At 42.6% G+C, this 57,671-nt stretch carries 55 protein-coding genes, 1 tRNA gene and 1 pseudogene (1 of these 57 only partly in view); 26 read left to right on the top strand and 31 right to left on the bottom strand.

Annotated elements, in window-relative coordinates; translation table 11 throughout:
- On the top strand, nt 1–146 hold the final stretch of the coding sequence (locus myaer_RS12725) for a DUF4336 domain-containing protein (protein ID WP_046662365.1). The gene continues 1,030 nt to the left of window position 1, outside the view; the window shows 146 of its 1,176 coding nt (coding positions 1,031–1,176); its start codon lies off the left edge, out of view; the stop codon is at nt 144–146.
- Between the two features lie 58 nt (nt 147–204).
- Nucleotides 205–513 carry a hypothetical protein gene (locus myaer_RS12730; protein ID WP_002798015.1) on the top strand — a complete coding sequence of 103 codons (309 nt, stop codon included), beginning with the start codon at nt 205–207 and terminating at the stop codon, nt 511–513.
- A 57-nt stretch (nt 514–570) separates the two neighbouring features.
- Here myaer_RS12730 and myaer_RS12735 read toward each other — a convergent pair whose 3' ends face one another.
- The 5 genes from myaer_RS12735 to myaer_RS12755 all read right to left on the bottom strand — a co-directional run bounded on the left by myaer_RS12735 (nt 571) and on the right by myaer_RS12755 (nt 3,952).
- The gene (locus tag myaer_RS12735) at nt 571–1,707 is read right to left on the bottom strand and encodes an amino acid ABC transporter permease (protein WP_046662366.1); all 1,137 of its coding nucleotides are present in this window, start codon (nt 1,705–1,707) and stop codon (nt 571–573) included.
- Between the two features lie 207 nt (nt 1,708–1,914).
- Nucleotides 1,915–2,181: a photosystem I reaction center subunit PsaK gene (psaK, locus tag myaer_RS12740; RefSeq protein WP_002734065.1), complete on the bottom strand. Its 267-nt coding sequence runs from the start codon at nt 2,179–2,181 to the stop codon at nt 1,915–1,917.
- 144 nt (nt 2,182–2,325) lie between these two features.
- Nucleotides 2,326–2,562, bottom strand: a complete 237-nt coding sequence (gene rpmB / locus myaer_RS12745) for a 50S ribosomal protein L28 (RefSeq protein ID WP_002732080.1) — start codon at nt 2,560–2,562, stop codon at nt 2,326–2,328.
- A 254-nt stretch (nt 2,563–2,816) separates the two neighbouring features.
- Nucleotides 2,817–3,239 carry a hypothetical protein gene (locus myaer_RS12750; protein WP_046662367.1) on the bottom strand — a complete coding sequence of 141 codons (423 nt, stop codon included), beginning with the start codon at nt 3,237–3,239 and terminating at the stop codon, nt 2,817–2,819.
- The gene (locus myaer_RS12755; protein ID WP_002760746.1) at nt 3,236–3,952 is read right to left on the bottom strand and encodes a DUF433 domain-containing protein; all 717 of its coding nucleotides are present in this window, start codon (nt 3,950–3,952) and stop codon (nt 3,236–3,238) included. Before myaer_RS12755 ends, myaer_RS12750 begins: the two co-directional genes overlap by 4 nt.
- Nucleotides 3,953–4,430: 478 nt before the next feature.
- On the opposite strand from myaer_RS12755, the gene myaer_RS12760 reads away from it, so the two are divergent.
- The gene (locus myaer_RS12760; RefSeq protein ID WP_046662368.1) at nt 4,431–7,661 is read left to right on the top strand and encodes a type ISP restriction/modification enzyme; all 3,231 of its coding nucleotides are present in this window, start codon (nt 4,431–4,433) and stop codon (nt 7,659–7,661) included.
- Nucleotides 7,662–7,897: 236 nt separating this feature from the next.
- On the opposite strand, the gene myaer_RS12765 is transcribed toward myaer_RS12760, so the two are convergent.
- Complete coding sequence (locus myaer_RS12765) at nt 7,898–8,134, bottom strand: hypothetical protein (protein ID WP_046662369.1); 237 nt, start codon at nt 8,132–8,134, stop codon at nt 7,898–7,900.
- A 2-nt stretch (nt 8,135–8,136) separates the two neighbouring features.
- On the bottom strand, nt 8,137–9,129 hold the full coding sequence (locus tag myaer_RS12770; RefSeq protein ID WP_046662370.1) for an ImmA/IrrE family metallo-endopeptidase: 993 nt from the start codon (nt 9,127–9,129) through the stop codon (nt 8,137–8,139).
- Between the two features lie 222 nt (nt 9,130–9,351).
- On the opposite strand from myaer_RS12770, the gene secA reads away from it, so the two are divergent.
- Nucleotides 9,352–12,168 (top strand): preprotein translocase subunit SecA, encoded by a 2,817-nt coding sequence (gene secA, locus myaer_RS12775; protein ID WP_046662371.1) that lies wholly within the window; start codon nt 9,352–9,354, stop codon nt 12,166–12,168.
- 395 nt (nt 12,169–12,563) lie between these two features.
- Entirely contained in the window at nt 12,564–13,043 is a 480-nt protein-coding gene (gene ispF, locus myaer_RS12780) for a 2-C-methyl-D-erythritol 2,4-cyclodiphosphate synthase (RefSeq protein WP_046662372.1), read from the top strand.
- Nucleotides 13,044–13,065: 22 nt separating this feature from the next.
- Here the strand turns inward: ispF and myaer_RS12785 are convergent, their stop codons facing one another.
- Together myaer_RS12785 and myaer_RS12790 are read right to left on the bottom strand one after the other, a co-directional pair.
- Nucleotides 13,066–13,284, bottom strand: coding sequence for a type II toxin-antitoxin system HicA family toxin (locus myaer_RS12785; RefSeq protein WP_046662373.1), 219 nt, complete (start codon nt 13,282–13,284; stop codon nt 13,066–13,068).
- Nucleotides 13,285–13,287: 3 nt separating this feature from the next.
- A complete protein-coding gene (locus myaer_RS12790) occupies nt 13,288–13,542 on the bottom strand; it encodes a type II toxin-antitoxin system HicB family antitoxin (protein ID WP_002743455.1) in 255 nt (84 codons plus the stop codon).
- 424 nt (nt 13,543–13,966) lie between these two features.
- On the opposite strand from myaer_RS12790, the gene argS reads away from it, so the two are divergent.
- The 4 genes from argS (at nt 13,967) to myaer_RS12810 (ending at nt 17,712) form a co-directional block, all read left to right on the top strand.
- Nucleotides 13,967–15,724, top strand: coding sequence for an arginine--tRNA ligase (gene argS, locus myaer_RS12795; RefSeq protein ID WP_046662374.1), 1,758 nt, complete (start codon nt 13,967–13,969; stop codon nt 15,722–15,724).
- A gap of 549 nt (nt 15,725–16,273) precedes the next feature.
- On the top strand, nt 16,274–16,666 hold the full coding sequence (locus myaer_RS12800; RefSeq protein ID WP_046662375.1) for a Mo-dependent nitrogenase C-terminal domain-containing protein: 393 nt from the start codon (nt 16,274–16,276) through the stop codon (nt 16,664–16,666).
- Nucleotides 16,667–16,696: 30 nt separating this feature from the next.
- Entirely contained in the window at nt 16,697–17,455 is a 759-nt protein-coding gene (locus myaer_RS12805; protein WP_046662376.1) for a hypothetical protein, read from the top strand.
- A 5-nt stretch (nt 17,456–17,460) separates the two neighbouring features.
- The gene (locus tag myaer_RS12810; protein WP_046662377.1) at nt 17,461–17,712 is read left to right on the top strand and encodes a hypothetical protein; all 252 of its coding nucleotides are present in this window, start codon (nt 17,461–17,463) and stop codon (nt 17,710–17,712) included.
- Between the two features lie 42 nt (nt 17,713–17,754).
- On the opposite strand, the gene myaer_RS12815 is transcribed toward myaer_RS12810, so the two are convergent.
- The 5 genes from myaer_RS12815 to myaer_RS12830 form a co-directional block, all read right to left on the bottom strand.
- Entirely contained in the window at nt 17,755–18,162 is a 408-nt protein-coding gene (locus myaer_RS12815) for a hypothetical protein (RefSeq protein WP_046662378.1), read from the bottom strand.
- Nucleotides 18,162–20,111 carry an AAA family ATPase gene (locus tag myaer_RS12820; RefSeq protein WP_046662379.1) on the bottom strand — a complete coding sequence of 650 codons (1,950 nt, stop codon included), beginning with the start codon at nt 20,109–20,111 and terminating at the stop codon, nt 18,162–18,164. The genes myaer_RS12815 and myaer_RS12820 overlap by 1 nt, the downstream gene beginning before the upstream one ends.
- A gap of 9 nt (nt 20,112–20,120) precedes the next feature.
- Complete coding sequence (locus tag myaer_RS21680; protein ID WP_172968182.1) at nt 20,121–20,288, bottom strand: hypothetical protein; 168 nt, start codon at nt 20,286–20,288, stop codon at nt 20,121–20,123.
- 149 nt (nt 20,289–20,437) lie between these two features.
- Entirely contained in the window at nt 20,438–20,656 is a 219-nt protein-coding gene (locus myaer_RS12825) for a helicase-related protein (RefSeq protein WP_235614746.1), read from the bottom strand.
- A 155-nt stretch (nt 20,657–20,811) separates the two neighbouring features.
- The gene (locus tag myaer_RS12830; RefSeq protein ID WP_046662380.1) at nt 20,812–21,138 is read right to left on the bottom strand and encodes a hypothetical protein; all 327 of its coding nucleotides are present in this window, start codon (nt 21,136–21,138) and stop codon (nt 20,812–20,814) included.
- A 128-nt stretch (nt 21,139–21,266) separates the two neighbouring features.
- Between myaer_RS12830 and myaer_RS12835 the strand changes: the two genes are divergently transcribed.
- The 7 genes from myaer_RS12835 (at nt 21,267) to myaer_RS12860 (ending at nt 27,338) form a co-directional block, all read left to right on the top strand.
- Nucleotides 21,267–21,968, top strand: a complete 702-nt coding sequence (locus myaer_RS12835) for a 16S rRNA (uracil(1498)-N(3))-methyltransferase (protein WP_046662381.1) — start codon at nt 21,267–21,269, stop codon at nt 21,966–21,968.
- A gap of 15 nt (nt 21,969–21,983) precedes the next feature.
- Nucleotides 21,984–22,112 carry a hypothetical protein gene (locus myaer_RS22350; protein WP_268807268.1) on the top strand — a complete coding sequence of 43 codons (129 nt, stop codon included), beginning with the start codon at nt 21,984–21,986 and terminating at the stop codon, nt 22,110–22,112.
- Nucleotides 22,113–22,189: 77 nt separating this feature from the next.
- Nucleotides 22,190–22,819: a DUF6391 domain-containing protein gene (locus tag myaer_RS12840; protein ID WP_046662382.1), complete on the top strand. Its 630-nt coding sequence runs from the start codon at nt 22,190–22,192 to the stop codon at nt 22,817–22,819.
- A gap of 79 nt (nt 22,820–22,898) precedes the next feature.
- Nucleotides 22,899–23,132 carry a photosystem I reaction center subunit IV gene (locus myaer_RS12845; protein ID WP_002733317.1) on the top strand — a complete coding sequence of 78 codons (234 nt, stop codon included), beginning with the start codon at nt 22,899–22,901 and terminating at the stop codon, nt 23,130–23,132.
- A gap of 398 nt (nt 23,133–23,530) precedes the next feature.
- The gene (locus myaer_RS12850; protein ID WP_080949757.1) at nt 23,531–24,919 is read left to right on the top strand and encodes an aspartate aminotransferase family protein; all 1,389 of its coding nucleotides are present in this window, start codon (nt 23,531–23,533) and stop codon (nt 24,917–24,919) included.
- 5 nt (nt 24,920–24,924) lie between these two features.
- Nucleotides 24,925–26,025, top strand: coding sequence for a sulfotransferase family protein (locus myaer_RS12855; protein ID WP_046662384.1), 1,101 nt, complete (start codon nt 24,925–24,927; stop codon nt 26,023–26,025).
- A 317-nt stretch (nt 26,026–26,342) separates the two neighbouring features.
- Nucleotides 26,343–27,338, top strand: a complete 996-nt coding sequence (locus tag myaer_RS12860; RefSeq protein ID WP_046662385.1) for a lysylphosphatidylglycerol synthase transmembrane domain-containing protein — start codon at nt 26,343–26,345, stop codon at nt 27,336–27,338.
- A gap of 171 nt (nt 27,339–27,509) precedes the next feature.
- Here myaer_RS12860 and kaiC read toward each other — a convergent pair whose 3' ends face one another.
- From kaiC to myaer_RS12880, 3 genes are all read right to left on the bottom strand, one after another.
- Nucleotides 27,510–29,072, bottom strand: coding sequence for a circadian clock protein KaiC (gene kaiC, locus myaer_RS12870; RefSeq protein ID WP_046662386.1), 1,563 nt, complete (start codon nt 29,070–29,072; stop codon nt 27,510–27,512).
- Between the two features lie 193 nt (nt 29,073–29,265).
- On the bottom strand, nt 29,266–29,580 hold the full coding sequence (gene kaiB, locus myaer_RS12875) for a circadian clock protein KaiB (RefSeq protein ID WP_002800410.1): 315 nt from the start codon (nt 29,578–29,580) through the stop codon (nt 29,266–29,268).
- Nucleotides 29,581–29,636: 56 nt separating this feature from the next.
- Nucleotides 29,637–30,566, bottom strand: a complete 930-nt coding sequence (locus myaer_RS12880) for a circadian clock protein KaiA (protein ID WP_046662387.1) — start codon at nt 30,564–30,566, stop codon at nt 29,637–29,639.
- Between the two features lie 276 nt (nt 30,567–30,842).
- On the opposite strand from myaer_RS12880, the gene myaer_RS12885 reads away from it, so the two are divergent.
- Complete coding sequence (locus tag myaer_RS12885; RefSeq protein ID WP_046662388.1) at nt 30,843–33,218, top strand: hybrid sensor histidine kinase/response regulator; 2,376 nt, start codon at nt 30,843–30,845, stop codon at nt 33,216–33,218.
- Between the two features lie 270 nt (nt 33,219–33,488).
- On the opposite strand, the gene myaer_RS12890 is transcribed toward myaer_RS12885, so the two are convergent.
- From myaer_RS12890 to myaer_RS22355, 4 genes are all read right to left on the bottom strand, one after another.
- On the bottom strand, nt 33,489–33,785 hold the full coding sequence (locus tag myaer_RS12890) for a helix-turn-helix domain-containing protein (protein ID WP_002731911.1): 297 nt from the start codon (nt 33,783–33,785) through the stop codon (nt 33,489–33,491).
- Nucleotides 33,778–34,170, bottom strand: coding sequence for a type II toxin-antitoxin system RelE/ParE family toxin (locus myaer_RS12895; RefSeq protein ID WP_002733919.1), 393 nt, complete (start codon nt 34,168–34,170; stop codon nt 33,778–33,780). The genes myaer_RS12890 and myaer_RS12895 overlap by 8 nt, the downstream gene beginning before the upstream one ends.
- 370 nt (nt 34,171–34,540) lie before the next feature.
- Nucleotides 34,541–34,861, bottom strand: coding sequence for a hemolysin XhlA family protein (locus tag myaer_RS12900; protein ID WP_046662389.1), 321 nt, complete (start codon nt 34,859–34,861; stop codon nt 34,541–34,543).
- An 11-nt stretch (nt 34,862–34,872) separates the two neighbouring features.
- Entirely contained in the window at nt 34,873–34,995 is a 123-nt protein-coding gene (locus myaer_RS22355) for a hypothetical protein (RefSeq protein WP_002800399.1), read from the bottom strand.
- A gap of 152 nt (nt 34,996–35,147) precedes the next feature.
- Between myaer_RS22355 and myaer_RS12905 the strand changes: the two genes are divergently transcribed.
- Nucleotides 35,148–35,378 (top strand): hypothetical protein, encoded by a 231-nt coding sequence (locus myaer_RS12905; RefSeq protein WP_002775250.1) that lies wholly within the window; start codon nt 35,148–35,150, stop codon nt 35,376–35,378.
- Complete coding sequence (locus myaer_RS12910) at nt 35,375–35,638, top strand: hypothetical protein (protein ID WP_046662390.1); 264 nt, start codon at nt 35,375–35,377, stop codon at nt 35,636–35,638. Before myaer_RS12905 ends, myaer_RS12910 begins: the two co-directional genes overlap by 4 nt.
- Before the next feature lie 111 nt (nt 35,639–35,749).
- On the opposite strand, the gene myaer_RS12915 is transcribed toward myaer_RS12910, so the two are convergent.
- From myaer_RS12915 to myaer_RS12925, 3 genes are all read right to left on the bottom strand, one after another.
- Nucleotides 35,750–37,174 carry an AAA-like domain-containing protein gene (locus tag myaer_RS12915; RefSeq protein WP_046662391.1) on the bottom strand — a complete coding sequence of 475 codons (1,425 nt, stop codon included), beginning with the start codon at nt 37,172–37,174 and terminating at the stop codon, nt 35,750–35,752.
- 189 nt (nt 37,175–37,363) lie between these two features.
- Nucleotides 37,364–37,711: a YkgJ family cysteine cluster protein gene (locus myaer_RS12920; RefSeq protein ID WP_046662392.1), complete on the bottom strand. Its 348-nt coding sequence runs from the start codon at nt 37,709–37,711 to the stop codon at nt 37,364–37,366.
- Between the two features lie 265 nt (nt 37,712–37,976).
- Nucleotides 37,977–38,048 (bottom strand) — tRNA-Val (locus myaer_RS12925).
- 83 nt (nt 38,049–38,131) lie between these two features.
- Between myaer_RS12925 and myaer_RS12930 the strand changes: the two genes are divergently transcribed.
- Nucleotides 38,132–38,668, top strand: a complete 537-nt coding sequence (locus tag myaer_RS12930; RefSeq protein ID WP_046662393.1) for a metal-binding protein — start codon at nt 38,132–38,134, stop codon at nt 38,666–38,668.
- 134 nt (nt 38,669–38,802) lie between these two features.
- Here myaer_RS12930 and myaer_RS12935 read toward each other — a convergent pair whose 3' ends face one another.
- From myaer_RS12935 to pipX, 5 genes are all read right to left on the bottom strand, one after another.
- Nucleotides 38,803–40,323 (bottom strand): ArnT family glycosyltransferase, encoded by a 1,521-nt coding sequence (locus tag myaer_RS12935; RefSeq protein ID WP_046662394.1) that lies wholly within the window; start codon nt 40,321–40,323, stop codon nt 38,803–38,805.
- 78 nt (nt 40,324–40,401) lie between these two features.
- Nucleotides 40,402–41,214, bottom strand: a complete 813-nt coding sequence (gene proC / locus myaer_RS12940; RefSeq protein WP_046662395.1) for a pyrroline-5-carboxylate reductase — start codon at nt 41,212–41,214, stop codon at nt 40,402–40,404.
- 123 nt (nt 41,215–41,337) lie between these two features.
- A complete protein-coding gene (locus myaer_RS12945; RefSeq protein ID WP_046662396.1) occupies nt 41,338–41,910 on the bottom strand; it encodes a cell division protein SepF in 573 nt (190 codons plus the stop codon).
- Nucleotides 41,911–42,264: 354 nt separating this feature from the next.
- Complete coding sequence (locus tag myaer_RS12950; protein ID WP_046662397.1) at nt 42,265–42,924, bottom strand: YggS family pyridoxal phosphate-dependent enzyme; 660 nt, start codon at nt 42,922–42,924, stop codon at nt 42,265–42,267.
- Between the two features lie 3 nt (nt 42,925–42,927).
- A complete protein-coding gene (gene pipX / locus myaer_RS12955) occupies nt 42,928–43,200 on the bottom strand; it encodes a transcriptional coactivator PipX (protein WP_046662398.1) in 273 nt (90 codons plus the stop codon).
- A gap of 524 nt (nt 43,201–43,724) precedes the next feature.
- Here pipX and myaer_RS12960 point away from each other — a divergent pair.
- Nucleotides 43,725–45,266 (top strand): NAD(P)H-quinone oxidoreductase subunit N, encoded by a 1,542-nt coding sequence (locus myaer_RS12960; protein WP_046662399.1) that lies wholly within the window; start codon nt 43,725–43,727, stop codon nt 45,264–45,266.
- Between the two features lie 99 nt (nt 45,267–45,365).
- On the opposite strand, the gene myaer_RS12965 is transcribed toward myaer_RS12960, so the two are convergent.
- Together myaer_RS12965 and ychF are read right to left on the bottom strand one after the other, a co-directional pair.
- The gene (locus tag myaer_RS12965; protein WP_046662400.1) at nt 45,366–47,399 is read right to left on the bottom strand and encodes an N-6 DNA methylase; all 2,034 of its coding nucleotides are present in this window, start codon (nt 47,397–47,399) and stop codon (nt 45,366–45,368) included.
- Between the two features lie 400 nt (nt 47,400–47,799).
- The gene (gene ychF / locus myaer_RS12970) at nt 47,800–48,891 is read right to left on the bottom strand and encodes a redox-regulated ATPase YchF (RefSeq protein ID WP_046663767.1); all 1,092 of its coding nucleotides are present in this window, start codon (nt 48,889–48,891) and stop codon (nt 47,800–47,802) included.
- A 380-nt stretch (nt 48,892–49,271) separates the two neighbouring features.
- On the opposite strand from ychF, the gene myaer_RS12975 reads away from it, so the two are divergent.
- From myaer_RS12975 to murI, 5 genes and pseudogenes are all read left to right on the top strand, one after another.
- Complete coding sequence (locus myaer_RS12975) at nt 49,272–51,305, top strand: elongation factor G (RefSeq protein ID WP_046662401.1); 2,034 nt, start codon at nt 49,272–49,274, stop codon at nt 51,303–51,305.
- Nucleotides 51,306–51,467: 162 nt separating this feature from the next.
- A complete protein-coding gene (locus myaer_RS12980) occupies nt 51,468–52,694 on the top strand; it encodes a dicarboxylate/amino acid:cation symporter (RefSeq protein ID WP_046662402.1) in 1,227 nt (408 codons plus the stop codon).
- A gap of 116 nt (nt 52,695–52,810) precedes the next feature.
- Nucleotides 52,811–54,187, top strand: coding sequence for a cation:proton antiporter (locus myaer_RS12985; protein ID WP_046662403.1), 1,377 nt, complete (start codon nt 52,811–52,813; stop codon nt 54,185–54,187).
- 146 nt (nt 54,188–54,333) lie between these two features.
- Nucleotides 54,334–56,231: pseudogene (locus myaer_RS12990) on the top strand (N-acetylmuramoyl-L-alanine amidase).
- Between the two features lie 97 nt (nt 56,232–56,328).
- On the top strand, nt 56,329–57,141 hold the full coding sequence (murI, locus tag myaer_RS12995) for a glutamate racemase (protein WP_046662404.1): 813 nt from the start codon (nt 56,329–56,331) through the stop codon (nt 57,139–57,141).
- Nucleotides 57,142–57,671: the final 530 nt, after the last annotated feature.

The raw sequence follows: 57,671 nt of genomic DNA on the forward strand, positions 1-57,671 counted from the left end.
AAGCTGATATTCAAGAGTTTCAGCAGGCTTTTTCTTTCTTGTTAAAAGATTCTTATTTACCTAAAGATGACTTGGAATGTTTAGAAAGTATTGATAGTTTTTTAGTGCGCTGGCGATTGACTCCTCCTCCTGATAAAAAATTGTAATTTATGGCTAAGAACTGCTATAATATAGGCGGTTGTTAGTTGATTGCTAATCAAGGTCATGCAAATTCCCGAAAATCCCAGTAATGATGACATCAGAGCGGCGTTGATTCAATTAAGTGATGAAGTTAGTGATTTGCAAGAAAAATTCAGCCAATCACAGGACGCATTCAGTAAGTGGCGAGATGAAATAGGACAAAAAATTGATCGCATAGATTATAAATTTGATGCCTATCAAAAAGGTACAGACGGTATGGTGAGAATGGCTACTACTATCATCATTGCCACCGCTTCTGTGGTAGTTTTATCTAGTCTTAGTCCTGCGGTGACAGCAATTATCACCGCTTTATATTCTGCTAATGCTCATTAGTTACTTTATCGCTAAATTCTGGTGCGATTCGGTGCGTTAGGCGCTTGCTAACACACCCTATCTTTCCTGAATTTTTACCCGTTGATTTAATTGATTCATAGCCAGAGAAATCACCAGATTAAAGAATAAATAGGTGGCCATAACTACTATTAACATCTCTACAGCTTTTCCTGTCTGATTAGCGATGGTACTAGAGATAGCATAAATATCATTATAACCAATAGCGATCGCTAAACTAGAGTTTTTAACCAGATTTAAACATTCATTAGTTAAAGGAGGAATAATCACTGGCAAAGCTTGGGGAAAAATTACTAATCTCATCACTAATAAAGGTTTTAATCCCAAGGCTTTAGCTGCTTCCCATTGTCCCCGATTAACCGATTGAATCCCTCCCCGTACCGTTTCCGCAATAAAGGCAGCTGTATAAACAGTTAAACCGATTAAGAGGGTGGCAAACTCAGAAGAAAGATGTAAACCAAAGTCAATATTTTGATTAAGAGGATTAACTTGGGGACTTTGCCATTGTAAACCCCAGATTAGAGGAATTATAATTAGGAGTATTAGGCTAGTTAGACATAAACTAAGTTTATTTTTTAGGGATAAAAATAATGAAATAATTATTCCTAAAGCAATGATAAATAAGGCTAACCATGTCCTAAAACTATTAGCGGGGAAAGGCAAATAAACTCCTGAGTTATTTAAAAATACCCTGCCAAAAAACTCTAAAGATTCCTCAATTTTCGGCAGTTTCAAAAATACAGCAAAATACCAGAAAAATAATTGTAATAATAGGGGAGTATTGCGAATAGTTTCCACATAAATTGTTGCCAACTGACGAATTAACCAATTATCCGACAAGCGACCTAACCCGATGACTATTCCCAGACTAATCGCCAAAAATATGCCAGTAATCATAATGCGGAGAGAATTAACTAATCCCACCAAAAGAGCGCGAAAATAGGTATCGGTGGGACTGTAGGCAATAGGAGAGTCACCAATCGCAAAAGAAGCTGGTCGGTCAGTATCAAAGAGAAAGCCAAAGCCAAAACTTAAGCGTAAGCGTTGGAAATTAATCACTAAATTGCGACCAAAAAACCAGAAAATTAGGCAGACAATTAGCAGGATAATTACCTGTAGAAAAATCTTCTGAAATCGCTCATCGTACCAAAAAGAATTTTTTTGAGGTAGAGTCATATTTATTAAGTAGCTGGTTATAATTAAATCCCCCCTATATCCCCCCTTGATCCCCCTTGATAAGGTAGGGTTGATTCATGAATCAACCCTACCCTTGATAACGGGGGTGTCTGATAATTTTTAACGCCTACCTACTTATATAGTCCAGAATTTTTCACAAAAGAAATCGGTGACTTTTGGCCACCGATTGAGAAAATCAAAACATATTTAGATAACTCCCAGACGGGAAAGACCGAGGATGACACCGGCGCCGAGGACATGACCAAAACTGGTAGTACCCAGTAAAGCGCCTAATCCCATACCACCGAATAAAGCGGGGGAAGGTAAAGCAGGACCGACATTTTGTTGTTTAATAGTCGCTTTACCGAAGGCAATAGCGAGAATATTGCAGATAATCATGACAATCGCCACTTTGGGACTCCATTCGCTGGAACCTTGCACGGCGGTAGCGGCCATTAATAGGGTTGAATACATTGAAATTCTCCTGAACAGGTCGTTTTAAGTTTTTAATCTTAAAGGTAGTTTTCACCCCACATCACGCCCTGTTGCAATACTTAATAATCAAAAGCAGAGGAGTCAACAATAAGGCCGATTCGTCTCCACTTATGAACTACTCACTTAGTACAAATTCAAGTTTAAGCCTACTTCTCTAGCGAAGACGGCTAATCCTTTCTTTTCAATGGTTTTGATAGCTTTGGTGGAGATGCGTAGTTTTACCCAACGGTTGCCTTCCGACCACCAAACTCTTTTCCATTGTAGGTTAGCTTCTTGTAATTTTTTGGTGCGACGGTGGGAATGGGACACCGCATAGGCGTTATTGGCCTTTTTCCCCGTCATAGTACAGACTCTAGACATAATTTACTCCTGTGCGATCGATGTTTGTCAATAGTCAACCTTTCTAGTTTAACTCAAATCTCGCCAGAAGTCCCCCCCTTCCCCTGGGTGAAGTGAACGGAGATAAATTTAACAGCAAGTGGGGGGATTAAGAAGTTGATTGAACCGGTTCACTGCTCAGACAATTTCGACAATTGCATCAAAGGTAATGGTGAGAATATTGTCAACAAATTTAGCTGTAATTTTTTACTGAATAAAAAATATTTTAATAAGTTTTACATAGTTTCTAGTATTCTGGTTAATTCATTTTTGTTTTTCCATAATTTTACTTGAAAATCTTGGTATATTTTGGCGATAAAAGGAGCTTGATTACCTTGAATTATTTTTTCGATTTTATCGATTGTTTCGACAAAAATATTAATCATAGTTTGACGAGGTAAGTTGCCAGAAACTAGAACAAATACTTGAGCCTGATAACGGGCTATCTGTTGAACTTCTAAAATATTTCTACCAATGTTTACATCTTTAGTTAATACTATCCATCCTCTTTGACTAACAATAGGTAGCCAATCTGTATCCGGTGCATCTGGGGCAAAATGGGCATGATGAAATTCAATTTTAACCCCTATTTCTTGCAAAGCTTCACCGATAGATTTTCCTAAAGCGCGGTCGATAAAATAGGTGTATTGATAGGTCATGCCGCTTGCCAATTGCACTCGAATAAAATCGCTTTTTCAATTTGCCAAGGTTGACAATTATAATCATTGGCAATATCTTCTATAGAGTCCCCCGCATCATAAAGTTCTGTGACAACTTTAGTGGGAATTCCTGTTCCTGTGATCACGGGTTTTCCGAAGGAAATATTAGGGTCTATCTTTAGGACTTTATTGCTGAAGTCTTCCCCATTTATGTCGATAGTGGGAAAAAGCCGTGTGGCGATATCTTGTTCATCCCATTCAATACGAGTTAAGAGATTATTTAAGAATTGTTTCATCGTCAATTGTCCCGAACGGGAGGCATTAATTAAATGCTCAAATTGTTCGATAAAAAGGTCAGTTCCATCGGTACTAAATTGTTTTTGAACCAGAGGATGATCGGTGTTAAATTGTTCACTAATATAGTCTAGGGCCAGTCTAACTTTATCGAGAGGGATGTTATGAACTTTGCGAATAACTCTTAAAACGTGCGCTTCCACTAAGTTAGTAAAGGAAAGTTGCGGAATATTCGGATTAGGTCGTTGAATGAGGGGTAAAAACTCTTTTTGTCCTTTTTTTGTCGGGTAGGTGCGTCCTCGTACCCACGTTCTCAGAGTGGGCAAAGGAATATGGAGATAGCGCGCAGTATCGGCTATAGTGTAGGTGGGAACATGATAGAGATGCTCTAGAGATAAGGGAGATGATGCTTTGACCATCGTTAATATTTTGGTGAAGTTGTTGAGATGAGATTATCGCCTATCATTTCATTTTAGCTAATTTTGGTATCCTTGAGGATAGGGATAAAGCAGGGTACATCTTATTTTTGTAAATCTAGCAAGTTGGGATTTTTACGCGAAAACTCTCTGATAAAATTGGGCATTACTTCCGACTTTATTAATCAATCCAAGCTTTTGGGGGGTTCTACCCCCCAAACCCCCCGTTGGGGGCGTGGCGCGGTCACTGAGCTTTGTCGAAGTGCCGCCCCCAAACCCCCCGCGCATTAGCTTTTCGGTGGGATGCTTACAGGCAGCTGCTGATATATCTGTGATAATTCAAGAATCACTGATAATTGCTCATTGTCGGTATTTCTGCAAATGTCAGATGCAGCCATAAAGTAGGATGAGGGCAGTGGACATTGGGGGCAAATGAGGTTATATTTTATCTAGAGAAGAACGTTTGTATGTCGCAACGATAATGAGTAACTCACTGCCAAAATATCTAGAGGAAATCACAGGCATCTATCAACAGGGTAAGGCCACAGAACACAGTTATCGTCCTGCTTTAAAAAAATTAATTGAATCCCTAAATAATAACCTACAAGCTCTCAATGAACCCAAAAGGATTGCTTGTGGCGCTCCAGATTTTGTGATTAATCAGGGTATAGTAGAAATTGGTCATCTGGAAGCAAAAGATATCGGAACTTCTCTCAAAAAGGTTGAAAATACTCCCCAAATAAAACGTTATTTACAGGCTTTGGGTAATTTAATTATCACTGATCATTTAGAATTTCGTTGGTATGTATCGGGAGAATTGCGTCTATCAGCGTCCGTGGCAAGTCTTAATCAAAAAAAGCAAATTAAGCCTGATTCCCAGGGTATTTTACAAGTAGAACAATTGTTCTGTCAATTTTTCCTCTCAAAAGTTATTCAGATAACAACACCGCGAGAATTAGCGAAAAAAATGGCCGCTTTAGCGCAGTTAATTCGAGACGCAATCGGCCAAGCTTTAAAAGATCAAGATTGCGGGGGAATGTTGCGGCAACAATTGCAATCTTTTCAACGAGTTTTAATTAGTGATCTCAATGAAGCGCAGTTCGCGGATATGTATGCACAAACAATCTGTTATGGTTTATTCGCAGCACGCTGTAATACGGATCAAATAAGTTCTTTTTCCCGAGAAACGGCAGCATTTCGACTACCGAAAACTAACCCTTTTTTGCGGGGAATTTTTCATCAAATTGCTGGTACAGAATTAGATGAGCGGATTACTTGGGCCGTGGATACTCTAGCGACTATTTTACAACAAACGGACATGGATGGTATTCTTAGCAGCTTTGGAAAACGCACACGCAAGCAGGATCCTGTGGTTCACTTTTATGAGACTTTTTTAGCCGAATACGATAGTAAAATGCGTGAGTCTAGGGGGGTTTATTATACCCCTGAACCCGTGGTTTCTTACATGGTTCGCAGTGTGGACTATATTCTAAAAAATAAGTTTCAGATTCCTAAAGGTTTGGCCGATGCCAAAAAAATTACGATTAAAAATCCTAATGATAGCCAAGAAACTCAGGAAGTTCACCAAGTTTTAATCCTCGATCCTGCTGTGGGAACTGGCACTTTTTTACACTCGGTTATCGACCATATCTATGATAGTTTTCGTCAACAGCAAGGGATGTGGTCTAGTTATGTCAGTAAACATTTATTACCCCGTCTCTTTGGGTTTGAATTACTGATGGCTCCCTACACCGTAGCACACATGAAATTAGGTTTACAACTTCAGGAATTAGGCTATGATTTTAGTGCCGATGAACGCTTAGGAATCTATCTCACCAACACCCTACAGGAAGCTTTTCAAATTCCCCCTGCTGATGGTTTTTTAAATCGCATTCGCGATGAAGCAGAGTCAGCGCAAGGTGTTAAGCAAGAACATCCTGTTATGGTGATTATTGGTAATCCACCCTACTCTGGACATTCCGTAAATACAGGAGACTGGATTAAGGAATTATTGAAGGGAAAAGATATTATTTCTGGAGAAAAAACTGCTAGTTATTTTGAAGTAGATGAGCAACCTTTAGCCGAAAAAAATCCCAAATGGTTAAATGATGATTATGTCAAATTTATTCGCTTTAGTCAATGGCGCATCGAGAAAACTGGTTATGGAATTTTAGCTTTTGTTACTAATCATGGTTATTTGGATAACCCAACTTTTCGGGGAATGCGTCAAAGTTTATTAAAAACTTTTGATGATATTTATATCCTCGATTTACACGGTAATAGTAAGAAAAAAGAAGTTTGTCCCGACGGTTCACCGGATCAAAATGTGTTTGATATTCAGCAAGGTGTAGCTATTGGTATTTTTATTAAATATCACAATAGTTCTTCAAATTTAGCTAAAGTTTATCATGCTGATTTATGGGGCAAAAGAGAAATAATTGAGAATCAAGTTATTGTCGGTGGTAAGTATCATTGGTTAGATGAAAATGATCTTTATTCTACTTCTTGGCAGGAATTACAACCTGATTCTCCTTTTTATCTATTTAAACCTCAGAATATTAATCTGCGCTCGGAATACGATCAATTTTGGAAGATTACTGAAATTATGCCAGTGAATGTCTTAGGATTTCAGACTCACCGAGATAATTTTGCTATAGATTTTGACAAAGATAAGATAACTAAAAGATTTCAAGAACTAAGAGAAAATAATCTTTCTAACGAAGATTATACTACTAAGTATGATATTAAAGATAACCGAGATTGGAAATTCAATAGAGTTCGTCAAGCAATTCGTTTAGATGACCAGTGGCAAAATAAAATAACTACTTGTCTATATCGTCCTTTTGATTGGCGTTGTTGCTATTTTAGTACAGTAGCAATGGACTATCCAAGACGGGAGTTAATTGATCATGTCTTGGGAAAAGAAAATTTATGCTTACTAGCTATTAGACAAATGCAAGATAAAGTTATATATTCTCATATACTTGTGTCTAAAGTTCCAGCTATTGATAGAAGTTTTGCTTGTTCAAGAGGCGCAGCTTCAGTATTCCCCCTCTATCTTTACCCAACCAATACCCCAACCTTATTTGAAACAGAACCAACCAACTCGCCAAATGGTCGCCGTCCCAATCTAGCGCCTGAATTTATTAACAAACTTTCGGCAAAACTTGAATTAGAATTTATCAGTGATGGCAAAGGAGACGAAAAGAAAACCTTTGGTCCGGAAGACATTTTTAACTATATTTATGCCGTCTTTCACTCTCCCCAATATCGCCAACGTTACGCCGAATTTTTAAAAATAGACTTTCCTCGTGTTCCCCTAACCAGTAATCAAGAATTATTCTGGGAATTAGTCAAAAAAGGTGACAAATTAGTACATTTACACCTAATGAAAGCAACGGGAAAAGAAATTAGTAGCTATCCCGTGGCGGGTTCTAATCTAGTCGAACAGGTGAAATATAACGAAAATAAACAACAAATTTCGATTAATTCTGACCAGTATTTTGCGGGGATTCCGCCCCAAATTTGGAACTTTTATATCGGCGGTTATCAAGTGTGTCAGAAGTGGCTAAAAGACCGCAAAGGTCGCCACCTTAGCTACGACGACCTAGAACATTATCAACAAATTATCTCCATTTTGGGCGAATCGATCGCAATTATGGAAACTATAGATATAATTATCAATAAATATGGTGGTTTCCCCTTTAGTTAAGCCACCGGTGAGAGAAGATTAATACTAAATCCGTTGACTATAGGCTACATATCAGGACAGGTAAAAGGGAGAATAAATAATCAGTACAGGTGCAAGATTTTGAGAGAATCGTGCTTCAAAACCTTGGGTTTTCATCGGCCCGCGTCCTGTAGGGGCGAAGCATTCGGGCAATAACCTATCGGTGAAACCGGAGATTTTCTATCCGAATGCTTCGCCCGTACTTTTTGCCGCAAACCCTAGATTGATATTTTATCGCAGGTTTCAACCACAGATAAAGCGTCTTCTAGGTTATATTTATTAGGGTTTCTCTTCCTTTTTTGTTGCGGTTCCCTTTTAAATTTATATTGAAATGTCTCAAGAATTTTGACTTGATTAATTTCAACTCCAAAGGTATTGAGGGTTTTCTCAAATAAGCCATAGGTGGACAATTTTAGGATAATGTCATTATCCAAACAATAAACAGAACCTATCAAGGTTAAACTCCTAACACCTTTTCTAGATACTCGTAGGTTTCGTCATCAAATTTATCCCAGTCTAACTTATTAGCCAAATATTCATTAATAATCTTATTGCCATTTGGGTTGGGTTCTAATAATTTTAAAGTAGCCATGGCTAAAGCAAAGTAGCGCCTGTTATGCCATCCATAGTTCAGAATAATTGCACCTATATCAATATCCGGATGATGAGAGATAAAATGTTCTTGAACATATATACTGAATCTTTCAACATTTTGGAATTTCCTATCCCCAAGGCAGTTATCACAATCACCTAAGAGTAATTCAGTGGCAAATTGATTAGCTTCTTTTTCTTCTCTATCATTATCAAATTTAATCTCTTCATCAACTAATACCCCATCTTTTAGATGTGCTAATGCTAAATGTCCTAACTCGTGCGCTAAGTCAAAAGCGAGTCTTGCCGACTGTTGATGTTTTGAACTAAGAATAATTACAGGACAAGTGGAATGCCATTGAATTAATCCAGCAAATTTCTTAGTATTTTTAGGAAAATGATCAAAGTATCCCACCGCTATTCCCTGAGACCAACAATAGTCTAAAAGAGAGGTCAAGTCAACCTTTGGCCAGTGACTTAAGATGTCTTTCCTGATGGTTTTAGCATCCTTAGATAAAGGGGTATAATTAACTTCAACCCCCAAGGAAATTAACTCAGCAAACCGACTCGCTAAAGCTTGTGCTAGATGGGGATGTTGGTTATTTTGGCTATTGTGCTGTTTAAATTTAGTATGGGGAGGTCGATTAAATTTGACCTTTTCTTGAGGGGTTAATAAGGATGAGAGGTCAAGATTGAGCTTTTTGGCGATATAACCTGCCCCTTCTAGGACTGCAACGGGTTTATCATTGAGTTCATCATCCCACCAACTGGGCAAGCCATTTTCTCGGACATAATCTTTTTTTAGTCCGATTTTTGAGAGTTTCCCGTAGAGGGCTGCCATGGTAAGGCTTTCTGTCATGGTTTCACCCTCCTTTGTCGGCAATACTAAGTTTTTTAAGGTTTTAGGGAATCAAAGTAGATCAGTATATTCTTATCTCTAAGATACCATCTCTAACTTAATTTTTGCCCACTGGCAAGAGTCCCTTTTCAGCGATAAATGACTCTCTACTCCCAACGAGAGTGATACAATTGTTAACACCACAGACCAAGAGCCAATCGAAGCGAGAGAATAAAAACTGCTATGTTAAAAGCCCTACTCGGAGATCCCAACGCCCGCAAAATTAAAAAATTTCAGCCCCTCGTCACCGAAATCAACCTGCTGGAAGAAGACATTAAAAACCTATCCGATGAGGAATTAAGGGGCAAAACCAGCGAATTTAAGGAAAGATTAGACAAAGCGAGAAATTATGACGAAAGAGAGGAGATTCTCGAGGAAATCCTCCCCGAAGCTTTCGCCATTGTCCGGGAAGCGGGAATCCGAGTCTTAGGGATGCGTCACTTTGACGTGCAGTTATTGGGGGGAATGGTACTCCACAAAGGACAAATCGCCGAGATGAAAACCGGGGAAGGAAAAACCCTAGTTGCCACACTCCCCGCTTATTTGAATGGATTGACCGGAAAAGGGGTTCACGTCGTCACCGTTAACGATTATCTCGCCCGTCGTGACGCGGAATGGATGGGGCAGGTACACCGCTTTTTAGGGTTAAGTGTGGGACTAATTCAAGCCGGCATGAGTCCGGAAGAAAGAAAGAAAAATTATGCCTGTGACATCACCTACACCACTAACAGCGAACTCGGCTTTGATTATCTGCGCGATAACATGGCTACAGTGATGGGGGAAGTTGTCCAAAGACCCTTTAACTACTGCGTTATCGACGAAGTGGACTCCATTCTTATTGATGAAGCGAGAACCCCATTAATTATATCAGGACCGATCGATCGACCCACAGAAAAATATATTCTCGCCGCCGAAATCGCCAAGCAATTAGTGCGCCAAAAAGTAGAAGACGGACCGGGAGACTACGAAGTTAACGAAAAAGACCGTAACGTTTTAATGACCGATGAAGGCTTTAAAAGAGCGGAAGAACTATTAGGAGTTACCGATTTATACGACCAAGAAAATCCCTGGGCGCACTATATTTCTAACGCTATTCGTGCCAAAGAACTCCAGAAAAAAGACGTTAACTATATCGTCCGCAGTGGTGAAATTGTTATTGTTGATGAGTTCACGGGACGGGTATTACCGGGGCGACGTTGGGGCGATGGTTTACATCAGGCAGTGGAGGCTAAGGAAGGGGTAGAAATTCAACAGGAAACCCAAACCTTAGCCACGATTACCTATCAAAACTTTTTCCTACTCTATCCGAAATTATCTGGCATGACCGGGACGGCTAAAACCGAAGAAACGGAACTAGAAAAAGTCTATAACCTGCAAGTAACAATTATTCCCACTAACCGCATTTCTCGTCGGCAAGATTTAGCCGATGTGGTCTATAAAAATGAACAGGCAAAATGGAACGCCGTCGCCGAAGAATGTCAACAAATGCACGAACAGGGTCGCCCGGTTTTAGTCGGTACCACCAGTGTGGAAAAATCAGAAGTGCTTTCGCTGTTATTACAGGAAAGAAAGATTCCCCATAACTTGCTTAATGCTCGTCCGGAAAACGTGGAAAGGGAATCGGAAATCGTCGCCCAAGCAGGCCGGGCCGGAGCCGTAACTATTGCTACGAATATGGCAGGACGGGGAACCGATATCATCCTCGGTGGTAACTCCGATTATATGGCCCGATTGAAAATTCGCGAGTATTTAATGCCCAAATTAGTTATGCCCGAAGATGACAATTTGGCCTTTAGTTTACCCAGTTTAGGAGAACGCAATCGCCCGCAAGGATTCGCTCCGGGTAAAAAGAAAAAAAACTGGCGCGCCTCGGCGGAAATTTTTCCCACCGAGTTACCGAAAGAGGTAGAAAATGCCCTGAAAGAAGCGGTTAAATTTGCCGTTGATACCCACGGAACTCAAAGTTTACTCGAATTAGAAGCAGAAGAAAAAATCGCCATCGCGGCCGAAAAAGCCCCCACGGATGACCAGGTTATTCAAAAGTTACGCGAAGTCTATAAATTAATTCGCAAAACCTATGAAGATTACACGGGTAAAGAACACGATGAAGTAGTAGAAAGAGGCGGACTGCACGTTATCGGGACGGAACGCCACGAATCCCGCCGTATTGACAACCAATTGCGAGGCCGGGCGGGCAGACAGGGCGACCCCGGTTCTACACGCTTCTTTTTAAGCCTAGAAGATAATTTATTGCGGATTTTTGGGGGCGACCGCGTGGCGGGTTTAATGGATGCCTTCCGGGTGGAAGAAGATATGCCCATTGAGTCAGGAATGTTAACTCGTTCCCTGGAAGGAGCGCAAAGAAAAGTGGAAACCTTCTATTATGATGCCCGGAAACAGGTGTTTGAATACGACGAGGTGATGAATAATCAACGACGCGCTATTTATGCCGAACGTCGTCGGGTTTTGGAGGGGATGGACCTAAAAGAACAGGTGCTGCAATACGCCGAAAAAACCATGGATGAAATCGTCATGGCTTATGTTAATCCCGAACTGCCGGCGGAAGAATGGGATTTGGAAAAACTGATTAGTAAATCTCAGGAATTCGTCTATCTATTGGCAGATATTACCGCTAAAGATGTCGAGGAGATGAGTGTTAATGATATCAAGATGTTCCTACACGAAGAAGTTCGTAAAGCCTACGAAATTAAGGAACGTCAAGTGGATAATATTCGCGCCGGTTTAATGCGCGATGCCGAACGTTATTTTATCCTGCAACAAATCGATATGTTATGGCGCGAACACCTGCAAGCTATGGAAGCTTTACGCGAGTCGATTGGTTTACGCGGTTACGGTCAAAAAGACCCTCTGATTGAGTATAAACAGGAAGGCTACGAGATGTTTTTAGAAATGATGATTGATATCCGTCGCAATGTGGTTTATTCCCTGTTCCAATTCCAACCGCAAGGACAACCCCAAGCAGTGGCTAGTGAACAGTAAAAATTAAAAGTTGGCTGAAATTGGGGAGAATTGGCTAAGGCTGATTCTCTCATTTTTTTCTACCGAGAAATCAGTCACCCACAATCCACACTAGGACAAAAATTATCAGTCCGATTACTCCATAGGACAACAACGACCCCAAAAAATTGATGATTTGTATGGGAAAATGAATCAAAACTTGGTAAGTAAAATCCGTAACTGCCAGCAAGGCAGTGAAAAACATAATCACAAGTGTTATCATATTTAATATCTTCTCAATCTGATAGAATAAATGGCTATCCTTTGCGGTAATCGGCAGTGGATGGTCAGAAGTTAGGAGATTATCCCCAAGAAAATTCTACCGCAATTTGGGTGCATCTCACATTTGCAGAAATACAGACAATGAGGACTGCTCTATGAATATTCGTATTGGTAACGGCTACGATATCCACCGATTGGTAACAGGAAGACCTTTAATTTTAGGAGGAGTAGAAATTGCCCATACTGTCGGTTTATTGGGTCATAGTGATGCCGATGTCTTAACCCACGCTATTATGGATGCCATGCTGGGGGCGCTTAGTTTAGGCGATATCGGTCATTATTTTCCCCCCACAGACCCGCAATGGCAAGGGGCGAATAGTTTAAAATTATTAGAACAAGTTAATCAATTAATTATCGATAAAGGTTGGCAGATTAATAATATTGATTCGGTAATTGTCGCCGAAAAACCGAAAATGAAACCCCACCTTAATGCGATGCGAGCCAAGTTAGCAGCAACTCTCAAGATTAATCCGGAACAGGTGGGAATTAAAGCCACTACTAACGAACAATTAGGACCGGTAGGACGAGAAGAAGGTATAGCAGTTTATGCCGTGGTTTTATTGGTTAAGGAGTAGGTTGAATACGGTGTTTTCCCTGCTATTCTCCCAGCCATTCTTCTCTGGTAATACCCGCTTGATTGAGAATGCGTTTTAACAGTCCTACCCCTATTTCTCCTTGATGGGGATTGGGGATAATTATCGTTAAATTATCGCGACGCATTTGCGGGTGTTTACCCCCAGCGTAGGGACCTTTAAACCCAAGTTCTCGTAATCTTTGAACTAGATTAAGCCATGATACGGCGGTTAATTTAGGCATATCTTAAATTGAAGACATGGGTTGAGGAAGGAGATTAAGATCTATTCCTGCTAACACTGGAATCGGCAAACCTAAACACAGACGCAAAGCAATCCAATCGCTTAAAGCTTCGCGCAATTCTTGCTGGCAATCTTCTAGATTGGCGTGATTTGCCCAAACTCCCTGAAGGGGTGGAATTTCGCCCCAATAAGTGCCATCTTCTTCGATGATTTCGTATCGAGCTAATGCCATCGCTTGATCAATATAACTGGCTAACATGGTTGTACTATTGGTAAAGCTTACTTACTATATTAAAGTAAATTTTTCCCAGCAGCCAGCTGCATTGGATTCGTCTTCAGATTATGATAAGGTAAGATGGTCAATAACCTGATTTATCTGGAGTGTTAATCTCGTTGGCTCGAAACTAAGCTGTTAAGCATTTAAATTGCTTGTTGAGACGAGGCAAGAGGCAAGAGGCAACAGTAAAGGGATTGGGGGAGATTCGGCTAATCTTAAGAATAAGTGCTTTAAATGCGTCTTAGCTTATAATGAATACACCACAAAAGATTATCACAAAAGTCTTGAAAGAATACCATCAATCGGCATCTTCAGTAGCTAATTCTCCCCACAATCTGGTTACTGCTAGGAAGCTAACCAATTCCTTCTCAATTTTTGTCTAATCCCTAATTGCTAAATTCTCTCTATGACTGCCATTATCCAACAAATAAAAGAACGTTTTTCCCAATCCCTAGTTAAATCCTTTGGGGAAAACTTCGCCGCTACCGATCCCCTAATTGTGGCCGCTAGTAACCCCCGTTTTGGCGATTATCAATGTAATATTTCCCTCTCTTTAGCCAAAGAATTAAAACAAAAACCCCGGGAAGTGGCGACAACTTTACTAAAAAATCTAGAGATAGATGATCTCTGTCAACCCCCCGAAATTGCTGGACCCGGTTTTATCAATCTTACCCTGAAACCAGGTTATCTAGAAACCCAATTAAAAGACCTAATTACTGACAACCGTTTAGGAGTTGCCGCTGCTAACCCCAGTCAAAAAATTATTGTCGATTTTTCCAGTCCCAATATTGCCAAAGAAATGCACGTTGGCCACTTGCGATCGACTATAATTGGTGATTGTATTGCTCGGATTCTGGAATTTCGTCATCATCAAGTAATTCGTCTTAATCATGTTGGGGATTGGGGTACTCAATTCGGGATGTTAATCACCTATCTACAAGAAGCTTATCCTAGTGCTTTAACCCAAGCAGATGCCCTAGATTTAGGGGATTTAGTTAGCTTTTATAAAAAGGCAAAAATTCGTTTTGATGAAGACGAAAACTTTAAAGAAACTGCCCGCCAATCTGTAGTAAAATTACAGTCGGGTGATTCTCAAAGTCGTCAAGCATGGCAGTTACTTTGTCAACAATCACGACGGGAATTTCAGAAAATCTATGATATTCTCGATATAAAACTAACCGAAAGGGGTGAATCTTTTTATAATCCCTACCTTGAGGCAGTAATCAAAGAATTAGATCAACAGGGATTGCTAACAGAAGACAACGGCGCTTTATGTGTCTTTCTCGATGGTTTTACCAACAAAGAGGGAGATCGTTTGCCCCTAATTGTCAAGAAATCCGACGGCGGTTATAATTACGCTACCACCGATTTAGCAGCAATTTGTTATCGAGTGCGGCAAGATAAAGCCGCAAGAATAATTTATGTCACCGATGCTGGACAAGCTAACCATTTTGCCCAAGTATTTCAGGTGGCTAAAAAAGCGGGATTTTTACCCGATAATGTGGCAGTGGTTCACGTCGCTTTTGGATTAGTTTTAGGGGAAGATGGTAAAAAATTAAAAACTCGTTCCGGGGAGACGGTAAAATTACAAGAATTACTCGATCAAGCGATCGCCTGTTCCCTAGCTGACTTAGAAAAAAGACTGGCAAGCGAGGAAAGAGAAGAAACCGGCGATTTTATCGCTAAGACTGCCGAAACTGTCGGATTAAGTGCCGTTAAATACGCCGATCTCAGCCAAAATCGCAATAGTAACTACGTTTTCAGTTACGACAAAATGCTCAATCTGCAAGGCAACACCGCCCCCTATATGCTGTACGCTTACGCTAGGGTCCAGAGTATCAGTCGCGAAGGTGGTATTAATTTTCAGGATTTAAGTGCCAATTCATCGCTAATTCTCAAGGATGAAAGCGAATTAATTCTGGCTAAACAATTACTGCAACTGCCGGAAGTAATTAGTGCCGTGGAAGAGGATTTATTACCTAATCGTTTATGTGATTATCTTTATGAACTCAGTAAAAAGTATAATCGTTTCTACGAAAATTGTCCCGTTCTGAAAGCGGCAGAACCTATTAAAACCTCTCGTTTAGTTTTGTGTGATTTAACGGCAAGAACCCTAAAATTAGGCTTATCTCTGCTGGGAATCCCCGTTTTGGAAAGAATGTAAATCAGTTATCAGTTATCAGTTATCAGTTATCAGTTCACCGTTTACTGTTCACAGCAAAAAACTACCCAATTCATAATTCATAATTGATAATTCATAATTCCCACACCCTACACCCTACACCCTACACCCCACACCCTACACCCCACACCCCACCCCTTGCATTGCGTATCTTTGACAAAACTGGGTGCTATTTTATACCCAGAAAAAGTGTACTATGCTGACGTGAAAAAACCTGAGTTTTTGCTAACCTAGAAATAGCTCTAATCAGAGCCAATATCTTTGGGGGAAGCTTAGAGATTAATCTAGTTAAACTGACTCATGACGTTATCTTATTGTCGTCTGTTGCCTATTAGCTTTCAGGTGATAACTCGGAGACAGGGAATTAGTACAAAAGTTCAAATTTCCTCTCCGCAGCCCCAGCGTTCCTGTGTAGTCTTAACGAGTAATTTTATCCCAGAGATGTTATCGTTAAAGCGGTCAAATGTCCGAACGTCCTAGAGGATTTTCGGGAAAGAGCATTTGCCCTCCCGTAATCTCAGATAGAACCTTATGAGTCAATCAATTGAAGATAAAGCTATGGCCGATGCTGATGTATCAGATTATACCACAAATAAAATAATTTTGTCTAATTGGATCGCCCCTTGGTCGAAAGGCAATCGGAAAAACCTGTCACCGCAACCAAAATGGGATTTATGGCAACCCCTGCGGCAACGAATTGACCGACTAGAGATTAATACACCTGAACTAGCTCATCGGATTTGTCGTCTAATTCCGGCTCAATGTCCCTTTGCGCGGAAAATTACCCTATTTAGCTGGACAATTCTAGAGATTCCGCCCCTTTGCAAGCTAAATCCCCTCTACGAAAACCTGATGATGTTAAGATTTCGCGCTCTTTCTTACCTTGCCGATGAATGTGGAGAGGATATCGGTGCTTACTGCTAAAATGAGTGAGTGTCTTTAATCGCCACACCTATGGCCATCATCGCTCTGAAAGCTTGGTATCTGGACAAATACGAACCTATCCGCGAGGTTGTCAAACGTCCCCACGACTTGCGCTTAAGTCGCAATAGTCTCTTAAAATCGGGTTTAAGAGCCGATTTTCTCGATGATAGTCTGACAATACAGGGTTCTGTCTGGTTCCAACGCTATCTAGAAGGGGAAAGGGTGGAATTTTACCTCGAAGGTAGTGGCGGTTACGTCATCTCGAATATTGACCTGATTTCCCAAGAAATTTACTTTACTAAACAGGACCTCAGCACTTGGCTGGATCCCGTCATTTATTTTAGCTCCCAAAGCCAATTTAAGGACTCTAGCACCGCTTTAAAAACAGTTTTGACCGAAACCGTCGAAAATCTCAATAAACGCTCCCGTTTGCCCTTAAACGTGGAAGAAACGCCCCGAACTGAGGGCAATGTCACCAGATTGAGTGATAGTCAATTACGCAAAATTCGCAAAAGTTTATTATTTATTGCCGATGCTACGGCGATTAGCCAAAAGGAAACGGAATTACTGCCTAGTCCCCTAGTGGGTGTAGAATTGGGTTATGCGATCGCTTGTAAACAGGGCGGACAAATTCTGCTAACCTATCAAAATCGAGCGGAATTAAAGGGTAAACTAGCTTTTGACCTGCCAAGCTACCAAAAATTAACTTTCTCGGATCTTAGCGAATTGCGTCTCACTTTCCCGCCTTTAATGGCAACTTTATTACAAAAATTCAATCTGATTAGTTAAAAAAAATGAGTAGAAAGGCTGACGAGTACGCAGTACATTTGTTCTTAAGCAATGGACATCGCGAGGAGGTACGTTTTTTGACTATCCAAGAATTTCAAAAGTGGTACAGTAACGAATTAGTTCCGAAAGCCGATTCCAGGGATTTTATCAATGTTCCGATCAGAAATATCCAAGGGGAATATATGGTTTTACGTCCGGCTAGTGTCATTGCTATTCGCGTGGAACCCGTCTTTTTTGGCAGTGTGGAAAGAATATAATTTGTCGTTATCCCTAAAAAAGATAGTTAGATAGGGAGAATTTTAGAGATTATTGATAATTCTCTCAATGTCAGCTTGGATTTGATTGCTGACTTTGCCTTGCCAGCGTTCTTTTAATTCCCTTAATCCCACTTCTGCGTATTGACAGATCTTATCTAAAACTTCTTTGCCGTCGCTGGGTTGAGGATAGGAATTCTTTTTACAGATAATATAAATTCCTGCGGTTAAAGCTAAAATAACTTCTGGATCGATTTGGCTAATATTAATTAAATCTTGTCGATTGCTCAGATTGATTCCGTAGATACTGAAGTCTTGTTTAATGGCAAAAGCAGCGGCGAATAAATAAGCATCTACCATGCGCTCAAAGGTTTTATTATCTTTTAGTACCTGTAGATAATTTCTGGAAGTTTCCGAGGCATAAATCTTCAAACTGGAATCGATTCTCTGCATTAGTAACTCTCCATCACTTCAATCACGGAAGCATCTTCATCGGCAGCCAAACGGTGTATTTTAAAAATATCAGTAGTGTGGGGAAGCAAGAGATTTAAAAGTGGATCGGGAAGATCGCGATCCGTGGCTAAAATAATCACTTGGGAGTTGAAATTAGGGAGAGAGTTAATAATATTTTTTTGATGTTCTTTGTCTAAATGGCCAAAAGGTGTATCCATAATTAGGGGGACACAGGTATCAGTTATTTGATTTAAACCAGTGATAAAAGCAAAAGCTAAAGCTTCCTTTTCTCCTGCACTTAAGACATCGGGATTTAATAATTTTCCCGTGAGGGTACGGATTCCTAAAGTGTATTCGGGAGTGATTTCTACTCCTCTATATTCCTCTGGTTTGTTGGTTACTTGTAAATAGCGATCGCTGGTTGCTTGATTAATCATTTTTTGGGAATTATCGATATGCCATTCGATTAATTCGTTAGTGGCATTTTTTAAACCTCTGGCCATTTTAACCTGATTAGATAACATCGAGGTGGTTTGATTTTCACTAGCTAAAATTTCTACTTCTTGGCGTAAATTTTCTAATTGCTTTTCTTTGATTTCGATTTCCTTTTGCAAGCGTTCTATCCTTTCTTCAATCTCTTTAACTTTTTGTTCCGATTCGCCAACTTTTCGCCAAATATCATTAGCTGATTCTTGATTTATTCCCGTGGTTTCCTGTTTTAGCTGTTTAATATGTTGATTAATTTCTTCGATTTCTTCTTCTAAAAGATCTCTTTGTAAAAGCAATTGACTATAATTGCTAAATTTGGCATTATCTCGGATAATTCCCTGTAAATCAATTCTAATTTGGTCTTTTTCTATTCTGGTGGCGTTGTCCATTTCTAAGGACTCTAGTTCGGCAATTTTTTCAAGGATAAAGTCACGAGAATTTTTATCTAAACAACGACCACATAGACAGCTTTCATCGTCAATTATTGTTTTTAAAACTGCTGTAGAATTAGTTTTATAAGTGCTTTTTAAGCTAGTAACTTGCAAATCGTCAGCCATTTCCTGCACAAAGTTAATCAGCAAAGGTATCGAAGCTTTTTTTAACCAAGAATCAATAGACTTTTGTAGGTTATTTAACTGAGTTTGTAAACCGATACGCTTTTTCTCTAAGTCATGAATTTCTTCTAATTTTTCTCGTAAACTTTCAATCTGAGCGGCTTTTTCTTGAGCATCATGATGGATAATTATAGCTTTTTTTTCCTCATCTTTAGCATTTTTAAGCTGACCTTTTTGAAGACAAATTTCTTCTTCTAATTCTCGTAATTGTTGCATCTTATATTTAAAAGTCTGACTGGTTCCCTCCGCTTTATTTAAACGGTTTTCTAATTCCTGCAAGGCTTTTTCTGTATCATCACGCAGATTTCTTAATTCAGGGATACCCAAAACTTTTTCAATTGCTTCTTTTGCTTCTTTGGTTTGAGTTATCTGGGTATATTGTTCGATTTTTGAGCCATCAAAACAGAAAAAATCTCGAATAGATTTAGGAAGCAATGCTTCGATATATTCCCTAGAGTTACTTGCTTTTATGGTTCCATCTTCATAAAATAATGCTTCCTCTACGCTTGGATAAGAAGTGATACCATTATCTTTTAATTTCGCTGTGCGACTGATAAAGAAATTTTTCTCGTTTCTAGTAAAATTTAATTCTACCCGCATTTCTTTTTCTTCTACTGATGATGAATCATCCTTACCTCGATAAAAATAGGTTTTCAGAGTCTCTTTAGATACAATATCTCCCCCATAGAGACACCATAAAATCGCCGTCATCAGAGAAGTTTTACCGTGGCCATTATTCCCGAATATAATATGAATATTTCTGTCGGGATGCAGGTTAAAAGTAATATTTTGACTAGGGTAACATTTCCAATTAGTTAAGCGAATTTGTTTCAGTCTCAAAGTCATAGGGTTTATTTATTGTGGGGAGTCGGTATATTTTTCGATAAGTTCGACAATTTTAGGTGATAGCCGCCGATTTTTTAGAGTAATTTTTTCCACTTCTAAAGCCATGGCTTCCTTGAGCAGTTGAGGAGGTATCTCATATTTTTGTGCCAGATCTTTAATTTTAGCAGTTATGTCCATGAATTTTCTGGTGGTTGGGGAGTGGAGATTGTCAAGTCTTAATTCTTATTTGCCAAGAGATACCTTGATGAGGATAAATTTTATAACATATCTGAGTAGGTGAGGCCATAGTAAGTTAATTCTTGGACGAATCTCTTAATAATTGTACATCACCATCCCCTCAAGGAGGAAAGACATCGATTAAAGTCCCTTTTTTTTGCCACGGCTGCCCGGAGAATTCTGCCGCGACGTTGAATAAATTGACGAGGAGAAGCATCAGCAGCGAGGATAATTCCCTGACTGACTTGTGGGATATCAACCCCCTCATCGAGATATTTTACTGCCACTAATGCGTCAAGATTTCCCGAAGATAACTGTAATAATAACATAACTCGATCGCTGTCTAAGGAACTATAGCGAGCGACTCTTTTTCCCTGACGTGCTAATCGGGTACTAATCTAAACAAGGTAGATAAAATTTTCCAATAATATTATGGCACTCCCTGGGGTATTCTTCTAATAGGTCTAATTGTTGTAGTGACAATTTAAATTCCTCCTCGATCTCGTTTTAAGTCATAAATAACTTTTTCATAACACCAGCTTTTACTGCGTTGGGGATTTCTCAATCTAATACTTAAAAACAATCGACTCGCTAAAGCTTTATCTCCATTCACGAGGGTTAAAAGTTCTCTTTCCAAGTAGAAAAGTTTAGGCTGACTGATTGGCAAATTTTGACGATTATTTTTAGAAGTAGCTCTTTTTGGTTTAGTGGAGGATAAAGATAGGGTATCGACCAACCACCAGATAGCTAGAGCTAACCCCAACAACAGCACTCCCATAAAAGAGTATAAAACGATGCCTAGTAAATTCATTAATCGATTCCCGTATTTCTTAATGATCAAGGTTTTAGGCTAATCTACCCTATACAAAAACACCATAAAAGCTAAAATAGATAGCTGACAGTGATTCTGAACACAATAGTAATATAGACTAAACCGCCTTGTATTACCGTCTTCTTCTTGATTTTAATACCCTAGAAAACGGGTTAATTGCCTTAACACCCGAACAAAGTCATTATCTTAAAAAAGTTGTTCGTTTAAAATCCCATGACCATTTTATTGCCCTAAATGGACAAGGACAAGCGTGGTTAGCAGAAATAATTGATAATTCGGCCTATCTTTTAGAAGCGATAAACGAAACTAGCGAACTACCAGTACAAGTGAATTTAATGGTAGCAATTCCCAAAAATGGCTTTGATGATATCGTTCGCGCTGCCACCGAATTAGGAGTTTATCGGATTATCCCGCTGCTGACAGAACGCAGTTTAGTTAATCCTAGTCCTCAAAAAATTGACCGTTGGCGAAAAATTGCCCGGGAAGCTGTAGAACAATCAGAAAGACAGATTATTCCCATTATCGAAGAACCACAATCATTTTTAGCCATCCTTAAGCGGGGAGCTAACCCACAGACAACTTGTTATATTGGTGTTACGCGTAGAACAGTGGCCCCGCTACTTTCTCAATTGCACACATCAACCGAGATAACCATGGCTATCGGACCGGAAGGGGGATGGACGGAGGCAGAAATAGAACAAGCGCTCGCCGCTGATTTTCTACCTGTATCATTGGGAAAACGCATTTTGAGAACAATTACAGCTCCCTTAGTGGCTCTTGCTATCATTAACGCCTATTTAGACAGCTAATTGACTAGAGTTTCTATGACCAAGACCAGCAATCGAGATAACTGGAATCATTTCGCTTCTTACCTAAAGCAAGAACTAGCAGCAGTTCTCCTGTGGTCAGATTTTCCCTTTTTTGCCGAAACCACCCTGGTCAATCCCCATTGAAGACACCTACTGGGACACCGCCTTGCCACTCTATAGCACCCTCATCTTCCCAAAAAAACTCTCCCTACTGCAACTTTATGACCCCTAGTAGCCCTTCTAACCCCTCTTTTGACTGGTTTAACCCCTCGCCCCAGCAAGACAGCGATTTACTGGCACAAATCGGCTTTATCCCCGGTTTCAAAGAATTTCTCACCCTGCGACAGGTTCATGCCTTGGAACACGCCACCGTCTGGGTATTAAGCGAAATGGCTGCCCGTCGTGAATCGCCTTTTGACCATTCCCAAGCGGATAACGAGGCCCTGGGGGGACTGTCCACCGATAGGGGTTTTTATCTCTACGGACAAGTTAATACTAATGAACTGCAAATTGCGGCCAAACAGGCTCTCCATCGTCTCAAAAATGGCGAGGGGCAATTGGCATTACATCCGCGTTGTGGCACCAATTTATCGGTAACTTTAGCCTTAACCGCTGGCTTCGTCTTAGGAACTCATTTTCTCTTACCCAGAGGTCCGATTTCTCAGTTATTAGGCTTAGGTTTAGCCACTGCCACCGCTTTTCAAATCGGGCCAGATGTGGGAATGTCGGCCCAAAAATACCTGACCACAGCCATTCCTTTTAACTTAACAATCGTTAACATTGCACCAAAGGCAGACCTATGGGGACGTTCGGGGCATTTTGTCCAAACAGAGTGGCAAGATTTGCAATAAAACTTAAAGTAAAAACCCTTTCGGCAAACTCGCTCTGATTGTAACCTGTTAACTAAACCCTTAAAAAAAAACAACAGCTATGCCTGGAATCGAACGCGGAGCCGAAGTTAGAGTCAAACGGAAAGAGTCTTACTGGTACAACGATGTGGGAACCGTAGCCAGTGTTGATAAAAGTGGTATCCTCTATCCCGTTATCGTCCGTTTTAAAACTGTTAACTACCACGGTTTTAGTGGTAGCGCCGGTGGACTGAATACCAATAACTTCGCTGAAAGTGAATTGGAACTCGTTAAGGCTGCCCCCGCTAAGAAATAAAGCTGACTAAAATTCAGCCTATCATCACCGACTGACTGACAGGAATTCTCTCTTGTTGGTCGGTTTTTTTATAGTTATCAGCGAGCAGTTATCAGTTATCAGTTATCAGTTATCAGTTATCAGTTATCAGTTATCAGTTTACTGATATTACATTTTGGGCGCACGCGATGCGCCCCTACCATATAAAAACTGACTAATAAATTATTTAAAATTTGCTTTAACCTTTAGCCAACAAGAGCTAATTAGTTTAATTATCCTAGATAAGTTCTTAAATGCTTGACAAAATATATTCAATAATTTATAATATTAAATAGCCCAAAATCATGAAATTATGCTATCAGCATAATCGGGTTTGAGGTGTTTGAAAAATAGTTTTTCAGTAATCAAATCTGGAATTTATGAGCATTTTAGAACTGATAGAAAAAAGACTAGAAGAAAACTTTGCCCTCCACGAACAATACCTAAACCCCCAGATGGTTAGGGTACTAAAAACGATCGGCTACGATCGCCACTACGTTAAAGCTCAAGGTCCGTACCTATTCGACAATCAGGGAGAAAAGTATCTGGACTTACTGAGTGGTTTTGGTGTTTTCGCCCTCGGACGCAATCACCCCAAGATTGTCCAAGCTTTACAGGAGGTATTGACGGCAGCATTGCCCAATTTAGTCCAATTGGATGCTTCTATCCTAGCGGGATTGCTGGCGGAACGGTTAGCAGCGATCGCACCTCCCGGATTAGAACGAGTTTTCTTTGCTAATTCCGGCACAGAAACCGTCGAGGCTGCCATTAAATTCAGCCGCTACGCCACCGGACGCAGCCAAATTGTTTACTGTCAGGGGGGCTACCACGGGTTAACCATGGGTTCCCTTTCCGCCACCGGCGATCCCCATTATCGCCAGGGATTTGGGCCGTTTGTGGCCGATTTTAAGGAAATACCCTTCGGCGATCTGGCCGCGCTCGAAAAAGCTCTAATTAACCAAGAAGTAGCGGCTTTTATTACCGAACCGATCCAAGGTCACGGGGTGAGAATTCCCGAACCGAACTATCTCCCCGCAGCGGCGGCCCTTTGTCGTCGTTACGGCACTCTTTTTGTGGCCGATGAAGTGCAGACCGGTTTGGGCCGGACTGGCAAAATTTGGGCAGTGGAACATTGGGGGGTAGAACCGGACATTTTATGTGTTGCCAAGGCTCTTTCGGGCGGTTTTGTGCCAGTGGGAGCGGTTCTCTGTCGTCGCTGGATCTTCGATCGAGTATTCGATCGCATGGATCGTTCTGTGGTCCACGGTAGCACTTTTGGTAAAAATAATCTGGCCATGGCCGCCGGTATTGCCACTTTACAGGTGATTGAGGAGGAAAAATTAGTCGAGCGATCGGCCGTAATCGGTCAACAAATTATCGCAGAACTACGGCCCCTCGTAGATCAGTACGAATGTTTGCAGGAAGTGCGGGGATTGGGGATGATGATCGCCTTGGAATTTGCCGAGCCGAGCAGTTGGTCACTAAAAGCCGCCTGGAAAATGCTAGAAACCGCCAATAAAGGGCTATTTTCCCAGTTAATCGTCGTTCCCCTCTTTACCCGCCATCAAATTCTCTCGCAGGTTTCCGGCCACGGCATGAATATCATCAAGTTTATCCCCCCCCTCACCCTCTCCGATGAGGATTGCCGTTGGCTTGTCACCGCCGTTAAAGATGTGGTGGCTGATGCTCACCGCATACCCGGGGCCGCTTGGGAATTCGGCAAAACCTTGGCCAGCCAAGCTATCCGCCAAAAAACCGCCAAAAAATAGTTAATATGTCCAGTTTGTTTCATCCCCTCTGCGGTAGCAACCTTAGCACTCTCCTTCGTTTGTTTTTGACCAATGGCGGCATCGATCGCCCCAATTTGGCCCCAGCAACCCTGGCGCTGGCAGTTACCCTGGCGCGACTGCCTTTTTCTACCCTAGAACGAATTTTAATGACAGGGTTTTATGAGCGCCGCGTGCAGGTAAAAGCACCCATTTTTATTGTCGGCTATTGGCGCAGCGGCACGACCCATCTCCACAATTTACTCGGTCAATCGGAGCATTTTGGCTATATTTCGCCCCTAGCGGTGGGATTACCCTGGGATATCCTCGGCATCGTCCGTTTATTTCAACCGCTGCTAGAATTAGCCCTACCGAGCGATCGCCATGTGGATAACGTCGCCGTTACTCCCGATTCCCCCCAAGAAGATTCGATCGCCCTGGCCAGCATGATCCCCCTTTCCTACTACCATGGTTTATACTTTCCCCAACGTTTTCAGTATCATTTCCAGCGAGGGGTTTTTTTTCAAGGCTGCAGCGAGAGGGAAATCGCCACTTGGCAGCGTTGGCATACTCATCTATTAAAAAAAGTTTCCATCCATCAAAGAGGCAAACAATTACTAATCAAAAACCCCGTTTATACGGCACATATTGCCAAATTGCGAGCTATCTGGCCCGATGCTAAATTTATTCATATCTACCGCAATCCCTATCTAGTTTTTCCCTCAACCCGTCACTTTTTTACCCGCATCCTACCGGAACTAGCACTACAATCCTACGATAATTTATCCACGGATGAAATCGAGCAGGTAATTCTGAAAAGTTATCCCTCAATGCTTAATTCTCTCCTGCGAGATAGTGCCGATTTACCCGCCGATAGTTTTGTAGAAATTCGTTTTGAGGATTTAGAAAAAGACCCCCTAGCACAAATCGAGAAAATCTACGATCAACTGCAACTTCCCGACTTAAACATATCTATGCCTCGCTTTGAGAAATATATCAGCAGTCTGCAAGGATATAAAAAAAATAATTATCCCCCAGATGCAAAAGCGATCGAGTTAGTCGAATCTCATTGGCTCCCATTTATTCAACGTTGGAATTATTATCAGTGACCAGCTTTTTCAGTTATCAGTTACCAGTGATCAGTTATCAGTTATCAGTCATAAGTAGGTAGGCGTTAAAAATTATCAGACACCCTCCTTATCAAGGGTAGGGTTGATTCATGAATCAACCCTACCTTATCAAGAGGGGCAGGGGGGATCGAACCTAAAATCCATTTTTAATTTAATTATAACCAGCTACTTAAGTCATAATTCCCGCTCTTTTATATCTTTTAAACAGGATTTAGTATAACTACTTCTTGCCTTTTGCCTATTGCCTGTTGCCTTTTGCCTATCCTAACCAAGAAATTAATTTTGCACGACCACTTATGAAATATCTTAAATTTATCTTTCTGGGTTTAGGTTTTGTTTTACTAGGGGTAATTTTACGCCAAACCAATCTGCAAGAAGTTTGGCAACAAATCACCCTAGTCGGTTGGTGGGGAATGACAGTAGTGATTATTTTTTATTTCCTAGAATTCCTCACCGATGTTTTTACTTGGCAACTAACTTTTAAAAGCATTCCTATCCAACCTCGATGGACAATTCGGCTATTATTAATTTACATGGTAGGGGCAGCCTTTAATCGCGTGACTCCCTTCGCTTCTTTGGGAGGAGAAGGTTTTAAAGCAGTGATGTTGAAAACTCACTATCAGATTAGCTATAAAGAAACCAGTGCCTCGATTATTCTGACCAAGACATTAAATACTGCTTCCCTTGTCTTCTTTGCAATTATCGGTTTTTTGCTGCTCCTAGCTTCCCCAAAATTCTCCAATTCTTTTAAAACTTTTACCGGATTAAGTCTCGCTATATTCTCCATCTGTATCCTGATATTTTTCTTGATTCAGCGATTCCGTTTATCCTCCAGAATAGTTAATCGATTAGGTCATTCTTTTTTAGGCGATCGCGTATCTAAACCTTTAGAAAATCTTCGCAGTGTCGATGATCGTTTAGGGGAATTTTACCGGAATCTGCCCCTATTTAGAAATGGCTTGATCGTCGGTTTTCTAAATTGGCCCCTAGGAGTTTTAGAAATCTATGTTTTAATGCAATTTCTCCAACATCCGATCACTTTTGCCGATGCTTGGTTATTTGATTCCGTTGCCCAATTGGTACGCGCTGGAACCTTTTTTATTCCCGCTAATATCGGTACTTTAGAAGGTTCTTTAGTGCTGCTGGGTGCTTCCTTAACCGGTAGTCTAGAATTAGGTTTAGCGATTTCTGTAATTCGCCGGGTTAAAGATATTCTCTGGATTATATTAGGTTTGTTGATCTGGTGGTTATTTTCCTTAAGACCGACTTTACCCGATCGCTCTTCAAAATAATCTCAATCAGTCAACTCCCGGCTCTTCTAGGTTCTCTGTGATAAGTTTAACTTACTGATCGATCGATCTTTGTGTCCTCTGTGTCTGGAGTGGTTCCTTCCACTCCCTCGCCAGCGGTACTGTATCTTAGAATACATTTTACCCACCAAATCCAAGAGAGCCAACTCCCGATTATTCATCCTGTAATTTTTCGCGTACATTGCGAACAATCCGGGATAATTCAGTCTTTTCATCGACGCTAATTTTAGTCGGGGAACCACTAATAATCCGCTCGTAATTGCGGAAAGAATCCTTGATATCCGCCCCGTCCTGACTGATAGTATATTCACGAATCCCTTTATCGTGCCAAGAACCGCGCATCTTAAAGACGTTAATCGCTCGCGACATTTCGCCGCGAATTTCCACATATTGCAACATTAAAATCGTGTCGGTAATCGTAGAAATATGGGATTCGGTGATCGAGTGCGCTCCCATAAATTGGTCGGTGGTATTGGTGAAAAATCCCGTAATTTCCTCCTGTTTGGCGTATCCTGTCACCCCGATCACAAATTGCCGAAAAGCATTATTTGTCACCCCGCGTGCGAGCGCCGATAGAGAATCGATGGCAATACGGGAGGGTTTAAATTCCGAGATTTCCGACTTAATCATCTGTAAATGGTCTTCTAATCCCGCCGATTCGGGGTAAGAACACAATAATTTTAATAATCCCTTGCGTTCCATCTCCTCAAAATCGATACCCCAAGAAGAGGCATTTCGGGACAATTGGGCGCGAGATTCTTCATAAGCGAACAAAATCGCCCGCTCACCGCGCCGACATCCTTCTTCCAGAAATTTACTGACTAAGAGAGTTTTACCCGTACCTGTTGCTCCTGTAGCCAAAATAATCGAATCCTTGAAAAAACCGCCTCCACACATATCATCGAGGGTTTTTACTCCCGAAGAAATGCGGACATTAGAGGAGCGCTGAGTTAAACGCATGGCACCGAGGGGGAAGATATTAATGCCATCATTGGTGATAGTAAAGGGATATTCGCCCTTCATGTGGGTTGTTCCCCGTAATTTGAGTATTTCCGCCGTTCTGCGTCGCCTTTCTCCCTCTAGGACGTTCCGCATAATTACCACATTATCAGAGACAAATTCCTCTACACCAAAACGCGCCACCGCTCCGTATTCTTCGATACGTTCCGTGGTCATAATGGAAGTCACTTCTAATAATTTTAACCGGGCCACGAGCCGAAAAATTTCTCGCCGCACCACTGACACCGCTTCGTACTGCTGAAAAACGGCAGTTACAGAGTCAATTGATACCAGTTTGGCTTTATATTTGGTAATTGCGTATTGAATGCGCTCGATCAGGGCCGAAAGATCAAAACTCCCCACCACCTCTTGACCTTCCGGATCCGGGGAAGCATCGAGAATAAATAACTTACCCTGGTCAATTAATTCTTCTAAATCCCAACCAAAACTATAGGCATTTTGGATAATATCGGTCGGAGATTCTTCAAAAGTAACAAACAGCCCCGGATAGTCGAAATACTTGATACCGTGGTAGAGAAATTGCACGGCAAGCAGGGTTTTTCCCGTGCCAGAAGTGCCACTCACTAAGGTAGTTCGCCCCATGGGTAAACCACCGTGAGTGATCTCATCAAAGCCTTCAATTAGGGTTCTAATTTTGCGAACACCTTTCGGTTTAATCGGTGGATTTGGTTGGCTATTAGAGTTAGATTGAGTCATTATTTATCCAGCGAGTATTTAAAGAGTAGGATTTTTATCTAATTTTTCAACAGAAACCTATCGGGACTGACTAGACACTTTACACCATCTCGATTTCCATTGACTCTTGACTTTCCCATAGACGTACTAGATTACGCCCCGATCATTTCCCCTTCAATAAATATAACCCGTCTAACCACCTATTGCCGAAGACCTAGCCATCATTTTCTCGTTCGCGAATTTCCTCGTACAGTAAGTCTAAACCGATCAGAACCTTCTCTCGATCGGACAAATCACCGATAATTTTCCGCACCGGGGGAGGGAGGACCTTCGCGAGGGTAGGAGTGGCGAGAATCTTGTCTTCCTCCGCTAGTTGCGGGTTTTTCAGCACGTCAATCACCTTGAGCGCATAAACTCCCTGAAATTCCTCTTCTAGGATATTTTTCAGGGTTTTTAAGGCTCGCACGGAGTTGGGGGTGTTCCCGGCGACGTAGAGTTTTAAAACATAGGTTTTTTTAAAGACGCTCATAGGTTAGGGTCAAAGGGGCTGGGGATATGAGTTCATCGCTATTTGTCTGGGATGTTTTAGTCTATTCCCAATAATAAATCATAAGGGATATCCTCGCGAGGTATGGAACGACGGTACATTTCCCCTAGATGAGCCAGGATATCAATGAGAGCGAGACGATAATCTAGGAGAATTTCCTCACTTCTGCCTTCTAATTTTAATTGTTGGGAAAATTCATCCATTAACTCTATATGAATTTCCAGAATTTGCGACACCGAGAGATCGGTAAAAAAGACATTATTAACCAACTCGTCGATCGCTTGATTAATCGGATAATCCTGTAGGAAGTAATTTAAAATAATCTCCCGATAATCTGCTCTTACTTCGCGTAGTAATTCTTTTTTTTCCTCCGGGGCAAGATTACGATAGAATAGCTGCGGGTTGCGTTTGTAGTAAACACCTAAATAGCCGAGTCTTTCTTTTAATTTTTCTGCTAAACGACGCTGTTGTAGGAGGAGAAAACTGTGATTATTTGCCACGGGATTCGGTTGGTTAACAATCGTAGTACGCTCGGAAAAAGAGCAATTAGGAGCCAAATGGAGAAATCGAGCGATCGCTTGGTCGATGACGGAGGTGATGCTGTCTAATTCGTTGACGGTGATTTGTAATTCGGCACTATGATAGAGACAGGTGGGAGAGTCATTCGTCTCAGGAGCGATGTTTTTGTCAGCGACAATGATCACTACTGGCAGCAAAATCCCCGCTTCGTAGAGTTGATTAAAAGTCGGCTGTAGGGAAGGATGAGAGACCACCAGCAAACAATCAATTTTTTCCTTCTGTGCCTCGATATTAGCCAGTAATTCGCTAGAAGAGGACCCTAGGGTTAGATTATAGCGTTCATTAGCCAATAAAGCAGTCAAAGAATTAACCAGCCCCGGTGGTGAACTCACTCCCGTCAAGGATGAGTCCGTTGGGACAAAAGCATAAATAGTCAGTCTCAGAGGCAACGTTTTCTCACCCGCAAGGTAGATAGAAAATAACAAACAATAGGTTAAGCTTTCTCTGTTGAGAAGACAACCCCCTCGCCATCAGCCAAGGGAAGTTAAAAGCTAACTTTGCTTTTTGGCAGTGGGTATCGTAGTTAATTGTAATCAATGGAGCGGTTCTCTAGATGAGCGAGCGTCATAATCAAGCTAGATTCAAGTTCTAGGACGACTAATAGTTTGGCCATCAGTTTGTTAATTATGCCCTAAAGTTACCGCCACCGCCCCCCAATTATCCCCATGCCTAGCGTTACCCTCAGCCTCCATCACTTTAATCAATCCGTCACTACCTGTGAATTAATTGTTGACCGGGCCAGTCTTTGCGATTTAATTAATACGGGCAATCCAGAAGTGATCGTGGTGGTGGATGAGCGGTATTGTCCCCTAGGACTGATTGAGAGTCAAGCCCTGATCGCTTACCTCCTCTATCAACAACAGCACCCCGAAACCAGAAACCTCTCCTCCAATTGTCTGGATCTTAGCGGTTGGCTGCGCCCGATTATTCCTCTTAACTCGCGCATGGCCGTGAGTGAGTTTCTGGCTACCCTGACGGGGGAAGCGCTCGCCTTAGCCCCCATTTTAGTGGATGCTCAGGGCAAACTTTTAGGACGCTTAGACACGGGCAAACTTCTGCAATTTTGTCTCGGGCGCTCGATTCTCGATGATCCCCCTCCCCAGCCCCGCATCAGCGATCGCAATTTCCCCCCCCGCAGCGATCATCCTCTGGAATTTCTGGAACAATTACCGCTGCCGCTGCTGCTCTACAGTCCAGAAGCGGGGATTTTATACCAAAATCAGGCTTGGTGCCAACAAATCGGGGCAGCTTTCCCCGCTAATATCGATAATTCTGCCTTGGCTTTGGTTAATGAACCCTTAACCCTCCCATCCCCCACCCCCCCCCTGTTCCCCCAGCGTCTAGAAACGCTGACATCGGGTTTAGCCAAGACTTGGCGCCTGTTGTCCGTGCCGTTAAATTGGGCGGATAATTATCCCTTGATCGAGAAAGCTTCGGGACTGTGGTTACTGTTGGCCACCGATATCACAGAACAACAGCACTATTGTCAGGAATTAGCGGTTAAAAATGCCGATTTAGTCCATTTAAATCGTCTTAAGGATGAATTTCTCGCCTGTGTCAGCCATGAGTTTAAATCGCCCCTCACTGCTGTTATCGGTCTCTCCAATCTGCTGCGGGAACAAAAAATCGGTGAACTTAACCCCCGACAGTCCAAATATGCCGATTTAATCTATCGCAGCGGTCGCCAGTTGATGGCTTTAGTCAATGATCTCCTCGATTTAACCCGCCTAGAGACAGGACAACTACAATTAACTTTAACTAGAGTCAAAATCGATCGCCTCTGTCAACGGGTCTACGATATCATCGTCGATAAGTATCCCCAACGTCTCGATCTCCCCGGCAGCTATCGTCTTGATATCGAATCGGGATTAGATTATGTCCTGGCCGATGAGGCCCGTTTACAACAGATGTTAGTGCATTTGTTAGATAATGCGGTGAAATTTACCATTGATGGCGGTAATTTGGGCATTAAAGTTAATCGTTGGGAAAATTGGCTGGCTTTTACCGTCTGGGATACGGGGATCGGTATTCCGGAAGAATCCCAGCATCTGATTTTTCAGAAATTCCAACAGCTAGAAAGTCCTTTCACCCGTCAATTTGAGGGCGCAGGTTTAGGTTTAGTCCTCAGCCAAAAATTAGCGCGTTGTCACGGTGGCGATCTATCTTTTGTCTCCAAGGCCCAGGAAGGTAGTGAATTTACTTTACTACTGCCAGTTCATCCCCAAGGTGCAGACCAAGAGTCCGCCACTCCCCAACGTCTGGTGTTGGTGGTGGAAGCTAATCCCCAAGTGATCGAACAGTTTGTTGATCGCTTGAGTGAATTGGGATTAAAAGCCATTATCGCTCGTAGCGGCACTGAGGCGATCGAAAAAGCCCGTCAGTTAAAACCCCGTTGTGTTTTTCTCAATCCCAATCTACCCCTCTTGTCCGGTTGGGATGTGTTAACGCTGCTGAAATCCCATCCCCAAACCAAAGAGATAAAAGTTATTGTCACCGCCGCCGATTCCGAGCGCAACCGCAGTCAACAGCAAGGGGCCGATAGTTTTCTGGTTCCACCAATCACCTCGGCAGCCCTGCAAGCTTGCCTAAATCTGACCGGTTCTCCCGTTACTAGCCGAAAACGGCGCACTGCTCCGACTCTGCTGCGGTTACACGGTCATTATGCCCCCAATTTCTCCGATTTATCTTCCTTTAGCTGGATTTGGAATAATCAATTAGTTCGGGAAAATTATCGTTTTATCGAGGCCGATAGTTGCGAACAGGCGGAACTTTTAGCTACTGTCTGGGAGGTGGACGCTATCTTAATTGATAGTTCGATCGCAGAAGATTTATACTCTTATCTGCAAACCTTGAGCCAGTCGCAAACCCTCGCTAATTTACCCCTAGTCACCCTTGATGTGGCTGTCACCGAGGTGGCCAATCAAATCCCCGGTTTAGCCGTTTTTCCCTGTTTGGCCCCCCCAACGGAAAACCGCATCGAACAGCTATTAAAGGTAATCGAGACTGCTGATCTGGCTTTTTCTCGCCACAAAGAACAGTAAGGGCAAGTCAGGCAAGTCTTGGGAATAGAAGCAATGTCGATGCTCTAGCCCGATTTTCCCCAGAAGTTGTCGCTAAAGCGTAACTACAAACCTTAACTCAACCTAGAGATTATTAACTCAATTTTCTCAAAAAAATCGACCAGCCGTTAGGTGAGAAAAAGAGAAGAACCGAGAACATTAACGCACCCTACAAATTAAGATGGTGCGTTACGGCGCGATCATAATTTAATTATTAACAAATTTCCTTTAAATACGCGCCTAACACGCACCCTACAAGCTACTAACAAGGCTCATTTTGACTCGTTGATTAAGGGCAGTGGCAATTTTTTGTAGCATTATTAGGGGATTGTCTTGATAGTCAGCGTCTTCTAGATCTTCAATAACGGATTGCTCAACATGGATTAGGTCGGCTAGTTGTTGTTGAGTTAATCCAGCATTCATACGAGCGTCATAAATCAATTGTGCGATTTCTGAGTTGAGGGATTCTAGGGCAATTTGTTCTTTGATTGTGGGATCGTCTGCAATCATTTGGTGAATGATTTTTACGGCATCTGTGGTTTTAGGCATTGTTTATTTCTCCTTGATAAGTATGAAGTTCTGGATTTTGTTTAAATTGTGCTTTTCTTTGGATAATTCTCTCGATGTCTTGTGAGGGAACGGCGGAAGTTTTTTTGATAAGAGCATGACCAATAATTGCTATATTTTGACCATGATAAAAATAGAGGATTCGATATTGTATGGTTCCCTGTTTGGCTCTAAGCTCCCAGATCTCATTTCTGAGATAATCGGCAGCAGGGCGGCGCAGTTCATGACCTTGTGCGGCAAGTTGTTCGATTTTGGTTATACATTTGGCAAATCCTTTTTTATCAGTTTTGAGTAATTTCTGAAGCCACTCAACAACGGGTGAGATGCCTTCTGCTTCTTGATAAAAGATGATTTTTGTCTTTGGCACGTTTCTTTTTAAATAGTATGCGATGAAAAATCAATAAATGCAATCAGGTGATGGTGATGGGTATCGAATTGCTGGATAGCTCATAACCTCGTTGAAAAGAATTATGCGATCGCCCCTTGTTTATCTCCTAAATTAAACTTAGAAATTCCGCGATAATAGACATCAACATCGTTAAGTATCGAGTTCCCCAAAAGCTTATGTTTTCGTGAGCAAAACCCCTAAAATTAGACTTGACAAAAGACCTGAGATCGTTATATCCTACAGGTAACAAGCTTTTAAACGAGAGAGCCACGCCCCACGCACCAATTATATCATTCATTCTGCCTGAATATCAAACAGGAACCAGAAGCCCGTTCCCCGGCAGTGGAAGTTAGGGGTTGCTAACAGGGGGAACATTGATGACAAAGCGGATGACAGTTCCGATAACTGCTGTTGCCAAGATGGTGATTAATGCCCAAATTTGGGCTTTCTGGGAGCCTTTAATCTCTTTTAAATCACCTTGTAAGGTGTTGAATTCTCCCTGTAATGCCTTGAGGTCTCCCTTGACTTCGGCCTCGAATCTGACTTGAACAATCCTGATCTCTGTGACATCTTTCTGGAGCGCGTCTAGCTTCTGATTGGTCTCTTTAAGATTCTGATTAATCTGGTCTAGGATTTTTCCTAAATCGGTTTCGATGGTGGGGCCGCTCATGGGTTAGACTCCTAATTAATTGGTGCTGTTGTTTCTGACTTAGATTTCAGTGTTTGAACAAATTGTAAAACTTTTTGTTGCTTTTCCAGTGTCAGTTCTCGCCATTGTTCAAGTATTTCTTCTTCTTTACCCATAAATACCTCGCTCTTGAATTATGAATTGTTTGGTTTTGAGCAAGGCTCATTAATAAAAACCACTCCAGACACAGAGGAAACAAAGATCATATCATTTTGGGTTTGCGGTGGACGTTGTAGAATAGAGAAAACCTACTGCGCTGATAGATGCTATGCCCTCTCCTGCTATTACCACGATCATCAAGATGGTTGAGTCTCTGCCTGATGAGCTTCAAGAGCAGTTAGTAGAGTATGTTCGAGCTTATATTGCAGAAATTGAAGAAGAAAAACGATGGGATCAGTCGTTTAAACAGACGAAGAATAATCTAGTCGCAGCAGCACGGAAAGCCAAAGAAGAGATTGCGGCAGGATTGTCCGCACCGATGGATTATGAGCAGCTATGAATTCCGCGACATTGCCTTCATTTTGGCAGAAGTATCGCGACTTGAAGCCAGCAGTCAAAGCCGGAGCCAGAAAAACATATCGGTTATGGGTAGAGAATCCGTTTCATCCATCGTTAAATTTTAAGTGTATTGACAGCGACGAAGATATTTGGTCAGTGCGTGTAACGAAGAGTCATCGAGCTTTGGGGGTGCTGTCAGGGGATACAGTGACTTGGTTTTGGATTGGCGATCATGATGAGTACGAAAAGTTTTATTCGTAAAACACAGGAACTACAAGCCTATTCCACTCGAACTTTAAAAACCCCCTTGCCACTCTCCCGTACTTTTTAAACAGGATTTAGCATCACTCCCTCATAATGACATTCGATAAACTACATGGCATAGCGACTTTTTTCGGAAGTATCAAAGCGAGCAAGCGTAATTTTTTTGGCGAGGATAGAAGTTTTTCGAGGCAAAAAAACAGAACGTTGCCGGAAATATTCGCCAAAATATTGACGGTAGAGAGGACAACTGACTCGGCAAAACTTACCTTGTCGGTGAATTAGTCCGAGACTTTCTAGGTGAAAAGCTGCCATTAAATCAATTTCTATGTCTTTTTCCGCCATCACCACCTTAGCAAAGATAGCCGCTAAATTGCCCTTTAAGTATTGCAGATGCCAAAGTAAACGTTTAAGATGGCCAGCAAAAATATTATTTTCCTCGCCGATAGAAGTAGCCAAAATGCTTTCTAGGCTACAATTACCCCGAGCAAGATGATAGCAAGCAAGACGAATTAAATAGGGATTACCCCCTAGAAATATCCGTAATTTTTCAGAGTCAAAATTCTGATCTAATCCCTGTCTTTGACTTAATTCTCGTACTTGTGCGCTGGTAAAATTAGGCAATTCGATCGGTAAACCAAGACTAAAAGGAGATTGATAGATATCTGAGGTTTTATCAAGCTCCTGTGCAGGGGAATAGGCGACAATTAAACGTAATTTTTGCCAGAGAGGTTTGTTTTTGCCTTCCTCGTGCCAGAGGTGCAGAATACTAAAAAATTCTTCCCTTAGCTCTGGATAGGATAAAAGATATTCAAGATCATCAAAGGCAATCACTAAAGGGCGATCGAGATGGGAGAGAATATGCTTTTCTAGATAGATTTTACAGTTAATTTTACCCCCCAGGAAGTCATCCCAATCCTGTGGGAGATGATTATCTAAATCTAACTGGCGACTAATACTAACACAAAGCCAACGCAGCCAGTGATTTAAATCTTGAAAAATTGAGCTTTCTGCTAACCGAAAACTGAAATAAAGTGTATGGTATTGCTGTTGTTGAGCATAATTAATAATTCTGGCCATCAGGGAGGTTTTTCCCATTTTTCTGGGTGCGTTAATCCGGATAAGACTCCCCCCGCGCAATATCTCTTGATAACAAGTCTGTTCTAGATTATTTCTGTTGATATACAAGGGGGAATCGAGGGGGACTTGTCCCTCTGGTAATTCAGGCAATAGTTGAGGATTAATACTATTAGTTTCTGGTAAGTTAGGACGATAATAATCGCTATTTTCTAAAGTTAAATTAAAGGCTTGAAAACAATGTTTCAGGGTTTTTTTATCCACTCCCGATTCACAAGCAAATACCTTCATCAGAGTATCTACCCCTAAAAGAGTTTTCTCGCTGAGAACTTCTAGGGTGAAGCGATGACCGCAATTATCCCGATATTCCGCTTCTTGTTTAGCAGTAAGTAATTTTTCTAGTCCCGTGGTGGTGAGGATAACCCCGCGTCTGCGGCGCTGTTTTTCCGGTTTTTCCATGATATTTTTTCCCTGTCCTGAACCCAAACTCTGCACCTCTAGAGGTTTTGAGTTTCCTATAGACTTCTCCTCAACAGGGAAACAATCAATTCCGTAATTTTACTGGTTTAGCCATCAAAAAGCTAGGAAAAATAACCAGACCACTTATTTTCTTCCCCGTCCGAGTTATTTCTGGGATGGGGGTAAATCTTAGCCTACTTGCTGACGATAGCTATTCATTTCTAGGCTATCTTCCCCATAAAGATCCTCAATGTGTTCATGACAACAATCGATCGCAAATTGCTCAAATTCTCCCGGTTCAATTTGATACATTTTGGCAAAAATATCGGGTTGAACACGACAAAATTCTGGTCTCTGGTCATAAATGGTACAGAGACGGGTTTGGCGATCAAAGTTTATACACCAACCCTCTTCCCCCACCATGCTGAGATATTGACTTAATTGTGCGGGAGTAAGATATTCTTCTAAGTCAGGACGCTCATCGGGATTTAGTTGACAACAAGCTCCACAATTTTTAATACATTTCCAATTGGCCATATAATACTAAATCCGTTGAGTATGCGCTACATATCAGGACAGGCACTCATGCAATAGGCAATAGGCAAAAGCGGAAATAAATAATCAGTTTTTAATAACCGGATTTAGTATAACCGCTGTGCCGCGATGAGTTAATCCTAGTACCTACTGACTAGCTTACTAGCAAATAGCCCCTATTTCCCGTTCAGCAGCAATTACCCTCAATAGTTTTAATCTCAACCTGCGATCGAGAGTGAAAGCTTAACGAGGCAAGAATCTAATAAAATGGGCGTTGTAAGGGTCGAACTTACGGCATCCTGCTTGTAAGGCAGGCGCTCTACCACTGAGCTAAACGCCCGAATCAATTTCGCACTTTCTCAGCATAACATATATTTTCAAAAAAGTATATTATTTTTTTGAGCGAGTTGATTTTTTTTTCCGATGCCCTCTGGTCGAACTCACGATCGCATTACCCTAATTCTGCTGCCACCGATTGCGGGGGCGAGTTTTTTGGTCAGTGGCAGTGGTAACTTAACCTTGTTACTGTTGGCCAGTTATTTGTTTAGCGGATTCCTGTTTGGGCCAGATCTGGACATCCACTCGGTACAGTACAAACGTTGGGGTTATCTGCGCTGGTTGTGGCTACCCTATCGTTCCATGATCCGTCATCGCGGTTGGTTATCCCACGGTTTATTGATCGGCACGGTCTTTCGGTTATTTTATCTGGGTAGTTTTCTTTTACTAGCGGCGATCATCATCATTCCCATCCTGCAAAGTTTCTGGGGTATAGACTGGGATTGGCGACTGTGGCCGCAGCAAGCGATCGCATTATGGCAACAGTATCCCCGGGTAGCGATCGCTATTTTCCTAGGTTTAGAATTAGGGGCGATGAGTCATAGTTGTAGTGATTGGATCGGATCGGCCTACAAACGTTCTCGAAAAGTGGCTCAAAAACCGGTAAAAAAGAAAAAACGTTAATATAGCGTTTTTCACTCTGCTGAGGTACAAAAGTTATGGGTTTTAGGCAAAAGGCAACAGGCAAAAGGCAAAAGGGAAGAAAAATAGGTGTACCTCACTAGCTTAGGAAACGCTATAGTCTCCGTCCAGAATTTCTAATTAGCCTTACTTTGATATTCTTGCCAAGTTTTCGGACTGATAAAGAGAGTTCCTTTTTCTTGCTGGTCGGGAAACTGGATATAATTTTTCTCTAAATAATCCCTGAGTTTTGGTGATTGCAGAAATTGCTTTTCAAATCGATAGAGAAAAACCAAATCGGGCTGTCTTTTTTCGATAACTTCTAGGATAAAATCCCCATCAAGATTCTGATTGATAAATCTCTTTCTGGTGATGACGGCAGTTTCTGGGGGTGTTTTCAAGAAATACTGATATATGTAGTGAGGATTATCGGTTAACAGAAGTTTATCGGAGTTTTTAAATTTTTCAAACACAGCTTCTGCTAAAATAGGTTTATACCTTTTATTAAATTGAACGTAGGCATTAATTGCAGGATCACGATTGGTAATTATTCTCAATGTATTAAAGAGAAATTGACCAGAAAGGGAGAGAAAAATCAGCATTTTGAGAACTAATTCCTGGGTTATTTTTCGATTTTGCCTAAATTCTCCGAGGCTATCAGTAATTTTTAACTGTTCGACAAACAAGGCAATGATCCAAACGGCGGGAATAATTAAATGGATATAGTAATAGGGCCAAATTGGGGCGACTGTGGCAAATCTAAATAGATTAGAACCCAACCAGATCAAGGGCGGTAAAAGTGGTATTATATTGCGAGTAAAAACCATCGCTATAATAGCGATCGCTGTGACGATCAGATAAATTGGTTCGTGTTGTAGGGCGCTTTGTAAGAGAGTCCATAAGGTGAGATTTTCTTCACCGAAACTAGCTGCAACACTGACATGAGATTTAATAATATTTTCGTAGGAAAAAGGAAAAATAGTCAGGGAACCTAAGACAAAGACTAAAACAATAGCCCCTGACCAAATAACAATATCAGTGATTCTTTTAATAAAACTATTCTGTTGATTGAGAAAAATAATTAAAGCTACAGTTGGGATAATAGTAATGCCCGAAAGTTTAATTTGCAGGGAAAAAACAAAAGCAATGGCACTGAGTAAATACAGCCAATACTTAAGCTTACCCGGGGATTGAAGGGCTTTAAAGATGATAAAAATACTTAAAATTGTAAAAAAAAGTGAGGGTAACTCCCGCAGCATTGTCGTTGACATGGTAATATAAACTAGACAGGTTGAGAGAATAAATACCGATAAACACGAGGCTAATATTCCGCAATTAACTCTCAGAATTAGATAAAAAATCCCTAACATAATTGTGGATAAAGAAAGCACCATAAGGCGGGCGGCATGGATAGTAAATCCTGTCACGCTTAACCAACCATTTAGTAAAAGAGATAAACCCGATAAATGATCGTGCCAAACTTGTTCGTAGAGACGATAACCTTGTTTAGTGACGTAGGCAAGTACCATGGCCACCGCTTCATCAAAATTAAGGATATAGGGATAATGAAGCGGGACTTTCCAGAAAACAATCCCCAGAAAAAAAACAGCAATGGCAATTAATGCCATTAAATCAAAACGATAAGATTTCTTATTCATAACTTTTTCTGGACAAGAATTGCTGCGTATCTTATCACAGATCGAGACATCAGTTATGGATTAAAAAAGATACAAAAATTACTTTTCAGAACTACGCCCTAAATCTTTAGATCTATGATAGGCCGCCACCACTGCCTCGATAATAGTCGAGCGAAAAGAGCCTTTTTCTAATTGTCTCACCCCGGCAATCGTCGTTCCCCCGGGGCTAGTGACGCGATCCTTTAATTCCCCCGGATGTATGGCCGATTCTTTTAATAGGGTTGCCGTCCCCAAAACTGTTTCTATAGCCAATTGAGACGCAATTGATCGCGGTAATCCCGCCGCCACACCACCATCGCTTAAAGCTTCCACCATCAAGGCCACAAATGCCGGGCCCGATCCCGATAATCCCGTTACCGCGTCCATCAAAGCCTCGGGAACTTCCACCACCGAACCGACCGCGGCAAAAATATCTCTGGCTACGGCCAGATGTTCCGGTTCCGCATGACGACCAGCTGCGATCGCTGTAACCCCTTGTCCCACCGTGGCTGGGGTATTGGGCATCGTCCGGATCACGGGGCGATCGGGAAAGCCCATTTCTAAGCGATTGAGGGTAACTCCTGCTAAAATCGAGATAATTAGGGGTTTTTCGGGTATTCCCAGCAAGCTATTCACTACTTGCTCTAAAATTTGCGGTTTTACCGCTAAGATTAACACCTCGGTTGCTCTAGCGGCTTCTCGGTTATCCTCACTGACTTGCACTCCGTAGGTATTAACCCAAAAGTGGCGCCGTTGGGATTGGGGATCACTAACCAACACCGTTTCGGGACTATAAATATTTTTTTTTAATAAACGGCTGAGAATGGCCTCGGCCATCACTCCACCGCCAATAATTCCTAAACGAATAGACACAGTATTATTGAAAATAAAAAGTAAAAAGGGAGATTGAGAGGTCTTACCCAGGAAAAACGGCTCCTCTCGAGAATCGATCGATTTCTAGCTTCGACAAACTTGACGAGAGGACTATGGGAGGATTCATTGAGCTAATCGACTGCTTTCGGCGCCCCAAGCAGGTGTGGAGGAAACGGGACGAGTTATTTTCGGGTTGTCGGTGATATCGTGAATAGTTCCGGAAAGGGTGCTAACTTTAACGCAGCTGGGGGTAAATAGGAAAATACTCTCACCGATGCGTTCTTGATGACCATCAATTGCATAAGTGCCACCGGCGACGAAATCCACGGCTCTTTGTGCCTCTTCGGGATCCATGACGTTGAGGTTTAAAACCACCGATTTGCGTTCTCTCAGGGTTTGGATAACTTGGGGCATTTCCTCGAAGGAATGGGGCTCGATCACGACCACTTCTGCATTATTGTTGTTAATACCTGGCATACCGATCACGTTGCTTCTGTTGAGTCCCATAGATGTGGCTGTATTGAGATTTAAAGGTTCGCGTTGACGACGATTGAGGGGGTCTTCTTCTTCGTTTTGATCCCTATCTTGGGGGGAAGACTTTTCCCAGTTCATTTCTTCGTAGTCGGTTTCGTCTTCGTCTTCCGGTTGTTCGGAGATACCGACAAAATCTTTGAGTTTGGTAAAAATGTTGTTCACAGTCTAATGTCCTTCAAAAGATTTTTTTTGGTGGTCTTGGCCAGAGTCGGGGTTATTTATTGGCCTTTAACAATTTTTGCTCTCATTTGGTACAGGAGAACTATTTTGTTAAGGGTTCGTCAATCTAGTCGATCAAACCAAATTTTTCCTTCTAGTCGTCTGTAGGCAGCGATTAGTTCCCCAATTAAGCTATCAGCCGTCAGCCTTTAGCTAGAAAAAGGTCAGTCGAGACTTTTTGTCAATCCTGCCAATTTTTTACTGCTCTTGCCTAGACTAGACGCTGTAATTCTAAGACATATTATCACCGATTATTAAAATTTCTAGAGGTTTTTTCTGTAAATTTACGGCGATGGTTTAATAAATGCGATCGCCGAAGATGCCAGTTCCCACCCGGATCAAAGTGGCTCCGGCCTTGATGGCCAGAGGATAATCGTTAGACATCCCCATGGATAGATGAGGCAGGCATAAACTAGAGCTATTCTCGATTATTTGGGCTAAATCGCTGGTTTTTTCAAAGGCGGCTAACTTTTCCCCGTCGGATAATCCTTGGGGCAGAATTGTCATCAAACCCTGAATTTTTAGCTGTTTACAGTTGACTAAAGCGGCAATATCTGCTATCAGTTCGTCCGTGTCCCAACCGAACTTATCGGGATCGGGGACAACTTTCACCTGTAGCAAAACTTGGGGATTAATCTCTAATTCCCCAGCTAGGCGATCGAGTCTTTGGGCTAATTTTAAACTATCGAGGGAATGGATTAAATCAAAAGATTCTAGAACTTTGCGGGCTTTATTTGCCTGTAGATGCCCGATAAAGTGCCAAGAAATATCCTGGAGGTCTTTTAGTTCTTGCTGCTTCGAGATTGCTTCCTGTAGCTTACTTTCAGCAAAATCTCTCACTCCTGCTCGGTAAGCTTGACGGATATAATCGCTCGATACCTGTTTGCTGACGGCAATCAGACGCGCGGAGGGGGGTAGGGTAAGACGGATTGACTCGATACGACTAGCGATCGTCATGAACTAGACTGAAAAGGTTTGTTGATAAGTTTGGTTGAGACTGTTAAATTCTTGCACATTACTGCCCCGGCGCAAATTCCGCAGCCGGTTTTCCACCAAAAGACGAGCATCGGAACGACTGACCGGATCGAACGAGACTTTTTTGGGACCCACCGTCACCAGAAAAAAAAGACGTTGGGCATAAAGAGTGGTAAATAATTCCTGATGTTCTTCTAATAGACAGACTCTGTATAATAGACCGAAAGTGGGATGATTGAGATAGGTTTCGTTACTCATTCAAGCGATCGCTAAAGGAAAAGGATGGAGCGAACCAAAAAATTTTTCAACAAAAAAATCAAGCGGATGGCTGGAAAACAAGTGATTTTCCTGGTGTTTCCCCTAGCCTGATTTTACCAGAATCCTTCAATGACAACTAACGATCCCAGTCTATGTCATGATTTCCTGAGTTTTCTCTTTTTCCCTGTTAACTTGGATACATCTCGGTGACAACTTGTCAACATCAGAAATTAGCTCTCCTGCAAAAATCAAACATCTTCTGTGAGGCGAGAAGACTCCTAGACTCCGCTACTCCGAGAGAGGAATAGTAAAAAGACAAGAGACAACTAAAATACCCATAAAAGCTAAGATTATGTCAAATTTATCTGGGTTTTTAGATATTTTGACCCGATAGCGGCGATCAGTGAACTGAAAACTCACACCTGATCAGTGATCACTGATAACTGATCACTGAATCGCTGATGAAATGCCCTAAGCTTGTATTAAGCCTTTTTTAACTTCAAATTCCTTTAACCTCAATCAATATGGATTTTTCTAGTCTTGTTGCCAGTCAGCTAAACGCCGGCGCTATCTGGCCCGAAGGAATCCTGATTATCACCCTGATGGTGATTTTAATCGGCGATTTGATCTTGGGACGGAGTGCCAGAAGTTGGCTGCCCTACGCGGCGATCGCTGGTCTGCTCGCTGCTGTGGTTGCTCTCTACTTTACCTGGGACAATCCGAAACCATTGGCCTTTTTAGGGGCTTTTGAGGGGGATAATCTCAGTATCGTCTTTAGGGCGATTATTGCCCTTTCTACCGCCTCCACAGTGCTGATGTCTGTGCGTTATGTGGAACAAGCGGGAACCTCCCTAGCGGAATTCTTGGCCATTATGCTCACCGCAACCCTCGGGGGAATGTTCCTATCCGGCGCTAGTGAATTGGTGATGATCTTCATCTCCCTAGAAATGCTCAGTATTTCCTCCTATCTAATGACCGGTTACATGAAGCGGGATCCTCGATCGAACGAGGCCGCTTTAAAATACCTGTTAATTGGAGCTTCTAGCTCGGCGATTTTCCTCTATGGTGTTTCCCTTCTCTACGGTTTATCCGGAGGTGAAACCAGTTTAAGTGCCATTGCCCAAAAATTAACCGATGTTAACGGTGGTCAGTCCCTGGCCTTAGCGATCGCATTAGTGTTTGTGATTGCCGGTATCGCCTTCAAAATTTCGGCGGTTCCCTTTCACCAGTGGACTCCTGATGTGTACGAAGGTTCACCCACTCCCGTGGTGGCTTTCCTCTCGGTGGGTTCCAAAGCGGCCGGTTTTGCCCTAGCAATTCGCCTATTAGTGACGGTTTTCGGTCTAGTGAGCGAACAATGGCGGTTTATCTTTATCGCTCTAGCAATTTTGAGTATGATCCTCGGCAACGTGGTCGCCTTAGCCCAAACTAGCATGAAACGGATGTTAGCCTATTCCTCGATCGGTCAGGCGGGTTTTGTCATGATTGGTTTAACCGCCGGTACTGACGCGGGTTACTCTAGCATGATTTTCTATCTGTTAATTTACCTGTTCATGAACCTAGGGGCTTTTGCCTGTGTGATTCTCTTTGCTCTCAGAACTGGAACCGATCAGATCGCTGAGTATTCGGGACTCTACCAGAAAGATCCGCTCCTAACCCTCTGTTTAAGCATCTGTCTCCTCTCTTTGGGGGGAATTCCGCCTCTAGCGGGCTTCTTTGGTAAGATTTATCTATTCTGGGCCGGTTGGCAAGCGGGACTTTATGCCCTCGTCCTCGTTGGTTTAGTCACCAGTGTGGCCTCGATTTACTACTATATCCGTGTGGTCAAAATGATGGTAGTTAAGGAACCCCAAGAGATGTCCGATGCGGTGAAAAATTACCCCGTTATCAATTGGACTCTTACCGGGATGCGTCCCCTACAGGTGGGCATTATCCTCTCCCTAGTGGCGACTTCCCTGGCCGGTATCCTTTCCAATCCTCTCTTTACCCTAGCGACGGATTCCGTCACCACTACCCCCATCCTACAATCGGCGGCCCTGGTGACGCACATTTCCCGGGCAAATTGAGAATCCCTGTTGATTTATCCTAGCTATTCTAGTCCTGTCTTAAGGTTGGGATAAATCAACCACCTTAAGACTTGTTCTAAGCTTAACCTGCTTTTTGCCTTACTCAAATTGGCCAAGTAGAAGACTCATTTCGTTAACAACATTCTCACTTGCCTTTAACGCTTCTTTTCTAATTGCTTGAATTTCGGTCATACTTTTTGCTATTCTCTGCTGTTCAGATTGGGGTGGAATAGGCACTAAAACTTTTAACAAATCATCCCCTAAAATAGTAGGAATAGCATGACCTGTCATGTACCTTTTAACCTGACGCAAAAAAAAGTCTGTTCGCATATATACCAATAAAAACAAAGGCTCGACTCCCTGAATATTTCTTAATACTGAAAATCCATTTGAGCAAATTGCCCCCTCTTCATCTTCCGTGATTAGGGCTGTTGCTTGGCGTGGTGTTCCTGTACTTGCTCCTGAAATTGCTGTAATAATATCGCCTTTGTACAATCTATAAGTTGCGCGAGATGGGGCCTCGTATGCCTTAATTATTTGTTGAGAAACAACTTGCATTGTACGATAATCAACATCGGAAATAGCTATATATCTAATTTCACTATCCCTAGCTAAACGAAAATCAGCCGCATCTCTCAAAATATCGGCAATTTCACCTAAAGGTTTCGCCCCAATAGATTTTAGATGTTCTAATAATTTTTGGTCATTGGGTAAATAATGTTCGGCATCCAGTCTCGAATTGAGCAGGGTGTTTTTAACTGTATAAATACAATCGCTGTTTTGTGCAAATTCGCCATTGATAAATGACCTAAAAGAGCGAGAAATATCATCTATATCATCGTCAACTATTGGCAAACCTGATTTTTTTCGGGCTATAACTCCCGACTCGTTGCGCTTATATATTGTTTGTCCTTTAACGTCATAGCCTATTTTTTTGATTTGTGCCATAAAACAAGAATCATTGTTTGCTGGTAATTTTTGAACTACTAAAAGTGATGTCTTGATTCCTGTACCGTATGGCACGAATGCTTCCGGCGGTATGGAAACAACACCTAATATTTTTGTTTGGGAGCGCAACCAATGCCGAATCGGTCCATTAGAGATATTTTGTAATAGACCATCGGGCAGAATAATCGCCATGCGCCCACCTGCGCGCAATAATTTTATAGATTTCTCAATAAATAAAATATCGGGCGACTGACCCGCTAAAACGGTTGGGGAAACTTCCCAACCATTGGACGCTGATTTATGCCATTTCCTGGCGAGAAGATATGATTGAAGAATTTTCTTGTCTTCTACTTTGCCTTTATTTCCGAAAGGAGGATTGGTCAAGATAACATCAAAGGAATTATTTAATTTTTCATCTTCGATAAGCGCATTAGTGCAGATAATTTCTGAACCTGTGCCACCTTCAAAAACTAAACGAATCATTCCCGAAAGAGCGACATCGGGATTAAATTCAATTCCTGTAATACTTTCTTGCACAAAACTTGCTATATTGAACTCTGGATTATTTTGTCGAACATGGTTTATTGCTTGAATTAAAAAACCACCACTTCCGCAAGCAGGATCTATAATTTTTTCGTTTGGTTTGGGGTCTATCATTTCAACCGCAAGGCGGACAATTGGGTGAGGGGTAAAAAATTCTCCCCTATCTCCACGCTGGTGTCTATTTACAAAAGTCTGGAAGGCTTCCCCTTTTATATCGCCAGATGTTTTACTTAAATTAATGTACTGTAACCTGCCTACAATATAAGCAAGAGTTAAAGGTTTTAACTTGAATGTGTCATCGGTGAAAAATCCCCGATAATGATTCTTGATGGAGGTAAATAATTGACTGAGACGCGACATAAATTCATCGGACTTATTGGCGACGATGGCTTTATATTCACTTGCTGTAACGCCAAAATTTACAGATTGCTTGACAGATTTTTCATCATGAAGTTTGATGATGATTAGTTTAACCATCTCGTGAAAAATCTTGTCTTTGAGCATTCCTTCGTTGGCGTAAATATAATTATGGCACTCTTCAAAAACTGCGGAAAGATTGTTAGAAGGTCGTAATTCCTGAATTTGCGGGAGTTTTTCAGGTAACAGGCTGTCTTCAGAAAATAACAATCCTTGCTCTTTCATTTTTCCAGTTTGATTTGACCGTTTCCCCTTGCGGGTTGTTGAATAGATAGAATATTTTTAGTCTCGACTCCTAGCAAACCAGTCTTTTAGTGGACAGAGATCATCACCATCTTGATTAAACAAGAACTTGCCCCTATACCTAATTATAGAATCTAAATTAGAGGATGTCAAGAGATAAAAAATTCAGTTTAATGTTAACCAAAGTGAGTAAAAAAAGCTGAGAGATTGTTGATGACAGAAATTCGGAGCATCTTTCAAATTGACAATGCCTATTGTAGGGTTAATTCATGAATTAGCCCTACACTTGGCGCTAATTCATGAATTAGCCCTACAGCTATTGACAAGGCCTATTGTTTAGCCTTTTGATCAGGTGGGTGGCACTCACCTGATTTATTTTTAGCTAAACATTAAAACGGAATAGTAAAACATCACCCTCTTGAACAATGTATTCCTTGCCTTCACTTCTGACTAAACCTTTTTCTTTAGCGGCGCTCATCGTGCGACTATTAACTAAATCCTGATAAGACACAGTTTCTGCACGAATAAAACCCCGTTCAAAATCCGAGTGAATAACTCCGGCTGCCTGGGGTGCTTTCATACCGGCAATAATCGTCCATGCGCGGGTTTCTTGGGGGCCAGTGGTGAGATAGGTACGCAGTCCTAATAACTCGTAGGTAGCTTTAATTAAAGATTTTAATCCCCCTTCTTCTACTCCTAAAGAACCGAGAAAATCTTTTCTTTCTTCCTCCGACAATTCCACTAATTCCGATTCTACTTGAGCAGAAACGATCACAACTTTTGCCTGTTCCTGTTGGGCAATTTGACGGACACTTTCTACCCAATCATTACCCGTGGCCAGATCATCTTCGCTCACATTAGCGGCATAAATAATCGGTTTACGACTCAATAAACCGAGATTTTTAATTAATTCTTCTTCCTCTTTGCTTAAATCCACTTTTCGCGCCGAAATACCGTCATTAAGACAAATTAGGATTTTTTCAAGGATAACCAATTCTTCGGCGGCTTCCTTGCTATTTTTCGCCTGTTTGCGTAAACGTTCCACCCGCTTCTCCACCTGTCCCAAATCCGCTAGAGCTAACTCTAGATTAATCACCTCGATATCCCGGGCCGGATCCACGGACCCAGAAACATGAATAATATCATCATTATCAAAACAGCGCACCACATGAACGATCGCGTCCACTTCCCGGATATTAGCCAAAAATTGATTACCCAATCCTTCCCCCCGACTCGCACCCTTGACTAATCCGGCGATATCGACAAATTCAATCCGCGTCGGCACGATTTTCTCAGAATTAGAGATTTTAGCCAAAACCTCCAGACGTTCATCGGGGACGGATACCACACCCACATTCGGTTCAATGGTACAAAAGGGGAAATTAGCGGCCTCCGCCTTAGCATTAGCCACCAGAGCGTTAAATAGGGTCGATTTCCCCACATTTGGCAGTCCCACGATTCCAGCTTTCAACATAAAAATTGCTTGATAAACATCATCCCGACCTCTCACTATATCAGGCAACCTCTCGTTTTTGTGAATCCGGTTGATGAGAAAGACGGTGGATAGTTAACAGCTTAGTTAACATTTATTCAAGTTCCTTAACTAAAAGTAGGCGAGATTTTACAAGAGATTGCGAGAATGGGATGTAATGCTTGAGACTGAGTTAGGGTGAAGAGTAGGAAAGAATACACCTGTAGCACTGGGCAAAATTATGGCAAGACAGGCCTTTCACTTCTAAATACGTCCTGAGAGTAATTTTCAGTGCTATGACAGTATATTTCCCAAGGGCGATCGAGTGTAAATATCGTCCAATCGCCACAACTAATCACTAAATCATTGTTGGGGGTATCTGTATGAATCAAAGTATCGGAGCAAACACCCGTAATGTGGCCCTTGTCGGCCCCTACTCCAGTGGAAAAACCTCCTTACTGGAAAGTTTACTTTTCGTCACAGGAGCCATCACCAGAAAAGGCAAAATCAGCGATCGCAACACCGTTGGTGATAGTTCCACACAAGCACGGGATCGACAGATGAGTGTAGAAGTTTCCGTTGCCCATAGTCAATACCAAAACCTAAATTTTACCTTTCTCGATTGCCCCGGTTCGATCGAATTTGCCAGTGAAACCTATAATGCCCTCGTCGGGGCTGGTGCTGCTATTATCGTTTGTGAACCGGTGGTTGATCGAGTTCTCACCCTGGCTCCCTTGCTAAAATTCCTCGATGATTGGGAAATTCCGCATCTAATCTTCATCAACAAGATGGATCGCTGTAATAGTCACTTTAACGAAGTCCTACAAGCTCTCAAATCCGTTTCTAGTCGTCCCCTCGTTCCCCAACAATATCCTATCCGTCAGAACAGCGAAACTATCGGATTCATCGATTTAATCAACGAACAGGCTTATCATTACCATCCTAACAGTCCCGCCGATCCCGTACCTTTACCCGACCACCTCAAGGAAGAAGAACAGATCGCTCGACAAGAAATGCTAGAAACGATTGCCGAATTTGACGATCATCTTTTAGAAGAACTCCTCGAAGATATTAACCCCTCCCGGGAAGAAATTCTCCAAGACTTAAAACAAGAACTGGGAGCCGATCAGATAGTACCCGTGTTCTTCGGTATGGCGGAACGGGACTATGGTGTGCGTCATCTCCTCACCGCTTTAGTGGAAGAAGCACCGGCCCCGACAATTACCGCCAATCGTCGCGGTCTCGATCCGGGTGCGGACGGGGACGCAGTGGTACAAATCCTCAAAACCTATTTTACTCCCCAGGGCGGTCGCCTCTCCCTAGGGCGAATCTGGCAGGGAACCCTTAGCGATGGCATGGCCTTAAACGGTGTGCGGATTGGTGGTATCTATCGTCTCATGGGACAACAACAACAACCCCTACAGCAGGCCCAAGCGGGGGAAATTGTCGCTCTCGGTCGTTTGGAGGGAATCGCCACCGGAGACGTGGTGAGCAGCGGCAGTCAAAAACCCGACCTTCCCAAAGGATTACAGCTTAAACCCGTCTTTGCTCTCGCTATTGCCGCCGTCAATCGCAAGGATGAAGTTAAATTAAGTTCAGCTTTGACAAAACTGATCGAAGAAGATCCCTCCCTCTACTGGGAACAACACGGCGACACTAAAGAAGTGATTCTCTGGGGACAGGGAGAAATTCATCTACAAGTGGCCCTCGATCGCCTAGCACGCAAGTATAATCTACCGATGACCACCCATTTACCCCAAGTCCCCTACAAGGAAACGATCAAGGCCAGCACCAAATCCCACGGACGTTATAAACACCAAACCGGCGGCCACGGTGCTTTTGGCGATGTGTATCTCGATATTAAACCCCTGGCCCGGGGGGAAGGTTTCCACTTCCATGAAAGCATTGTCGGTGGTGTCGTCCCCAAACAGTATATCCCCGGGGTGGAAACGGGAGTGCGGGAATATCTCGGTCATGGTCCTTTGGGTTTTCCCGTGGTGGATATTGATGTTACTCTCACCGATGGTTCCTATCACAGTGTCGATAGTTCCGAACAAGCTTTTAAACAAGCGGCCCGTCTAGCGATGACGGAGGGACTGCCTAAATGTCATCCGGTCTTATTAGAACCCATTCTATCGGTGACGGTTCTCGCTCCCTCAGAATACACCGCCAAGGTTTTACAGTTAATCAGTGGTAAACGCGGTCAAATTCAGGGTTTTGAAGCTTCTGAGGAGTGGAAAGGTTGGGATCAGATAACAACCTATCTCCCCCAAGCGGAAATGCACGATTTTATCGTTGAATTGCGTTCTTTGACTATGGGTGTCGGTTTCTTCCAGTGGGATGAGGATCACCTGCAAGAAGTGCCGGATAAACTGCGTGATGCGGTTTTAGCTATGCAGGGTAATGGTAACAAGTAAAGTCTTCTTGGCTGTCACTAAAGTAGAGCGATAAATTACCGAGAGATGGGCTTTTATTGGCTCATCTCTCCCTTTTCTGGCAAAAAATGACAGAAGGGTTCGATAAAATTAGCCTAGTGCTATACTGCCCCAAATTAGTCTCGGAATTCTCAACTTAACGCCATGAATTTATCTAACCTGATCTTAGTCGCCCTCGGTGCGGGAATTGTTTTCGGTGCGCTGCTTAATGGTTTTTTTCCTGCCCTAATCCTACCTTTAGATGACTATATTCTCGCGCCGGTGGGACAGGTTTTTCTGCGCTTAATTCAATTTGTGGTGGTTCCGATCGTTTTTTCTTCTCTTATTTTAGGATTAACCCGGGTACAGAATGCGGCGCGGATCGGTAGATATTTACTCAGATTGATGACTGGCTATCTGCTAACCAGTACACTTGCTCTGTTAATCGGCATGGCCACGGCGTTGTTATTAAAACCGGGGATAGGTTTAGAGGGATTTGCCACTAATGCCGCCATGACCACCAATACACCAGTATCCTTGAGAGATTGGCTGATTAGCTTAATCCCGGTTAATCCCCTAGAAGCTCTTACCGGGGGCAATCTTTTACAGGTAATCGTGACGGGAGTTTTATTTAGTATCGGCATCGGACTGGCCAAAGAGGGGGCAAAACCTTTTATTCTCTTGATAGACAGTCTTTATCTAATCAGCGAGAGAATCCTATCGGTGATTCTTTATCTAGCACCTGTGGGGGTATTTGCCCTGATTGCTTCGGTTATCGCCACCCAGGGATTAGAATTAGTGGCGAGACTTTTTTTCTATGTTTTTGGTCTGTTTTTGGCCAGCGCCTTGATGATTGGGGTGTATGTTTTGCTCCTTTTTGCCCTCAAAGGAGAACCTCGACGCTTTTTTAGCTCTTTATCGGAATCTTTATCCTTAGCTTTCGGTACTGCTAGTTCTAACGCCGCTTTACCCGTGGTTTTGCGGGAAATTCAAGAATACGGTTTACCCGAAGATATCGCCAGTTTCGCTATTCCCTTGGGAACGGTACTAAAACGCGATGGTTCGGCAATTTTACAGGGATTTAATGCTCTTTTTATCGCTCAGGTTTACGGAGTTCCTTTAAGTCCCTCTTTGTTATTAGCGATCGCATTGAGTGGTTTATTGGTTTCTTTTAGTACCCCGGGGGTCCCCGGCAGCGCATTAATTACCATGACTACCGTATTATCGGCAGCGGGTTTACCCTTAGAGGGAGTAGCTTTAGTCGCGGGGGTCGATCGCTTGACCGATGGCTTTAAAACCGTGTTAAATGTGATCGGTAATACAGTTAATGCCATCCTGCTCAATTACTGGGAATTAGGAGAAAAGGAAAAATCCCTAGAATCAAAAAACTAGCCTCACTAGACTGCGGCAGGACCCTAGTAGAAGTTAGACAAGGGGCAAAGTTTAATAGGGAATAACTGAATAGGCTGCCAGCTTGTTAGAGTATTGAGAGTAATTTTGAGCGAGCGATGATACTACAGCCTTTCCTTTCTTCCGCTTGGAGTTTTAATCTTCCCCTGTTAGCCTCGGCAGCTACAGCCGAAACTGCCGATAGTGCCTTAGTTTTAGCCTGCGTGCTGCTGAGTTTGACCGTTATTTATTTCGCCTGTAAACTGGGGGGGGAAATATGCGTCCGATTCAACTTGCCTCCCGTGTTAGGAGAATTAGTCGGTGGCGTGATTATCGGGGTTTCTGCCCTAAAATTACTGGTTTTTCCAGAAGGGGGAGCGGGATTCGAGGATTCTCTGCTAATTCACTTCCTAGAATCCACTTCCCCCCTCACCCCGGAGCAATCTCCCGCCGTTTTTAGTGCTGCCAGTGAGGTGATTTCCGTCCTCTCGGAATTGGGGGTAATTATCCTGCTGTTCGAGATCGGTTTAGAATCAGACTTACAGGAATTAATTCGCGTCGGTCCACAGGCAGCTGCTGTCGCAGTGGTGGGGGTTGCGGTTCCCTTTTTGGTGGGTACTTTGGGTTTAATCTATATTTTCCATCTGGCCACCATTGCCGCTATTTTTGCCGGGGCAGCTTTAACCGCTACCAGTATCGGCATTACCGCCAAGGTTTTAGCAGAAATAGGGAAGTTATCGGCGAAAGAAGGTCAAATTATCATCGGGGCAGCGGTTCTCGATGATATTCTCGGTATTATCGTTCTCGCTGTCGTTGCTTCTTTGGTGAAGACCGGAGAAGTGCAAATTAGCAAAGTAATTTATCTAGTTATTAGTTCTAGTGCTTTTGTGATCGGGGCGATCCTGATCGGTCGTTTTTTAAGCCCCTTTTATGTTCAATTAGTTAATAGCATGAAAACTAGGGGACAATTGATCTTAGTTTCCCTGATTTTCGCCTTTATTCTTGCTTATATTGCCCAAGTTATCCAATTAGAAGCGATTCTCGGTTCCTTTGCTGCGGGCCTGGTCCTGGCGGAAACGGAAAAGCGCTCGGAATTGGCAGAACAAGTGTTCCCGATCGCCGATTTATTTGTACCGATATTTTTCGTCTGTGTGGGGGCAAAAACCGATTTAAGTGTGCTTAATCCCGCTATTCCTACCAATCGAGAAGGATTAGTCTTAGCGGCTTTCTTAATTGTCGTCGCTATTTTGGGTAAAGTGGTAACGGGGTTAGCCGTTTTCAGCAAGGAAAAACTCAATCGCTTGGCGATCGGAGTTGGCATGATTCCCCGGGGTGAAGTGGGTTTAGTCTTTGCCGGAGTCGGGGCCGCTAGTGGTGCTTTATCCCCCGCTACCGATGCGGCCGTTATTATGATGGTGATCTTGACTACCTTTATCGCTCCGCCCCTGTTAAGGTTAGTATTTAAAGAACCCACCACCAGTCCTCAAGAAACATAGCAGACCATGCCAACGTCCCATAAGCTTGTTTTTATTGATAGTCATTCTCAGAGCATTAACGGAGCTATGGATGGCCAAAAATCGACAAAATAGTCCATTTTTACCGAAAAAAGGTAATTGATAACTGAGCAACGGGAGCATCGATCGTGAGATTTCATTGGTTATTCCTAAGCGCATTAACTTGGTTGCTGGTGGCGGCCCCTGCTTGGGCGGGCAAGCTCGTCTTTTGGCGATTCGACACCAATGAGAATCGTCTGGTGTTCACCACCGACAATCGAGTGCAACCGCGAGCGCAAATGATCACTAACCCCACCAGGATCGTGATCGATCTGCCCGGGATCAAGTTAGGGCAACCCAATATTAACCGGCCCATTGGCAATATCGTCAGAAGTGTCCGTATTGGTCAATTTGATGCGGAAACTACCCGTTTAGTGATTGAATTAGCCCCCGGCTACACCTTTGATCCTCAACAGGTAAAAATTCGCGGAATTTCGCCCACCCAATGGACAGTGGAACTGCCAGATCCCCAACCGATTAGGGAGGAAACGCAACCACCCGTCACCCCTGACCCCACACCTACCCCCGATCGCGGTTCCACCCGTCCCACTCCCCCACCTCCAGTTAGCCAGACGGACAACAACGATGATTTTCAGGTCACTCGCAATGGTCTTTTTGTCCGTTTAGAGCAAAATGGTGATGATCGATCGATCCGCAGTCAACGCAGCCGCGACGGCAAAAAAATCGAATTTGAATTACCTGGGGCCACTTTACCCGGTAGTCTCACCGGTCAAACTATCCCTGTCAATCGCTATGGGGTCGGTGATATTCAATTCAGTCAGACTGCCAATCAACGGGCCAAGATTTCCCTAAGCGTTAATAAAGATAGCCCCGATTGGCAAGCTCTCTATAGTCGTTTTGGTGGCTTGGTTTTACTGCCTAGGGGTGGTCTGAGTTCCGTGGATAATATCTCCTCACCTCCCCCGACTCAGGCCACTAATCCCACTCCCCGTCCCAATAATCCCCCCGCGAAAACTGCCAATAATCCCCCTTCTAGCAGTCGTTTGGCCACGATCTCCTCGATCGATCTGGCAGGTAATAACGATCGCCTCTTAATTCGCGCGGATTTACCCCTAAAAGCTAACGGCATTGTTAACCGGGATGGTGTCTATGAACTACGCATCGAAAATGCTAAGTTAGCCGACTCTTTTCGCGGTCCGCGCTTCGGTCGCAATAGTCCCATCTATCAATTGCGGGTACGTCAGGAAAGTGTCAATAAGGTGCTGATTTTGGTACAGACGGCCGCGGGTTTTCAACTGGGACAATTAACTCAAACGGGCAATCAAACCCTAGCCCTAGAATTGCTGTCCTCCCGCAATTCTAGCCCCGTTTCTCAGGTTCCTGACTCCACCACTATACCTGTCCCTTTACCCCCAGATACGGGGCAATTTAACCCACCTCCGCGCCCCTCTGACCCCACTCCTAATCCCCCCGACAACGCAATAGCCGCTTTCTGGTGGTGATCGATCCGGGCCACGGTGGTAAGGATCCGGGGGCGATCGGAATTGGTGGCCTTCAGGAAAAAAACGTAATTCTGCCCATTTCCCTAGAAGTTACCCGCATCCTGCAACAACAGGGCATCGATGTGCGTCTAACTAGGGATAGCGATTTTTTTGTCACCCTGCAAGGGCGCACGGATCTGGCTAACCGGATCGATGCCGATCTATTTGTCAGTATCCACGCTAACTCTATGGGGAAAGCACGACCGGATGTCAATGGCCTAGAGGTGTATTACTTCGGCGATCGCCGTTTATCGGATACCATCCATCGCAATATTGTCCGCAGTGTCGATATGCGCGATCGGGGGGTGCGTCGGGCCCGTTTCTATGTGCTGAGAACCTCGAAAATGCCCTCTACCCTCGTGGAAGTGGGTTTCGTTACTGGCGCTGAGGATGCTGCTAAATTAGCCAATGCCAACTTTCAACGACAAATGGCGGCGGCGATCGCTGGGGGGATTATTGAATATATTCAACGAAATCTCCGTTAATGATTAAATGATTGGAGCATTAGTTTACCAATCAAAAAATCCGTGTTTTAATATCATCAAATAAAGCTACTTTAGATCAGCGTTTTCCTCGATATCTATGAGAGAATCACAACTTAGTCCGATTGGTGTGTTTGATAGTGGTGTGGGTGGACTGACCGTTTTAAGGGAGTTGTATCGACAACTGCCCCAAGAATCAATTCTCTATTTCGCTGATACCGCTAGACTTCCTTACGGAACCCGTTCTAAAGGGGAAATTATCGAATTTGTCCGGGAAATTCTCACTTGGATGGGCGAGCGCCGGGTGAAAATGGTGATTATGGCCTGTAATACCAGTTCCGCCTTGGCTTTAGAAGAAGTACGGGCCGAATTTAAAGATTTACCGATTTTGGGGGTAATTTTGCCCGGGGCAAAAACTGCCGTTAAACAAGGAAAGCGCATTGGTGTGATTTCTACCCCGGCTACGGCTAAAAGTAATGCCTATAAACAGGCGATTCAAGAAATCGATCCTACTGCCCAAGTTTGGCAAATTCCCTGTCCTGAATTTGTACCTTTGATCGAGGCTAACCGCATTTTTGACCCCTACACCACGCAAGTGGCTAGGGAATATCTTCAGCCTTTACTGGCAGAAAATATTGATACTCTGGTCTATGGTTGTACCCATTATCGCCATCTTTCCCCGGTTTTACGTCGTCTTTTACCTAGTTCCGTGCGCTTGGTAGATCCCGCCGCTGCCGTTGTGCGAGCGGCGGAAAAAGAGCTAGAATTATTAGGTATAAAAAATCCCGAAACACCCCTACCTACTAACTTCGCAGTTAGCGGTGATCCTAACACTTTTGCCCGTTTATCTCGTCAATGGCTCGGTTTTTCTCCTACGGTAGAAAAGGTTTATTTACCCGTCCCTGTTTTATAACCGTTAGCCTTTTTCAGTGAGCAGTAATCAGTTAGAAAAGGCAGAAGGCAAAAGGCAAAAGGAAACCAGATCCTTGCCCCCATCTCCTGACGACCGACTCCTATCTCCCCACTGATAACTGATCACTGATAACTGATCACTGATTAGGAGTTGATTTTAGCTTTTTTGCGATCGATAGTAAGAGGTAGATCACCAGTAGATACACCATTGGTAACACTAAGGTCATGGTAGGCATTGTTTGATTAGGGAGGAGAGAAGATAGTTAAAATTAGGTAGGCTTAATCTTGCCCCATTGATCATTGAATGACTAGCGACGAGAAAACCGGCCAAATCTGCAAACAGATCGAGCTTATCCGTCAGTCACTCTGCCAAGGGACTAGGATCGAGTTGGACAGGTAATCGTCTTCAACTCCATTCTTCGCACCAGAAACCGACGAGAAAAAATTCCTCATCTTAACAATTTCTAGGTGAGAACTGGGGGTTAATTTCTTGCAACTGCCACTATTAACTTAACATAAGTTGTCAAGGAC

This window comes from Microcystis aeruginosa NIES-2549 (genome assembly GCF_000981785.2).
In the GTDB taxonomy this organism is placed as follows: domain Bacteria; phylum Cyanobacteriota; class Cyanobacteriia; order Cyanobacteriales; family Microcystaceae; genus Microcystis; species Microcystis aeruginosa_C.

Coding starts and splice junctions, on each gene's coding strand:
- myaer_RS12975 (WP_046662401.1), top strand. CDS start 49,272: ATGAATCAAAGTATCGGAGCAAACACCCGTAATGTGGCCCTTGTCGGC.
- myaer_RS12805 (WP_046662376.1), top strand. CDS start 16,697: ATGGCCATCATCGCTCTGAAAGCTTGGTATCTGGACAAATACGAACCT.
- myaer_RS12980 (WP_046662402.1), top strand. CDS start 51,468: ATGAATTTATCTAACCTGATCTTAGTCGCCCTCGGTGCGGGAATTGTT.
- kaiB (WP_002800410.1), bottom strand. CDS start 29,580: ATGAGCGTCTTTAAAAAAACCTATGTTTTAAAACTCTACGTCGCCGGG.
- myaer_RS12910 (WP_046662390.1), top strand. CDS start 35,375: ATGAATTCCGCGACATTGCCTTCATTTTGGCAGAAGTATCGCGACTTG.
- kaiC (WP_046662386.1), bottom strand. CDS start 29,072: ATGACTCAATCTAACTCTAATAGCCAACCAAATCCACCGATTAAACCG.
- myaer_RS12755 (WP_002760746.1), bottom strand. CDS start 3,952: ATGGTCAAAGCATCATCTCCCTTATCTCTAGAGCATCTCTATCATGTT.
- myaer_RS12840 (WP_046662382.1), top strand. CDS start 22,190: ATGACCCCTAGTAGCCCTTCTAACCCCTCTTTTGACTGGTTTAACCCC.
- myaer_RS12935 (WP_046662394.1), bottom strand. CDS start 40,323: ATGAATAAGAAATCTTATCGTTTTGATTTAATGGCATTAATTGCCATT.
- myaer_RS12950 (WP_046662397.1), bottom strand. CDS start 42,924: ATGACGATCGCTAGTCGTATCGAGTCAATCCGTCTTACCCTACCCCCC.
- psaK (WP_002734065.1), bottom strand. CDS start 2,181: ATGTATTCAACCCTATTAATGGCCGCTACCGCCGTGCAAGGTTCCAGC.
- myaer_RS12965 (WP_046662400.1), bottom strand. CDS start 47,399: ATGAAAGAGCAAGGATTGTTATTTTCTGAAGACAGCCTGTTACCTGAA.
- myaer_RS12850 (WP_080949757.1), top strand. CDS start 23,531: ATGAGCATTTTAGAACTGATAGAAAAAAGACTAGAAGAAAACTTTGCC.
- myaer_RS12900 (WP_046662389.1), bottom strand. CDS start 34,861: ATGAGCGGCCCCACCATCGAAACCGATTTAGGAAAAATCCTAGACCAG.
- myaer_RS12885 (WP_046662388.1), top strand. CDS start 30,843: ATGCCTAGCGTTACCCTCAGCCTCCATCACTTTAATCAATCCGTCACT.
- myaer_RS12825 (WP_235614746.1), bottom strand. CDS start 20,656: ATGTTATTATTACAGTTATCTTCGGGAAATCTTGACGCATTAGTGGCA.
- myaer_RS22355 (WP_002800399.1), bottom strand. CDS start 34,995: ATGGGTAAAGAAGAAGAAATACTTGAACAATGGCGAGAACTGACACTG.
- myaer_RS12785 (WP_046662373.1), bottom strand. CDS start 13,284: ATGCCTAAATTAACCGCCGTATCATGGCTTAATCTAGTTCAAAGATTA.
- myaer_RS21680 (WP_172968182.1), bottom strand. CDS start 20,288: ATGGACATAACTGCTAAAATTAAAGATCTGGCACAAAAATATGAGATA.
- argS (WP_046662374.1), top strand. CDS start 13,967: ATGACTGCCATTATCCAACAAATAAAAGAACGTTTTTCCCAATCCCTA.
- murI (WP_046662404.1), top strand. CDS start 56,329: ATGAGAGAATCACAACTTAGTCCGATTGGTGTGTTTGATAGTGGTGTG.
- myaer_RS12915 (WP_046662391.1), bottom strand. CDS start 37,174: ATGGAAAAACCGGAAAAACAGCGCCGCAGACGCGGGGTTATCCTCACC.
- myaer_RS12770 (WP_046662370.1), bottom strand. CDS start 9,129: ATGACAGAAAGCCTTACCATGGCAGCCCTCTACGGGAAACTCTCAAAA.
- myaer_RS12790 (WP_002743455.1), bottom strand. CDS start 13,542: ATGTTAGCCAGTTATATTGATCAAGCGATGGCATTAGCTCGATACGAA.
- myaer_RS12750 (WP_046662367.1), bottom strand. CDS start 3,239: ATGACCTATCAATACACCTATTTTATCGACCGCGCTTTAGGAAAATCT.
- myaer_RS12810 (WP_046662377.1), top strand. CDS start 17,461: ATGAGTAGAAAGGCTGACGAGTACGCAGTACATTTGTTCTTAAGCAAT.
- myaer_RS22350 (WP_268807268.1), top strand. CDS start 21,984: ATGACCAAGACCAGCAATCGAGATAACTGGAATCATTTCGCTTCTTAC.
- myaer_RS12735 (WP_046662366.1), bottom strand. CDS start 1,707: ATGACTCTACCTCAAAAAAATTCTTTTTGGTACGATGAGCGATTTCAG.
- myaer_RS12730 (WP_002798015.1), top strand. CDS start 205: ATGCAAATTCCCGAAAATCCCAGTAATGATGACATCAGAGCGGCGTTG.
- myaer_RS12985 (WP_046662403.1), top strand. CDS start 52,811: ATGATACTACAGCCTTTCCTTTCTTCCGCTTGGAGTTTTAATCTTCCC.
- myaer_RS12930 (WP_046662393.1), top strand. CDS start 38,132: ATGCCCTCTGGTCGAACTCACGATCGCATTACCCTAATTCTGCTGCCA.
- myaer_RS12960 (WP_046662399.1), top strand. CDS start 43,725: ATGGATTTTTCTAGTCTTGTTGCCAGTCAGCTAAACGCCGGCGCTATC.
- myaer_RS12830 (WP_046662380.1), bottom strand. CDS start 21,138: ATGAATTTACTAGGCATCGTTTTATACTCTTTTATGGGAGTGCTGTTG.
- myaer_RS12860 (WP_046662385.1), top strand. CDS start 26,343: ATGAAATATCTTAAATTTATCTTTCTGGGTTTAGGTTTTGTTTTACTA.
- myaer_RS12845 (WP_002733317.1), top strand. CDS start 22,899: ATGCCTGGAATCGAACGCGGAGCCGAAGTTAGAGTCAAACGGAAAGAG.
- secA (WP_046662371.1), top strand. CDS start 9,352: ATGTTAAAAGCCCTACTCGGAGATCCCAACGCCCGCAAAATTAAAAAA.
- myaer_RS12890 (WP_002731911.1), bottom strand. CDS start 33,785: ATGCCTAAAACCACAGATGCCGTAAAAATCATTCACCAAATGATTGCA.
- myaer_RS12905 (WP_002775250.1), top strand. CDS start 35,148: ATGCCCTCTCCTGCTATTACCACGATCATCAAGATGGTTGAGTCTCTG.
- myaer_RS12760 (WP_046662368.1), top strand. CDS start 4,431: ATGAGTAACTCACTGCCAAAATATCTAGAGGAAATCACAGGCATCTAT.
- myaer_RS12800 (WP_046662375.1), top strand. CDS start 16,274: ATGAGTCAATCAATTGAAGATAAAGCTATGGCCGATGCTGATGTATCA.
- ychF (WP_046663767.1), bottom strand. CDS start 48,891: ATGTTGAAAGCTGGAATCGTGGGACTGCCAAATGTGGGGAAATCGACC.
- ispF (WP_046662372.1), top strand. CDS start 12,564: ATGAATATTCGTATTGGTAACGGCTACGATATCCACCGATTGGTAACA.
- myaer_RS12820 (WP_046662379.1), bottom strand. CDS start 20,111: ATGACTTTGAGACTGAAACAAATTCGCTTAACTAATTGGAAATGTTAC.
- myaer_RS12920 (WP_046662392.1), bottom strand. CDS start 37,711: ATGGCCAATTGGAAATGTATTAAAAATTGTGGAGCTTGTTGTCAACTA.
- myaer_RS12815 (WP_046662378.1), bottom strand. CDS start 18,162: ATGCAGAGAATCGATTCCAGTTTGAAGATTTATGCCTCGGAAACTTCC.
- pipX (WP_046662398.1), bottom strand. CDS start 43,200: ATGAGTAACGAAACCTATCTCAATCATCCCACTTTCGGTCTATTATAC.
- myaer_RS12855 (WP_046662384.1), top strand. CDS start 24,925: ATGTCCAGTTTGTTTCATCCCCTCTGCGGTAGCAACCTTAGCACTCTC.
- rpmB (WP_002732080.1), bottom strand. CDS start 2,562: ATGTCTAGAGTCTGTACTATGACGGGGAAAAAGGCCAATAACGCCTAT.